Annotated in this window: 42 protein-coding genes; 10 read left to right on the top strand and 32 right to left on the bottom strand. The window is 71.1% G+C overall.

The features are described 5' to 3' along the window. Nucleotides 1-128 precede the first annotated feature (128 nt). Entirely contained in the window at nucleotides 129-338 is a 210-nt protein-coding gene (locus tag ACWCSV_RS29985; RefSeq protein ID WP_451147533.1) for a DUF397 domain-containing protein, read from the bottom strand. Beyond that, a complete protein-coding gene (locus ACWCSV_RS29990; RefSeq protein WP_451147535.1) occupies nucleotides 335-1,174 on the bottom strand; it encodes a helix-turn-helix domain-containing protein in 840 nt (279 codons plus the stop codon). Before ACWCSV_RS29990 ends, ACWCSV_RS29985 begins: the two co-directional genes overlap by 4 nt. Before the next feature lie 472 nt (nucleotides 1,175-1,646). On the opposite strand from ACWCSV_RS29990, the gene ACWCSV_RS29995 reads away from it, so the two are divergent. Next, a complete protein-coding gene (locus ACWCSV_RS29995; RefSeq protein WP_451147537.1) occupies nucleotides 1,647-2,792 on the top strand; it encodes a methyltransferase domain-containing protein in 1,146 nt (381 codons plus the stop codon). Between the two features lie 151 nt (nucleotides 2,793-2,943). Here the strand turns inward: ACWCSV_RS29995 and ACWCSV_RS30000 are convergent, their stop codons facing one another. The 8 genes from ACWCSV_RS30000 to ACWCSV_RS30035 all read right to left on the bottom strand — a co-directional run bounded on the left by ACWCSV_RS30000 (nucleotide 2,944) and on the right by ACWCSV_RS30035 (nucleotide 10,813). Then, nucleotides 2,944-3,561 (bottom strand): response regulator, encoded by a 618-nt coding sequence (locus ACWCSV_RS30000; RefSeq protein WP_451147539.1) that lies wholly within the window; start codon nucleotides 3,559-3,561, stop codon nucleotides 2,944-2,946. 10 nt (nucleotides 3,562-3,571) lie between these two features. Then, nucleotides 3,572-4,759 (bottom strand): histidine kinase, encoded by a 1,188-nt coding sequence (locus tag ACWCSV_RS30005; RefSeq protein ID WP_451147541.1) that lies wholly within the window; start codon nucleotides 4,757-4,759, stop codon nucleotides 3,572-3,574. Further along, nucleotides 4,756-5,544, bottom strand: a complete 789-nt coding sequence (locus ACWCSV_RS30010) for an ABC transporter permease (protein WP_451147607.1) — start codon at nucleotides 5,542-5,544, stop codon at nucleotides 4,756-4,758. The genes ACWCSV_RS30005 and ACWCSV_RS30010 overlap by 4 nt, the downstream gene beginning before the upstream one ends. Before the next feature lie 26 nt (nucleotides 5,545-5,570). Then, nucleotides 5,571-6,506, bottom strand: coding sequence for an ABC transporter ATP-binding protein (locus tag ACWCSV_RS30015; RefSeq protein WP_451147543.1), 936 nt, complete (start codon nucleotides 6,504-6,506; stop codon nucleotides 5,571-5,573). Between the two features lie 229 nt (nucleotides 6,507-6,735). Next, on the bottom strand, nucleotides 6,736-8,901 hold the full coding sequence (locus ACWCSV_RS30020; RefSeq protein ID WP_451147545.1) for a hypothetical protein: 2,166 nt from the start codon (nucleotides 8,899-8,901) through the stop codon (nucleotides 6,736-6,738). Nucleotides 8,902-9,076: 175 nt separating this feature from the next. Next, complete coding sequence (locus tag ACWCSV_RS30025) at nucleotides 9,077-9,547, bottom strand: DUF6113 family protein (RefSeq protein ID WP_451147547.1); 471 nt, start codon at nucleotides 9,545-9,547, stop codon at nucleotides 9,077-9,079. Continuing rightward, nucleotides 9,544-10,467: an N-acetyl-1-D-myo-inositol-2-amino-2-deoxy-alpha-D-glucopyranoside deacetylase gene (gene mshB / locus ACWCSV_RS30030; protein WP_451147549.1), complete on the bottom strand. Its 924-nt coding sequence runs from the start codon at nucleotides 10,465-10,467 to the stop codon at nucleotides 9,544-9,546. The genes ACWCSV_RS30025 and mshB overlap by 4 nt, the downstream gene beginning before the upstream one ends. A gap of 151 nt (nucleotides 10,468-10,618) precedes the next feature. Beyond that, the gene (locus ACWCSV_RS30035; protein WP_266708674.1) at nucleotides 10,619-10,813 is read right to left on the bottom strand and encodes a hypothetical protein; all 195 of its coding nucleotides are present in this window, start codon (nucleotides 10,811-10,813) and stop codon (nucleotides 10,619-10,621) included. A 215-nt stretch (nucleotides 10,814-11,028) separates the two neighbouring features. On the opposite strand from ACWCSV_RS30035, the gene ACWCSV_RS30040 reads away from it, so the two are divergent. After that, nucleotides 11,029-13,158, top strand: a complete 2,130-nt coding sequence (locus tag ACWCSV_RS30040) for a prolyl oligopeptidase family serine peptidase (RefSeq protein WP_451147551.1) — start codon at nucleotides 11,029-11,031, stop codon at nucleotides 13,156-13,158. 18 nt (nucleotides 13,159-13,176) lie between these two features. Here ACWCSV_RS30040 and ACWCSV_RS30045 read toward each other — a convergent pair whose 3' ends face one another. The 16 genes from ACWCSV_RS30045 to ACWCSV_RS30120 form a co-directional block, all read right to left on the bottom strand. Beyond that, nucleotides 13,177-14,427 (bottom strand): hypothetical protein, encoded by a 1,251-nt coding sequence (locus ACWCSV_RS30045; RefSeq protein ID WP_451147553.1) that lies wholly within the window; start codon nucleotides 14,425-14,427, stop codon nucleotides 13,177-13,179. 177 nt (nucleotides 14,428-14,604) lie between these two features. Then, on the bottom strand, nucleotides 14,605-15,885 hold the full coding sequence (locus ACWCSV_RS30050; RefSeq protein ID WP_451147555.1) for an ABC transporter ATP-binding protein: 1,281 nt from the start codon (nucleotides 15,883-15,885) through the stop codon (nucleotides 14,605-14,607). Next, nucleotides 15,875-16,852, bottom strand: coding sequence for an ABC transporter ATP-binding protein (locus ACWCSV_RS30055; RefSeq protein WP_451147557.1), 978 nt, complete (start codon nucleotides 16,850-16,852; stop codon nucleotides 15,875-15,877). Before ACWCSV_RS30055 ends, ACWCSV_RS30050 begins: the two co-directional genes overlap by 11 nt. A gap of 13 nt (nucleotides 16,853-16,865) precedes the next feature. Beyond that, nucleotides 16,866-17,846: an ABC transporter permease gene (locus ACWCSV_RS30060; protein WP_451147559.1), complete on the bottom strand. Its 981-nt coding sequence runs from the start codon at nucleotides 17,844-17,846 to the stop codon at nucleotides 16,866-16,868. Beyond that, nucleotides 17,839-18,762, bottom strand: coding sequence for an ABC transporter permease (locus tag ACWCSV_RS30065; RefSeq protein WP_451147561.1), 924 nt, complete (start codon nucleotides 18,760-18,762; stop codon nucleotides 17,839-17,841). The genes ACWCSV_RS30060 and ACWCSV_RS30065 overlap by 8 nt, the downstream gene beginning before the upstream one ends. Nucleotides 18,763-18,859: 97 nt before the next feature. Beyond that, nucleotides 18,860-20,497 (bottom strand): peptide ABC transporter substrate-binding protein, encoded by a 1,638-nt coding sequence (locus ACWCSV_RS30070; RefSeq protein ID WP_451147563.1) that lies wholly within the window; start codon nucleotides 20,495-20,497, stop codon nucleotides 18,860-18,862. Between the two features lie 195 nt (nucleotides 20,498-20,692). Beyond that, complete coding sequence (locus ACWCSV_RS30075) at nucleotides 20,693-21,835, bottom strand: ABC transporter ATP-binding protein (protein ID WP_390963506.1); 1,143 nt, start codon at nucleotides 21,833-21,835, stop codon at nucleotides 20,693-20,695. Beyond that, complete coding sequence (locus ACWCSV_RS30080) at nucleotides 21,828-22,886, bottom strand: ABC transporter ATP-binding protein (RefSeq protein ID WP_451147565.1); 1,059 nt, start codon at nucleotides 22,884-22,886, stop codon at nucleotides 21,828-21,830. The genes ACWCSV_RS30075 and ACWCSV_RS30080 overlap by 8 nt, the downstream gene beginning before the upstream one ends. Nucleotides 22,887-22,897: 11 nt before the next feature. Beyond that, complete coding sequence (locus tag ACWCSV_RS30085; protein ID WP_451147567.1) at nucleotides 22,898-23,842, bottom strand: ABC transporter permease; 945 nt, start codon at nucleotides 23,840-23,842, stop codon at nucleotides 22,898-22,900. Next, a complete protein-coding gene (locus tag ACWCSV_RS30090) occupies nucleotides 23,835-24,767 on the bottom strand; it encodes an ABC transporter permease (RefSeq protein ID WP_390963509.1) in 933 nt (310 codons plus the stop codon). Before ACWCSV_RS30090 ends, ACWCSV_RS30085 begins: the two co-directional genes overlap by 8 nt. Before the next feature lie 168 nt (nucleotides 24,768-24,935). Beyond that, entirely contained in the window at nucleotides 24,936-26,573 is a 1,638-nt protein-coding gene (locus ACWCSV_RS30095; protein WP_451147569.1) for a peptide ABC transporter substrate-binding protein, read from the bottom strand. Nucleotides 26,574-27,048: 475 nt separating this feature from the next. Continuing rightward, nucleotides 27,049-28,920, bottom strand: coding sequence for a translational GTPase TypA (typA, locus tag ACWCSV_RS30100; protein WP_451147571.1), 1,872 nt, complete (start codon nucleotides 28,918-28,920; stop codon nucleotides 27,049-27,051). A 387-nt stretch (nucleotides 28,921-29,307) separates the two neighbouring features. Then, the gene (locus ACWCSV_RS30105; protein WP_451147573.1) at nucleotides 29,308-31,659 is read right to left on the bottom strand and encodes an ABC transporter family substrate-binding protein; all 2,352 of its coding nucleotides are present in this window, start codon (nucleotides 31,657-31,659) and stop codon (nucleotides 29,308-29,310) included. A gap of 350 nt (nucleotides 31,660-32,009) precedes the next feature. Next, entirely contained in the window at nucleotides 32,010-32,561 is a 552-nt protein-coding gene (locus tag ACWCSV_RS30110; protein ID WP_451147575.1) for an isochorismatase family protein, read from the bottom strand. Between the two features lie 77 nt (nucleotides 32,562-32,638). Further along, nucleotides 32,639-34,126, bottom strand: a complete 1,488-nt coding sequence (locus ACWCSV_RS30115) for an MFS transporter (protein ID WP_451147577.1) — start codon at nucleotides 34,124-34,126, stop codon at nucleotides 32,639-32,641. Then, complete coding sequence (locus ACWCSV_RS30120) at nucleotides 34,123-34,602, bottom strand: MarR family winged helix-turn-helix transcriptional regulator (RefSeq protein ID WP_451147579.1); 480 nt, start codon at nucleotides 34,600-34,602, stop codon at nucleotides 34,123-34,125. Before ACWCSV_RS30120 ends, ACWCSV_RS30115 begins: the two co-directional genes overlap by 4 nt. A gap of 360 nt (nucleotides 34,603-34,962) precedes the next feature. Here ACWCSV_RS30120 and ACWCSV_RS30125 point away from each other — a divergent pair, with 360 nt between their 5' ends. Continuing rightward, nucleotides 34,963-36,033 (top strand): LacI family DNA-binding transcriptional regulator, encoded by a 1,071-nt coding sequence (locus tag ACWCSV_RS30125; RefSeq protein WP_451147581.1) that lies wholly within the window; start codon nucleotides 34,963-34,965, stop codon nucleotides 36,031-36,033. Nucleotides 36,034-36,157: 124 nt separating this feature from the next. After that, entirely contained in the window at nucleotides 36,158-36,472 is a 315-nt protein-coding gene (locus ACWCSV_RS30130) for a hypothetical protein (RefSeq protein ID WP_451147583.1), read from the top strand. 27 nt (nucleotides 36,473-36,499) lie between these two features. Here ACWCSV_RS30130 and ACWCSV_RS30135 read toward each other — a convergent pair whose 3' ends face one another. Beyond that, nucleotides 36,500-37,507 carry an acetylxylan esterase gene (locus ACWCSV_RS30135; RefSeq protein WP_451147585.1) on the bottom strand — a complete coding sequence of 336 codons (1,008 nt, stop codon included), beginning with the start codon at nucleotides 37,505-37,507 and terminating at the stop codon, nucleotides 36,500-36,502. Between the two features lie 242 nt (nucleotides 37,508-37,749). On the opposite strand from ACWCSV_RS30135, the gene ACWCSV_RS30140 reads away from it, so the two are divergent. From ACWCSV_RS30140 to ACWCSV_RS30165, 6 genes are all read left to right on the top strand, one after another. Then, on the top strand, nucleotides 37,750-38,997 hold the full coding sequence (locus ACWCSV_RS30140) for a sugar ABC transporter substrate-binding protein (protein WP_451147587.1): 1,248 nt from the start codon (nucleotides 37,750-37,752) through the stop codon (nucleotides 38,995-38,997). A gap of 5 nt (nucleotides 38,998-39,002) precedes the next feature. After that, the gene (locus ACWCSV_RS30145; protein WP_451147589.1) at nucleotides 39,003-40,001 is read left to right on the top strand and encodes a carbohydrate ABC transporter permease; all 999 of its coding nucleotides are present in this window, start codon (nucleotides 39,003-39,005) and stop codon (nucleotides 39,999-40,001) included. Beyond that, nucleotides 39,998-40,933: a carbohydrate ABC transporter permease gene (locus ACWCSV_RS30150; protein WP_451147591.1), complete on the top strand. Its 936-nt coding sequence runs from the start codon at nucleotides 39,998-40,000 to the stop codon at nucleotides 40,931-40,933. The genes ACWCSV_RS30145 and ACWCSV_RS30150 overlap by 4 nt, the downstream gene beginning before the upstream one ends. Before the next feature lie 158 nt (nucleotides 40,934-41,091). After that, nucleotides 41,092-42,294: a glycoside hydrolase family 1 protein gene (locus tag ACWCSV_RS30155; RefSeq protein ID WP_451147593.1), complete on the top strand. Its 1,203-nt coding sequence runs from the start codon at nucleotides 41,092-41,094 to the stop codon at nucleotides 42,292-42,294. 571 nt (nucleotides 42,295-42,865) lie between these two features. Further along, nucleotides 42,866-45,007 carry a TPM domain-containing protein gene (locus ACWCSV_RS30160; RefSeq protein WP_451147595.1) on the top strand — a complete coding sequence of 714 codons (2,142 nt, stop codon included), beginning with the start codon at nucleotides 42,866-42,868 and terminating at the stop codon, nucleotides 45,005-45,007. Nucleotides 45,008-45,116: 109 nt separating this feature from the next. Continuing rightward, entirely contained in the window at nucleotides 45,117-45,830 is a 714-nt protein-coding gene (locus tag ACWCSV_RS30165; RefSeq protein WP_451147597.1) for a PspA/IM30 family protein, read from the top strand. Nucleotides 45,831-45,903: 73 nt separating this feature from the next. On the opposite strand, the gene ACWCSV_RS30170 is transcribed toward ACWCSV_RS30165, so the two are convergent. From ACWCSV_RS30170 to ACWCSV_RS30190, 5 genes are all read right to left on the bottom strand, one after another. Beyond that, the gene (locus tag ACWCSV_RS30170) at nucleotides 45,904-48,498 is read right to left on the bottom strand and encodes a SpoIIE family protein phosphatase (RefSeq protein WP_451147609.1); all 2,595 of its coding nucleotides are present in this window, start codon (nucleotides 48,496-48,498) and stop codon (nucleotides 45,904-45,906) included. A 190-nt stretch (nucleotides 48,499-48,688) separates the two neighbouring features. Next, the gene (locus ACWCSV_RS30175; protein ID WP_451147599.1) at nucleotides 48,689-49,129 is read right to left on the bottom strand and encodes an ATP-binding protein; all 441 of its coding nucleotides are present in this window, start codon (nucleotides 49,127-49,129) and stop codon (nucleotides 48,689-48,691) included. A gap of 177 nt (nucleotides 49,130-49,306) precedes the next feature. Next, on the bottom strand, nucleotides 49,307-49,708 hold the full coding sequence (locus tag ACWCSV_RS30180) for an NUDIX hydrolase (protein WP_451147601.1): 402 nt from the start codon (nucleotides 49,706-49,708) through the stop codon (nucleotides 49,307-49,309). Nucleotides 49,709-49,919: 211 nt separating this feature from the next. Then, entirely contained in the window at nucleotides 49,920-50,102 is a 183-nt protein-coding gene (locus ACWCSV_RS30185) for an SPOR domain-containing protein (protein ID WP_451147603.1), read from the bottom strand. A gap of 240 nt (nucleotides 50,103-50,342) precedes the next feature. Next, a complete protein-coding gene (locus ACWCSV_RS30190) occupies nucleotides 50,343-52,103 on the bottom strand; it encodes a purine-cytosine permease family protein (protein ID WP_451147605.1) in 1,761 nt (586 codons plus the stop codon). Nucleotides 52,104-52,352 lie beyond the last annotated feature (249 nt).

A 52,352-nucleotide genomic window follows, 5' to 3' on the forward strand; every position in this document is an offset into this window, starting at 1 on the left:
GCCCCTGTTCTCCCGGATCTCGAACTCCATCGCATCCCCTGAGCTGGGGTGTTGCGACGACTACTAGAACTCAAGGACGCACGGTGGGGCTTCCTTCTGCCTGGTGCGGTCGGCCCGGTACCGAGGGATCAGACGGCGCCGAACTCTCCGGCCTTCACGCCCGCCACGAACGACGCGAAGGAGTCGGTGGTGAAGCCCAGAACCGGGCCACTGGAGATCTTGGAGTCACGGACAGGTACGACGTTGTGCGCCACGGCCAGGTTGGCAGCGACCTCGACACAGTTGCCACCGTTGTTGCTGTAGGAAGACGTGAACCAACGGGGGGACTCGGACGTCATGGGGTGCCCTTTCGTGCCTTTTCAATCATGGCCACCGAGGCCGCCTGAGACAGCGCTTCGGCCTGCAGTTGATGGTAGGTCACCAACTGAGGAAGCACGGAGGCCGTTTCACGCTCCAGATGCCCGCGCATCTGGGACTCGGCGTAGGCCATCACGGACAGATCGGCCAGCGTGAGCAGGTTCATCGGGAGGTCGAACGGACGGCGCTCGCCCATCTCGTAGGGGGCGATGTGGAGCACGGTGTTCGGCAGCTCCGCGAACTCGACGAGGCGCGCCAGCTGCGCGTCCATCACCTTGGCCCCTCCGACCTGCCTGCGAATGCAGCTCTCGTCCATCACCACCATGGTCATGGGCGGGCGGGGTCGCACCAGCACCGCTTGCCGCTCCGCCAGGAACGCCACCCGTTCGTCCGCCTGCTCGGGCGTGATGACGCCCCTCCGTACCGCGCTGTACGCGAGCACCTGTGCGTACTCCGGCGTCTGCAACAGGCCTGGGATGATCCCCACCTCGAAGAGCCGGATCTCCACCGCCCGCCCCTCGTACGCGACGTACTCCGGGAACCCCTCCAGCAGCACGCCGTGCCGGATCTCGCGCCACTCGTTCTCGAACGATTCGGCCGAGCCGGTGATGCCGAATACGGCGTCGATCTCCCGTGAGAAGCGGAGAGTTGGCGGCTTCCGAGCAGTTTCAACCGCTGAAATATGCTGGCTGGAATATGTCAGGTGGGATGCCAGCTCTTCCTGACTCCACCCGCGCCTCTCCCGCATCCGTCTGATACGCGCACCGTATGCCGCGCGCGGACTGGCTTCCGGGTTCAACTCCAAGCGGTTGACCATGCCGTGGGCCTCCTCTTCCTTCCATTTCCGCTAGTTGAAGGGAAGTTGACTCTAGGACACCCTGGGGACCCCCCGTAGTGAAACCGCTACAGAGAGGAGCGAAAGGTGTCCGGAGAGAACGTCAGTCCGAATGCCACGGGTCCCCCGGCCCCCGTCCTCGGCACAGTCATGGTCGACACGCCCGGCGACCCCCATGGAGCGACCGCGGGTCGATAACTCCCGCCGCAGCGCGCGGAGTCGGGGCGAAGCGCTCCGACGCAACCCGGTACGCGGAGCGCGGAGCCCGGCGTCCGCGACGCACGGCACGCACCCCGGACGCCGAGGAATCGGACGGATTCCACCCGAAGGCGGGGCGCGTGGCGCGATTCGGAGGCGTACGCACCCCGCCAGCACTCAGGCTCTCGACGTCCACACGGATTCACCGGATTCACCGGATTCACCAGACCCACCACCCCCCTCTGAAAGGCCGCCCATGGACTGGCAGACCAAAGCGGAGCAGCTCGCCACCGACATCGTGGACCCGATGTCCCGCTGGCTCCCGCCGGTGGCGCGCGTACCCCGCCACCAACTGGTACCCCGCTGGTGGGAGCCCGACGGTACGGGGGCCTGGGCGCTGCGCGACGGGACGAGCGACTCGTCCTCCTGGGCCGAAGCGGCTTACGCCGACCGGTCGTTGGTGACCCGGGTGAGTGGCTTGCACGCCGACCACGCCACGCCCGAGGACCGGCCGGAGGGGCTGCCCACGTCGTCGGCGACGCCGCCGGGCCTCACGGTCCGGATGCTCCGGCACGCACGGCTCGGGGACGGGCTTCCGCTGCTGGACCTGGGTACGGGGGCGGGCGGGCTCACCGCGTACGCGTCCTTCCGCATCGGGGACAAGCACGTGACCAGCCTGGACGTGGACCCCTACCTCTCCTCCGTCGCGGGCGAACGGCTCGCGGAGCTCGGGTATTACCCGACGATGCTCACGGCGGACGCGACCGAGCACGTACCGGGTGCGTACGAGCGGATCGTGTCCACGGTCGGGCTGCCGCCGGGGCCCGGGCTCCGCGCGGTGCTCACCTCGCTCGTGCCGGGCGGGCGGCTCGCCATGGCGCTGGCCCGGACGACTCTGATCGTCACCGGGTGGAAGCGCGCCAACGGGGACGTGGTGGGCCAGGTCGAGCGGGACATGGCCGGGTTCATGCCGGCCCGGTCGGGCGACGACTACCCGGACGCCTGCACCGACCTGTTCGCCCTCGCCCACGTGGCGGAGGGGGACGACGTGGGCACGGGCCGCTACCCGGTGGTGGACCTGGAGAACGCGTGGGAGCTGAGGTCCATGCTGGAGGTCACCGCGCCGGGTGTGGAGCTCGGTTTCGGCGCCCGGGGGAAGACGCGCACCGCCTATCTGGTGCATCCGGACGGCTCGTGGGCCCGCGCGTCCGCCGAGTGGACCGACCCGCCCGCCGTCCATCAGGGCGGCCCGCGCCGCCTCTGGGACGTGCTGGAGCGCCTCCGGAACCGGCTCAACACGGACGGCTCCCTGCCGTTGCTCGGAGCGCGGGTCCGCATCACCCCGGACGGAGTGGTCCACCTGTCCCGGGGTGAGTGGCACACCTCGGTCGGCGACCGATGAGCGCCGGGGCGGCAGAGGACTGCCGCCCCGGCGCGAGGGGCCGGCGGCTCCGCGCCGAGGTTTCCGGCGGCGGCCGGAGCGGCCGGCCGGAGCAGTCGGCCGGAGCGGCCGGACGGGGCGGCCGGCCGGACGGGCAACGGGCCGCCCGGCGCTACAACCAGCCCTTGTCCGCCGCGATCCGTACCGCGTCCGCCCGGTTGCGGGCGGCCGTCTTCTGGATGGCGGTGGAGAGGTAGTTGCGGACCGTGCCGTGGGAGAGGTGGAGGGCCCCGGCGATCTCGGCGTTGGTGGAGCCGTCCGCCGCGGCGCGCAGCACGTCCCGTTCGCGCTCGGTCAGCGGGTTGGCACCCTCGGCGAGGGCGGCGGCGGCCAGGGCGGGGTCGATGACACGCTCTCCGGCGACCACCTTCCGTACCGCCTCAGCGAGTTGGGCGGCGGGCGCGTCCTTCACCAGGAACGCGTCGGCGCCCGCCTCCATCGCGCGGCGGAGATAGCCGGGGCGCCCGAAGGTCGTGACGACCACGATCTTCACGGCCGGGAGTGCGCGGTGCAGCGCTCCGGCGGCCTCGATGCCGGTCATGCCCGGCATCTCGATGTCCAGGAGGGCCACGTCGACCGCGTGGGCGCGGGCGGCGTCGAGGACCTCGTCGCCGCGCGCCACCTGGGCCACCACCTCGATGTCGGGTTCCAGGCCGAGCAGCGCGGCGAGGGCCTCGCGCACCATGGACTGGTCCTCGGCCAGGAGGAGTCTGATCACGCTCTCGCTCATTCCGGCGATCCTACGGGTGTTCACCGGGCGGGCAGACGTCCAGCGGGACGCTGAGGGTGAGCCGGAAGCCCCGGCCGGTGTCGGCGGGGCGGGCGACGAGGGTGCCGTCCACGGCGGCGAGGCGTTCGCGGAGGCCGGTGAGGCCGTTGCCGGGCGTGCTGCCTGCCCCGCCCCGTCCGTCGTCCGCGACCGCGAGTTCGAGCACCTGCCCGTCCAGGGTCTGCCTGGGGGTCAGAGTGACCGCGCAGGTCCTGGCCCCGCTGTGGCGTACGGCGTTGGTGACGGCTTCCCGCAGCCCCCAGGCGAGGGCCTCCTCGCGGGCGGCGGTGAGGCCGTCCGCGTCCGGGGCGTCGGCGGGGACGTCGGCTGTGATGCCCGCGGCGGCCAGCGCGGTACGGGCTCCGGCCAGTTCGCCGGGGAGGGTGAGGCGGCGGTAGCCGGTGACGGCGTCGCGTACGTCCGCCAGGGCCTGGCGGCTGACCTGTTCGATGTCGGCGACCTGGAGGGCCGCCTGTTCGGGGTGGCCGGGGAGCATCCGCCCGGCGAGCTCGCTCTTCAGGGTGATCAGCGAGAGCGAGTGGCCGAGCAGGTCGTGCAGATCGCGGGCGAGCCGCAACCGCTCCTCGTTGGCCGCGAGCTGGGCGACGGTGGCCCGGGCCTCGCGCAACTCATGCGTCGTACGCATCAGTTGCCGCACGCCGGTCATGGCGAACCCGCCGAGCAGTGCGGGCACCAGCAGGCCGAGGACCAGCTCCCCGGCGCTGTCGGCGCCGTCGGCGAGGCCGATCCCCGCCATCAGCGCCGTCACGGCGGGGATCAGCCGGCAGGCGGCCCGCAGGGAGAGCGCGGCACCGGCCGAGACGTTGACGTAGACGAAGAGCACCAGCCACTGCGGTCCGAGCGTCAGGCTGAGGACGGCGGCGAACACGACCAGGACGGCGATGGTCCAGGCGGCCCGGGTGAGGGCCGGGGTCCGGGAGGTGTGGCGGAAGAACAGCTGGAGGTACACGGCGACGAACGCGAGCAGACCGAGACAGCCGAGCGCCGTGGCCCACCGGCTGTGGTGTCCGTCGAGGAGGTCGGAGACCGGGGCGCCCATGAACGCGAGCCACACGCAGATCCAGAGCAGCTTCGTCGCGATCTGGCGGCGGGTGATGGGTGGGCGCCCGATGCCCACCCCCGTGACGTCGTCGCTCACGCCTTCAGGGTGTCCTTCCGGTAGAGCCAGGCCGCGCCGCCCGCGAAGACCACGAAGTAGGCGAGGAGCAGCGTGACGTCCTTGGCATGCGGAGCGCCACCGGTCTCGATGGCCTGGCCGAGAGCAGCGTACGCGTGGGTGGGCAGCCACTGGGAGATGTCCTGGAGCCATCCCGGGAAGGTGGAGGCGGGCATCCACAGCCCGCCGAGGATCGACATCCCGAAGTAGATGATCATCGTGATCGGGCGGACCGCGTCACCGCTTGCCACGTAGCCGATGGCCACGCCGAGGGCGGCGAAGACGAGCGACCCGGCCCAGATGACCCCGGTCAGCGCGCACCACTGCCAGGCCTCGAGCCGTACGCCCTTGACGGCGGCGGCGACCACGAAGACGACCACGATGCACGGCAGGGTGACGATCGCGGCACTGGCGATCTTCCCCAGGACGTAGGCGTGACCGGGCAGCGCGGTCAGGCGGAGCTGACGCACCCAGCCCTTCTCACGCTCCTTGGCGATGCGTTCGCTGTTGCCCATGAGGACGGCGGTCAGTGCGCCGAAGGAGGCCATGGCGACCATGAAGAAGGCCTGCATGGTCAGGTGGGTGCCGGGGACCAGGTCGGTGGTGTTCTGGGTGCTGGAGACCGCCAGGTAGATCACCGACGGGTAGAGGACCGAGAAGAACATGAACTTCTTGTTCCGCAGGGTGCGGGTGACTTCGAGCCGGATCAGCACGCCGGAGAAGAGGTTCGACCGGCTCTTCGTACGCCCGGCGGTCTTCCCGCCCATGACAGTCGTCGCGCTGGTGGTGTTCGTCATGCGGTTCGGGCCTCCTCGGCCTCGGTGATGGCGACGAAGGCCTGTTCCAGGCCGAGTCCGGCTACTTCGAGTGCGCGCGGGTAGAGCCCGAGGCCGTAGACCGCGTGGACGGTCGCGTCGGCGTTCTGCGACTGGATGCGGATCCGGTCTCCGCTGATGTCGAGCGCGGAGAGGAACGGCAGGGCGCGCAGCGCCGTCTCGTCGATCGGGCCCTCCAGTTCGAACGAGATCCGGCGGACACCCGCCATGGCCTTGATCTCGGCGGCGGTTCCGTCGGCGAGCAGCCGGCCCTTGTGGAGGACGAGGACGCGGTCGGCGATCGCGTCGGCCTCTTCGAGGTAGTGGGTGGCGAACAGGACGGTACGGCCCTGGTCCGCCTGCTCGCGCATGGTCGCCCAGAACGCCTGGCGGGCGGTGACGTCCATGCCGGTGGTCGGCTCGTCCAGCACGATCAGGTCGTTGGCCCCGGCGGTGGCGAGGGCGAACCGCACCCGTTGCTCCTGGCCGCCGGAGAGCTTGTTGACCATGCGGCCGGCGATCGGCGCGATGCCCGCGCGGGCCAGCACCTCGCCGACCGGGTAGGCGCGCGGGTGCAGGCTGCACGCGAGCCGGACGATCTCCTCGACGGTGACGTCCTCCATCAGCCCGCCGCTCTGCAGCATCGCGCCGACCCGCCCGGCGGCGATGGCCTCCTGCGGGGTGGTGCCGAAGATCCGGACCGTGCCGCTGTCCGCGTTGCGCAGACCGAGCAGCAGGTCGAGCGTGGAGGACTTCCCGGCGCCGTTGGGGCCGAGCAGCGCCACGGTCTCGCCGGGGTGCAGGTCGAGGTGGAGCCCGTCGACCGCGCGCACATCGCCGTACGCCTTGCTGACCTGGTCGAAGCTGACCACGGCCGTGGCTGCGGCGGTCGCTCCGGGGGCTGTCGTTGTCATGCGTACAGCCTCGCCGATGGGAGGTGCGCGCGGCAGGGACGGGGGGCTGGGATCGGCGATGACAGATGTCATACCGGGCGGGTGACCGGATGGCCGGGCCGCCCGGAGGGCTGCCGGCTGCCCGAACGCCACCGCCCCGCGCCCGCTCGGCCCCCGCCCCCGTACGCCACCGCCCCGCCCGGAGGACCCGGACGGGGCGGTGTGCGGCGACGTTTCGGGAAGGGCCCGGTCAGCCCTGGCCGGTGAGGTCGATCGTGACGGTGCGTTCCGCGGTGGTCTTGCCGAGCAGCGCCGTCTGCATGGCCTTGGCCACGTCGTCGGCTCCGATCTGGTGCTGCTTGCCGTCGGCCTTGACCGCCATGACGCCGTCGAAGACGCCGTCGCAGAGGGTTTCGATGGCCTTCTTGTCGTAGTACGGCACCAGCTTGCCGTCGATCGGCTTCATCGACAGGATCTGCGGCAGCGAGCGCGCCGGGCCGAACTGGATCTCCTTGCCGCCGGCCTGGATGGTGACCAGGTCGGACATGGCGGGCTCCGCGAACTCCTTCATCGCCCGGTCGAGCTCGGCCTGGGTGATGGTGGGCTGCTGGGTGACGACCGGCAGCTCCACGACGGCGGAGGTACCTGTCTGGACCTGGGCGCGGTAGGCGTCCCGAACGGCGATGATCGACTGGTTGACGTCGATCCCCTTGCCCGGCTTGCCCGGCACCGGCTCGGCCTTGTTCGGCTCGAACTTGATGGTGCCGTCGGTCGCGGACCCGGACTGGCCCGACAGGGCGTTGAGCGCCGCGCCGAGCTTCTCCTCGTCGACCGGGATCACCGGGTCGGCCGGGCGTGCCCCGCCGAAGAGGGAGGTGATCACGGAGACGGGGTTGTAGTCGCTGCCCGCCGCGTCGCGGACGGTCTCCTCGCTGTCCAGCGCCAGGCCGGCCTTCTCCGGGGAGAGTTCCGTCTGCTTGCCGTCGACCGACAGCTTCAGCGGTGCCTGCGCGCGCTTGCCGAACTCCGCGTCGAGCTTGCTCACCGCCTCGGTCCTGGTGCCGCCGCCGATGTCCACGCCGAGGACCGTGGTGCCCTTGGGGACCTCGGAGTGGTTCATCAGCAGGCCCGCGCCGTACGCGACGCCCGCCAGGACGACGACCGCGACGCCGAGCAGGACCGTCTTGGACCGGCCCTTGCGGGCGGGAGCCGCGGCCTGCGGGGCGGGACGGGGCGTGGTGGGACCCGACGGCCCCTGCGGTACGGCGTTGGGCCCGTCCGCTCCGTCGGGGCGGGGCGGGAACGGCCGGGGGCCGCCGGGCACGACGGGGATGCCGCCGGTGAGGGTGTCACCGGAGACGTGTCCGCCGCCCGGGACGGGCGCGGGCGCCTGCGGGGTCAGGATCGCGGTGTCGTCGGAGAGCCGGGGCACGGAACCCGCAACGCCGGGGCCCTGAGTGCCCGGGACCGTCAGGCCGGGACGGCCCTGGCCCACGGGGTTCCCGGGGCCGGTGTTCCCGAGGCCCGGGATTCCGAGGCCGGGGGTTCCCTGGCCGGGCGTACCGGCACCGGGGTTTCCGGCACCGGGGTTTCCAGCACCGGGCCTACCGGAACCGGGCGCCGGGAAACTGGCGGTGCCGGCGGCCGGACCGGCGGTGGAGCCGGCCGGGCCGGGGGTGCGTACCCCGAGGTTCGGCGTGGGCCGGCCGGAGTCGGTCAGGTCCGCGTCGATGCTGTCCAGGGCGCTGCGGCCGGCCGGAGGACCGGCGGGGAAGCCGCTCTGCGGGCCGTCGAAGTACGGCGACCCGTCACGCGGGCCGGACTCGCGCGGGCCGGACTGCGGCTCCGCACCGGCCGGACCGGGCACGGTTCCCCCGGCAGGACCACCGGCGGGGCCGGCGGAGGTGCCCGGGGTGCCCAGCACGGAGTTGGCGGCCGGGGTCTTGCGCGGGGCGAACCAGTCGCTGGCGGGCTTCTCCTTGGCGGGCGCCTCGGCCGGCGTCCCCTCGGGGTCGCCGCCCTCGCGCGCCTCCGCGCCGGACGCGGACCCGCCGGCCGGCTGCCCGGGGGCGGGGGTGCCCGCGCCGGGGCCCGGGAGCGGCGTGACGGCGGTGCGCTCGGGGTCGGGGGCGTTGTCGCCCTCCGCCATCGGCGTACGCATCACGACGGGCGGGATCGGCCGCGAACCGGGGATGTTGATCCGGATGCGCGTCGTCAGGGTCGTCTCGGTCCTGGGCTCGTCGGGCCGGGACGACCGGGGGGATTCCTGGGTGGACTCCGGTGCGGGGTCCACGCCGTCCTGCGTCGGGTGCAACGACGGGTACTGGCGTGATCCGTACGGCGGCGTGCCCGAGGGGTAGGCGGCACCACCGCGCCCCTGGGGCCCGGAGGACGAACTGTCAGTTTCACGACTCAAAGCAGGTTCTCCCGATTGGCTCCGCCGCCCGTACTTCCCCCATGCCGCAGGCCAGGGGACGGCTCGGCGCGCGCACCACCATACTGGCCGCCGCGCACGGGCGTTTCACGGCCGGTGGAAACCTCCACCGGCGCCTCACACCCGTGGACGTCCCCGAGCTGCCGCTCAAGGCGCGTCACCGGCCTGAACGTTCCTGGTCGTTGGCCGAAACCGGCCCCTTGGAGAGAGTGGCACAGATCACAGCGACCACCATCCCTCCGAGGACGAAGAGCGCCAGATCGATCTCGTCGCCGCCGCCGAAGAAGTAGTCGCCCTCGGGGCGTCCGTTGAGCGCCACCACGACTGCGGCCAGCCAGCCGGCGGCGGGCGCGAAGGCGCCGAGTTGCGTACGGACGAGGACGCGGCCGCCGTAGAAGACGCCCGCCGCACCGGCCAGCGCCAGGAGCAGGCCGCCAGGGAACCAGGCCCCCTGGACCAGCACACCGGCCAGCCCGGCCAGGGCTCCGACGACCGCGAGGGCGAGGTAGCCGCCGATCCGGCGGGGGTTGAGCGGGGCGGCGATGCCGGTGGGCTCCGGCGCCCGGGGCGGGGCGTTGGTGCGCGGGGCGCGGGCCTCGGCGCGGGCCCGGTCCTTCTTGCCGCTCATGCCCGCGTCCCCGCGTCGCCGTCGGCCTCGGGCAGCCCCGCGAAGAGGTCGTGCTCGCGTGGACCGTCACCGCCCCGTACGCCGTGGACGAGTTGGTAGTACTCGGTGGTGAAGAAGGGCTGGCCCTTGTCGTTGGAGAGGGTGAACCAGGGTTCGCGCACGGTGATCTGGGTGACGTGGGCCCGCATGGCCGCCGCCTTCGCCGCGGCGTACGCAGAACCGTCGATCTCCGTGGTGATCACGGACTCCCCGGTCACCCCGGGCACCTCGTCGATCCCGGCGATCTGGCCGAACACCGCGGGCGCCTCGGCCCGGAGCCGGGCGAACGCCTCCTCGGCGACCGGGCGGGGCATCCGGTTCCAGTAGATCTTCGCGATGGCGTGCGGCGCGTCCGGGGCGCCGGAGCCGGTGGTGTACCCGGGGTCGGCGGCGAGTTCGGCCGCGCGCATCGCCACCCGGTGCGCCTGGATGTGGTCGGGGTGGCCGTAACCGCCGTCGGGGTCGTACGTCACCAGGACCTGCGGGCGGACCTCGCGGACGACGTCCACCAGCGCGGCCGCCGCGTCGTCCACGTCGGTGTCCCAGAACGCGCCGGGGCGGTGGTTCTGCTCGGTGCCCATCATCCCGGAGTCGCGGAACCGGCCCGGGGCGGCGAGGAAGCGGTGGTCGGTGACCCCCAGCTCCTTCATGGCGGCGGCGAGTTCGCCCACGCGGTACGGGCCCAGGGCGTCGTCCCGGTCGGCCGTGAGGTGCGCCAGCGACGGCGGGATGACCTCGCCCTCCTCGCCCAGGGTGCAGGTCACCAGCGTGACGTGGGCGCCCTCGGAGGCGTACTTGGCCATGGTGGCGCCGTTGTTGATCGACTCGTCGTCGGGGTGCGCGTGCACCAGCAGCAGACGGCGGGCGGGAAGGTCCTTCATGAGGACCACCCTACGAGCCCGGCGCACCCTCCGGGCGTCGGCGTCCTCGGTTCACACGACCGGGGAGCCGGACGGCACGGCCGGAGGGCCCCCGGGCGCGGCCGGGAGCCCTCGGACACGGCACGAGCGGGCCGCCGGAGGCGGCCCGCCGTCAGAACTTGATGCTGCCGATCATGCCCGCGACGTTCGACGTGAGGTCCGCGATCGTCGGGGCGATGGAAGAACTCGCCAGATAGAACCCGAGCAGCATGCAGATCGCCGCGTGTCCGCCCTTGAGCCCGGATTTCCGGATCAGCAGGAAGACGACGATCGCCAGCAGCACTACCGCCGAAATCGAGAGTGCCACGGCGGTTCACCTCCATCAGTACGGTCGCGACGGAAACATCGGACAGATCAAACACATCGGGCCTGAACGGACAACAGCGGGGCAGCAACGAAGAGCCCAGCAGGTTCCTACCCACCGAGCGCTACGGATCATAACTATCCGTGCCAAGGCATTGTCCGGGTCACGGCAGCACAAGGGGGCGCACGGAGGGCGGCCCTCCGGCTAGGTTTCGGGCCATGACCTCGCAGAAGCTGTCTTTTCCCCTCCAGCACGCACGGACCCAGCGATTCACCCGCGGTGCGCCCCGGGCCTTCTCCGTCTCACCTGACGGGACGCGGGTAGTCTTCCTGCGCTCCTCCTCGGGTACGGATTCGGTCAACCGCCTCTGGGTGCTGGACCCTTCCACCGGCCGGGAGCGCGTCGCCGCCGATCCCGGGGCCCTGCTGGGCGGTTCGACGGAGGAGCTGTCGCCGCAGGAGCGGGCGCGGCGCGAGCGCACCCGTGAGGGCGGCGCCGGCATCGTCGGGTACGCGGTGGACGCCGAGGCGGAGTTGGCCGCCTTCGCGCTCTCCGGCACGGTGTACGTGGCCGAATTGCGCGCCGGTACGGCACGGGCGCTGCCCGTCCCCGGACCGGTGATCGACCCCCGCCCCTCCCCCGACGGCCGGCACGTCGCCTACGTCGCGCGGGGCGCGCTGCGGGTGGTCGGCGCGGACGGGACCGGCGACCGGGCGGTGGCCGAACCGGAGGAGGAGCACCTCACCTACGGGCTCGCGGAGTTCGTCGCGGCCGAGGAGATGGACCGGCACCGGGGCTTCTGGTGGTCGCCGGAGTCGGACCGGCTGCTGGTGGCCCGGGTGGACGACAGCCCGGTCCGGCGTTGGTGGATCGCCGATCCGGCGCACCCGGAGCGCAGGCCGGCCGAGGTCGCCTACCCCGCGGCGGGCACCTCGAACGCCGGGGTCCGGCTCTTCCTCATGGACCTGGCGGGCGGGCGCACCGAGGTGGAGTGGGACCGGGCGCGCTACCCGTACCTGGCCCGGGTCCACTGGTCGTCGGCGGGTGCGCCGCTGCTGCTGGTACAGGCCCGTGACCAGCGCGGTCAGCTGTACCTGGCGGTGGCCCCGGAGACCGGGGCGACCCGGACCGTGCACGCGGACGAGGACCCGATTTGGCTGGATCTTTTCGGTGGGGTGCCCGCGTGGACCCCGGACGGGCGGCTCGTACGGATCGCGGACGAGGGCGGGGCGCGCGTCCTGCACGTCGGCGACCGCGCGCTGACCGGGGCCCGGCTCCACCTCCAGGCGGTCCTGGACATCGGCGAGTCCGACATCCTGGTGCAGGCGGTGGCGGGCGAGGAGGCAGCCGCACCGGAGACGGGCGAGAGCCACGTGTACCGGGTGAGCGAACTGGGCGTCGAACGGATGTCGGAAGGGGTCGGTGTCCACTCGGCGGTCCGCTCCGGCCCCCTGACGGTGCTGCTCTCCACCTCACTGGAGCGCCCAGGCGCGACCGTACGCGTGCTGCGGGACGGCAAGCAGGTCGCCGAGGTGGCCAACCACGCCCAGGAACCCGTGCTGCGGGCCCGTCCGGTCCTCACCGAGGGGGGCGCACGGCGTATTCCGTGCGCCGTGCTGCTCCCGACCGGTTACCAGGAGTCGGACGGTCCGCTTCCGGTGCTGATGGACCCGTACGGCGGCCCGCACGGCCGCCGTGTGGTCGCCGCGTACAACGCCCACCTCACCTCGCAGTGGTTCGCCGACCAGGGCTTCGCGGTGGTCGTGGCCGACGGCCGGGGCGCCCCGGGCCGCTCCCCCGCCTGGGAGAAGGCCGTACGGGACGATTTCGCGCTCACCCTGGACGACCAGATCGAGGCGCTGCACGCACTGGCCCAACGCTTCCCGCTGGACCTGTCGAAGGTGGCGATGCGCGGCTGGTCGTACGGCGGTTACCTCTCGGGCCTCGCGGTGCTGCGGCGCCCCGACGTGTTCCACGCGGCGGTCGTGGGCGCCCCGGTGACCGACTGGCGGCTCTACGACACCCACTACACCGAGCGGTACCTCGGCGACCCCGCCGAGCAGCCCGAGGTGTACGCGCGCAACTCGCTGGTGACCGACGACGGGCTGTCCGAACCGGCGGACACCGTACGGCCGATGATGATCGTGCACGGCCTGGCGGACGACAACGTGGTGGTCGCGCACGCCCTGCGGCTCTCCTCCGCGCTGCTGGCGGCGGGACGCCCGCACGAGGTGCTGCCGCTGAGCGGGGTGACGCACATGACCCCGCAGGAGCAGGTCGCGGAGAACCTGCTCCTGCTCCAGGTGGAGTTCCTCAGGCGGTCCCTGGGCCTGCCCGCGGCGGGCTGACCGGCAGGGCCTGCGGGCTCACCAGCCGCGCGGCGGCGACGAGGGCGGCGGCGGGGGCGAGGGCGGCGGGGAGGACGGCGGCGGCCCGAAGCCGCCGCCCGGCGGGGGGCCGTACCCCGGCCCGGCGCCCTCCGCCGGGTCCTGCCCGGAGTGCTGCCCGGAGCCGTATCCCCCGTCCTGCCCTGCGGACGGGTAGCCGTACCCCGCGCCGCCCTGGTACGGCGAGCCCGACGCCTGCGGGTACCCGGAGCCCGGGGCCGACGACGGGTACGGGTAGCCGTAGCCGGGGGCCCGGCCCGGAGGGGCGGGGGGCGGGTAGCCGTACCCCGGGGTGCCCGGCCCCCAGCCCCGGCCCGGTCCGCCCTCGGCTTCGGGCCGCCCCGGGAGGGCGGCCACCAGGAGCGCGACGAGACCCGCGAGAGGGAGGAACACCCAGGTGGCCATGTTCAGTTGCGCTTCCAGCCCCACGTCGGAGAACGCCCCGAACAGGTCCAGCCGGATGCCGCGGGCGATGCCCAGAGCGCCGGAGAGCAGCAGGAAGGGCGCGGCGACCATGGCGAACGGCCGGGAGTGCACGGCGCGCGCGACCGCCGAGACCGCGGCGAACAGGGCGAGCAGCGCCACGGTCACGGTGGACCAGCCGCCCGGTGCGTCGACGAGCGTGCTGCCGGCCACCCGCCCGCCGATGTACCAGTCGGGGTAGAGCTCGGCCGGGTAGACGAAGAACTGCCGGATCTCCCAGGCGATCACCACCGCCCCGGAGGCCCCGAGCGCGAGGAAGGCGACGACCCCGGCGCCCGCGGTGGGCCGGCTCGGCGCGAGGAGCCCCACCTCCTCGGCGGGCCGACGGCCGGCCGAGGCGGTCACGATCATGGCGGTCGCGGCCGCGAGGGTGAGGACGGCGCAGATCATCGCGCGCAGGCGGAGGTCGTCGGAGTAGCCGCCCATCCACGAGGCGTTGGTGGTCCAGACGCCGGGCAGCCGCAGCAGCACGGTGGCCACGCCGGTGGCGACCAGCGCGGCTGCGGCGGACGGTGACCGGAGCACGACGAAGGCGGTGACCAGCTGGACGAGGAGGAGGACCAGCGTGCCGCCGGTCGTGGCGGGGATTCCGGTGGGGAAGCTCTCGGGCGTCCCGGACCAGAAGTCCCAGAGGGGGCCGGGTCCGCCGAGCACCCGCAGGTCCCGGACGATCCAGCCGATGTTGATCAGAGCGAGCACGGCGCTGAGGGCCGTGCCCGTGATGCGGGCTCCCCGTGTGAGTGTCACGCGAGGATCCTCTACCGCCCGGGACCACCCGACAAGGGGGCCGGAAGGCCCGGAAACGGGTAACCGGCCGGTACGACACGAAGTCGTCCCGGCCGGTCCACGGCACCCGCACGGCCGTACGCTGTCCATGGTGCGACGTTCGTATATCGGTGTGGCGACAGGCAAGTTGCCTCACTGTTAACGATGTTCCCCGTCGCCCGGCCCCCGCCCCGCACCCGGGTCCGTATCCGCACCCGGAGCCATACCCGGGTCCGTACCCGCACCCGCATCCGCGCCCGGGGCCGTGTCCGCACCCGGCCCCGCCTTCGCCCCCGGCGGCAGCACCCGTTCGTCCTCCACCGCGACCACCTGCTTCTCCTCCGCGAAGTGGCAGGCCGAGTCGTGGTGGGGCGGGCCCTGGACCGCCCGGAACGCCTCCGGGACAGCGAGCAGCGGCTCTTCCACAGCGCACCGCTCCTGCGCCTTCCAGCACCGGGTGCGGAAGCGGCAGCCGGAGGGCGGGTTGGCGGGCGAGGGCACGTCCCCGTGCAGGATGATCCGCTCCCGGTGCTCGCGGGCCTCCGGGTCGGGCACCGGGACGGCGGAGAGCAGTGCCTGGGTGTAGGGGTGCGTCGGGTGGTCGTAGATCTCCTCCTCGGTGCCGATCTCGACGATCCGGCCGAGGTACATCACCCCGACCCGGTCCGAGATGTGCCGGACGATCGAGAGGTCGTGGGCGATGAAGACGAAGCTGAGGTTGAACTCGGCCTGGAGCCGGTCCAGCAGGTTGACGACCTGCGCCTGGACGGAGACGTCGAGGGCGGAGACGGGTTCGTCGGCCACGATGATCTCGGGGTTGAGGGCGAGGCCGCGGGCGATCCCGATGCGCTGGCGCTGGCCGCCGGAGAACTGGTGCGGATAGCGGTTGATGTACTCGGGGTTGAGCCCCACCACGTCCAGCAGGTCCTGTACCCGCTGCCGCCGGCTGCCCTTCGGGGCGACCTCGGGGTGGATCTCGTACGGCTCCCCGATGATGTCGCCGACCGTCATGCGCGGGTTGAGCGAGGTGTACGGGTCCTGGAACACCATCTGGATGTTCCGGCGGACCGCCTTCAGCGCCCGGCCGGAGAGCTTGGTGACGTCCTCGCCCTTGTAGCGGATGACGCCGGCGGTGGGGCGTTCGAGGTGGACCAGCATCTTGGCGACGGTGGACTTGCCGCAGCCGGACTCCCCCACGATGCCGAGGGTCTCGCCGGCCGAGAGGTCGAAGGTGACCCCGTCGACGGCCTTGACCGCGCCGACCTGCTTCTTGAAGACGATGCCCTGGGTGAGCGGGTAGTGCTTGGCGAGGTCGCGTACCTGGAGGATCGGTTCCCCCTCGGCCCACGCGGAGAGCCGGCGCGACTCGGAGAGGAGGGTGGCGGCGATCTGGCCCTCCTCGCGCGCCTCCTTGCGGCCCCCGGAGTGGTCAGCGTGCATCGAGCGTCTCCTTCCAGAAGTGGCAGGCGCTCGCGCGGTGTTCGGCCACGTCGTACAGCGGTGGCTCGTCGGTGCGGCACACGTCCTGGGCCATCGGGCAGCGCGGGTTGAAGGCGCAGCCGGGCGGGATGCGCAGCAGGTTCGGGGGCAGCCCCTTGATCGCGTACAGCTCCTGACCCTTCTGGTCCAGGCGCGGGATCGACTGGAGGAGGCCCTTGGTGTACGGGTGCGCGGGGGCCTTGTAGATCTCGTGCACCGGCGCGGTCTCGACGATCCGGCCCGCGTACATCACGGCGATCTTGTCGGCGACGTCGGCGACCACTCCGAGGTCGTGGGTGATGAGGATCAGGCCCATGCGGTATTCCTGCTGGAGTTCCGCGAGCAGCTCCATGACCTGGGCCTGGACCGTCACGTCGAGGGCGGTGGTGGGTTCGTCGGCGATGATCAGCGCGGGTTCCAGCGCCATCGCCATGGCGATCATGATGCGCTGGCGCATGCCGCCGGAGAACTGGTGCGGGTAGTTCCCGATCCGCTCCTTGGCCGCCGGGATGCGGACCCGGTCCATCAGCTCGATCGACTTCCGGCGGGACTCCTTGCGGGACATCCCCCGGTGCACCCGGAACATCTCGCCGAGCTGGTCACCCACGGTCAGCACGGGGTTCAGGGAGGAGAGCGCGTCCTGGAAGATCATGGCCATCTCCTGGCCCCTGATCCTGCGCCGCTCGTCCTTCTTGAGCTTCAGCAGGTCGCGGCCCTTGAAGAGGACCTCGCCGCCGCTGATCCTCCCGGGCGGCATGTCGAGGATGCCCATGATCGCCTGCGCGGTGACCGACTTGCCCGAGCCCGACTCGCCGAGCACGGCGAGCGTCTCGCCCTCGGCCACCGAGTAGTTGACCCCGTTGACGGCCTTGGCGACGCCGTCCCGGGTGTGGAACTCCACGTGCAGATCGCGCACTTCCAGCAGCATGGCAGGGGACTCCTCAGCGCAGCTTGGGGTCGAGGGCGTCGCGCACCGCGTCGCCGAGCATGATGAACGACAGCACGGTGACCGCCAGCGCCCCCGCGGGCCAGAGCAGCATGTGCGGGGCGTTGCGGATGTAGTTCGACGCGGCGGAGATGTCGATGCCCCAGGAGACGGCGGGTTCCTTCAGGCCGACGCCGAGGTAGGAGAGGGTCGCCTCCAGGGAGATGTACGTGCCGAGCGCGATGGTCGCCACGACGATGACGGGGGCGATGGCGTTCGGGGCGACGTGGCGGAGCAGCATCCGCGAGTTGGAGGCGCCCAGCGCGCGGGCCGCCTGGACGTAGTCGTTCTGTTTGGCGGTGATGACGGAGCCGCGGGCGATGCGGGCGATCTGCGGCCAGCCGAGCAGGACGATGAAGCCGACGACGGGCCAGACGGTGGAGCTGGTGACGACGGAGAGGAAGACCAGGCCGCCGAGGACCACCGGGATGCCGAAGAAGACGTCGGTGATGCGGGAGAGCACGGCGTCCCAGCCGCCGCCGAAGAACCCGGCGAGTCCACCGAGGATGCTGCCCAGGATGCCGACGCCGAGGGTGGCGCAGACGCCGATGGTGACCGAGGTGCGGGCGCCGTAGACGACGCGGGTGTAGACGTCGCGGCCCTGGCCGTCGAAGCCGAAGGGGTGTCCGGGCTCGCGGCCCTTCTGGGCGTCGGAGAGGTCGGCCTGGAGCGGGTCGCCGCTGGCGATGAGCGACGGCCAGATCGAGATGACCACCAGGAAGAGGATGACCAGGCCGGAGATGATGAAGACCGGGTTGCGCCGCAGGTCGCGCCAGGCGTCGGACCAGAGGCTGCGGGGCTTCTCGGAGGGGCCCCCGCCGTCGTGGCCGGGGGGCTTCTCCAGGGTCTCGCCCTCCTCCAGGGCGAGGTCCATGGGTCCGCCGGCTCCCGCCGGTGAGATCGCCCCGTCCTGCGAATACGGCTCAGGCTCAGGCATAGCGGATCCTCGGGTCGAGTACGGCGTACAGGAGGTCGACGATCAGGTTGGCCGCCAGGAAGACGAGGACCAGGACGGTGACGAACCCGACGACGGTCTGGGTGTTCTGGCGCAGGATGCCCTGGTAGAGCTGGTAGCCGACGCCGTGGATGTTGAAGATCCGCTCGGTGACGATGGCGCCGCCCATCAGGGCGCCCACGTCCGTGCCGATGAAGGTGATGACCGGGATCAGCGAGTTGCGCAGCAGATGGCGGACGATGACCCGGCGCCGGGGCAGCCCCTTGGCGGTGGCGGTGCGTACGTAGTCGGCGCGGGAGTTCTCGGCGATGGAGGAGCGGGTGAGCCGGGCGACGTAGGCGAGCGAGACCGAGGCGAGGACGAGCCCGGGGACGATCAGTTCGTCCAGCGGGGCGGCAGAGGAGACCGAGGGGCTGATGATGCCCCACTTCACGCCGAGCAGCAGCTGGAGCAGCAGGCCGGTGACGAAGGTCGGGACGGAGATGACGACCAGGGTCAGGATCAGCACGGTGGTGTCGATGGGCCGGCCCCGCTTCAGGCCGGTGAGGACGCCGAGGCTGATGCCGATGACGATCTCGAAGACGATGGCGACGATGGTGAGCCGGATGGTGATGGGGAACGCGGTGGCCATCAGTTCGGTGACCTTCTGCCCGTTGAACGCGGTGCCGAAGTCGCCGGTGAAGACGTTGCCCATGTACGTCAGGTACTGCTGCCAGACGGGCTTGTCGAGGCCGAACTCGGACCGCAGCTGGGCGGCGGTGGCGGGGTCGCACTGGCGGTCGCCGCAGAGACCCGCGATGGGGTCGCCCATCACGTTCACCATGAGGAAGATCAGCAGCGTGGTGCCGAAGAAGACCGGGATCATCTGCAGCAGCCGCCGGATCACATAACGTCCCATGTGGGGCTCCGGGGGGTCGGGGCGGAAGCGGGGCTGGGACCGGGAAGCCGGGTGGCCGGAGCGGTGGGGTCCGCTCCGGCCACCCGGCTTCAGCGGGTCACTTGACCTTGATCTCGTTGTAGACGGGGACGCTGAAGACGTTCAGCGCGACGTTCGAGACGCGGTCGGAGTAGCCGGCGCTGCCGTTCTGGTACCAGAGCGGGATGACCGGCATCTGCTCGACGAGCACCTGCTCGGAGTCCTGGAAGGTCTTCACCGCGGTGGCCTTGTCGGTCTCGGCGTTGGCCTTGTCGACGAGGTCGTCGAACTCCTGGTTGCTCCACTTGCCGTCGTTGGACGAGGCGTTGGTGTAGTAGAGCGGCTGGAGGAAGTTCTGGATGAGCGGGTAGTCCATCTGCCAGCCCGCGCGCCAGGCGCCGTGCAGCTTCTGCTGGGAGACCTGGTTGCGGAAGTCGGCGAAGGTGCCGACGGGGCCGCCGACGCAGGCCCGGTTGTTGTCCAGCGCCTTGTTGATGCTGTTGCAGACGGCGTCCACCCACTCCTTGTGGGAGCCGGTGTCGGCGTTGTACGAGATCTTGAGCTGGCCGCCGGGGATGCCGCCGGCGTCGCTGATCATCTTCTTGGCCTCGTCGGCGTTGTACTCGCACTCCTTGCCGCACAGGCCCTTCTTGAAGCCGCCCTCCTCGCCGAGGACCGGGGAGGTCCAGTCGGAGGCGGGGGTCCGGGTCTGGTGGAAGATCTGGTCGGTGATCTGCTGGCGGTTGATCGCCATCGACAGCCCCTGGCGGACCTTGCGGCCGTTCTCGGTGTCCCACTCCTTGTCGTAGAAGGGGAAGGCGAGGGTCTGGATGATGCCGGCCGGGGTGTTGATGTAGCGGTCGCCGAGGTCGGACTGGACGTTGGTGAGCTGGGAGGCGGGGATGTCGTCGACGAGGTCGAGGTTGCCCGCGGTCAGGTCGGTGTAGGCGGTGTTGTTGTCGGTGTAGACCTTGAGGTCGATGCCGCCGTTCTCCGCCTTGTCGTCGCCGGGGTACTTGTCCCAGCGGCGCAGGTTCATCGACGAGCCCTTGGCGTACTGGTCGATGGTGTACGGGCCGTTGCCGACGGGCTTGGAGAGCCAGCCGTCGTGGTCGTCGAAGAAGCTCTGCGGCAGCGGCGAGAAGGCGGCGTAGCCGAGGGTGTCGGGCCAGAGCGAGAACTTCTGCGACAGCTTCACCGTGAAGGTCAGGTCGCCGGTGGTCTTGAGACCGGAGAGCGAGGTGGCCGAGGCGGAGCCGCTCTCGGGGTGGACCTTCTCGTAGCCGTCGATGTACTGGAAGAAGTAGGCGTTCTTCTGGTTGTTCTTCAGCGCGGCGCCGTAGTTCCAGGCGTCGACGAAGGACTTCGCGGTGACCTTCTCGCCGTTGGAGAAGGTCCAGCCGTCCTTGACCGTGATGGTGTAGTTCGTCGCGTCACTGGACTCGATCTTGTCGGCGAGCATGTTCTTGGCCTCGCCGGTCTTCGGGTCGTACCGCTTGAGACCCCGGAAGAGCATGTCGAGGACCTTGCCGCCCTGCACCTCGTTGGTGTTCGCGGGCTCCAGCGGGTTCTGCGGGTCACCCCAGGAGGAACTGACGATCCCGTCGGCCCCGCCACCGCCGCCACCGCCGCCGCTGTCGCCCCCGCCGCAGGCCGTCGCGGCCAGGGCGACGGCCACCGCGCATGCGGCCCACTTGACGTGTGTGGCTCCGCGCATGGAGTGCCTCCTATGAGTCCTATGGGTAGCTCAGCCCATCGGAACCCATGCGCATCCCGGCCGCATGTTCACGTCGCCCGTACGGGGACCGCGCACCGGTCCGTACGGCCGCCTGCCGCCCGGTACGCCGACGGGCCCGTGCGCGGGGAACGCCGGAGCGTTCCGCGCGCACGGGCCCGTGCGGGGTGTTGAGGATCAGGCCGCGTGGACGACGTCCTTCTCCTCGGCGAAGTGGCACGCCGAAGCGTGGGCCGCCGGGGTGTCCACGGACTTGAAGCGCTCCGGGATCGCGAGCAGCGGGGTCTCCGCGGCGCACTTGTCCTGCGCCTTCCAGCACCGGGTGCGGAAGCTGCATCCCGACGGCGGGTTCGCCGGCGAGGGGACGTCACCGGTGAGGATGATCCGCTCGCGGCCCTCGCGGGCCTCCGGGTCGGGGACCGGGACCGCCGACAGCAGCGCCTGGGTGTAGGGGTGCGTCGGGTGGTCGTAGATCTCCTCGTCCGAGCCGATCTCCGCCATCTTGCCGAGGTACATGACCCCGACCCGGTCGGAGATGTGCCGGACGATGGACAGGTCGTGCGCGATGAAGAGGTAGGAGAGGTTGAACTCGTCCTGCAGCTTCCCCATCAGGTTGATGACCTGCGCCTGCACCGAGACGTCGAGCGCGGAGACCGGCTCGTCGCAGATGATGATCTCCGGGTTGAGCGCGAGGCCGCGGGCGATGCCGATGCGCTGGCGCTGGCCGCCGGAGAACTGGTGCGGGTACCGGTTGATGTACTCCGGGTTGAGGCCGACGACGTCCAGCAGCTCCTGCACCTTGCGGCGCCGGTCGCCCTTCGGGGCCACCTCGGGGTGGATCTCGAAGGTCTCGCCGATGATGTCGCCGACCGTCATGCGCGGGTTCAGCGAGGTGTACGGGTCCTGGAACACCATCTGGATGTTCCGGCGGACCGCCTTCAGCGCCCGGCCGGACAGCTTGGTGATGTCCTGGCCCTTGTAGAAGACCTCGCCGGCCGTGGCCCGCTCCAGCGTCATCAGGAGCTTCGCGACCGTGGACTTGCCACAGCCGGACTCGCCCACGATGCCGAGGGTCTCGCCCGCGTACAGGTCGAACGAGACGCCGTCCACGGCCTTGACCGCGCCGACCTGCTTCTTGAACAGGATGCCCTGGGTCAGCGGGAAGTGCTTGACCAGGTTGCGGACCTGGAGGATCGGCTCGCCCTGCGCCACCGGGGCGTCGATGGCGGCGACCGCCTCGGCCTCCGTGGCCGCGTCGACCGTCTCCACCGGGGTGACGCTCGGGGTGGCGTCCACGGACTTCTTCTCGATGTCAGCCATGGATCGTCTCCTTCCAGAAGTGGCAGGCGCTGCCGCGCCCGGCCTGCTCGGCACCGTCCCGGTCGGTCACCTGGTGCAGCACCGGGATCTCGGTACGGCAGATGTCCTGCGCCATCGTGCAGCGCGGGTTGAACGCGCAGCCCGAGGGGACGTTGAGCAGGTTCGGCGGCAGGCCCTTGATCGCGAAGAGCTCCTGGCCCTTCTGGTCCAGGCGCGGGATCGACTGGAGAAGGCCCTTGGTGTACGGGTGCGCGGGGGCCTTGTAGATCTCGTGCACCGGCGCGGTCTCGACGATCCGGCCCGCGTACATCACGGCGATCTTGTCGGCGACGTCCGCCACCACACCGAGGTCGTGGGTGATCAGGATGAGACCCATGTTGTATTCGCGCTGGAGCTCCGAGAGCAGGTCCATGACCTGCGCCTGGACCGTCACGTCGAGAGCCGTGGTCGGCTCGTCGGCGATGATCAGGTCGGGCTCCAGGGCCAGCGCCATGGCGATCATGATGCGCTGGCGCATACCGCCGGAGAACTGGTGCGGGTAGTCCGAGACGCGCGCGGCGGCGGCCGGGATCTTGACCTGGTCCATCAGCTCGATGGACTTGGCCCGCGCCTCCTTCTTCGAGAGTCCCCGGTGCACGCGGAACATCTCGCCGAGCTGGTACCCCACGCTCAGCACGGGGTTGAGGGAGGACAGCGCGTCCTGGAAGATCATCGCGATCTTCTGGCCGCGGATCTTCCGACGCTCCTCGTTGGACATCTTGAGCATGTCCTGGCCGCGGAAGAGGATCTCGCCCTGCGGGATCTTGCCCGGCGGCATGTCGAGGATGCCCATGATCGCCTGCGCGGTCACGGACTTGCCCGAGCCCGACTCGCCGAGCACGGCGAGCGTCTCCCCGGCGTTCACCTGGTAGTTGACACCGTTGACGGCCTTGGCCACGCCGTCCCGGGTGTGGAACTCCACGTGCAGGTCACGTACTTCGAGCAGGGGGCCGACGTGGTCGTCCCCCGAGCGCGCGGCCGGGATTTCTACGAGTTGATCGATGCTGGTCACGTGCGCCCTCCTTATCGCGTCTTCGGGTCGAGGGCGTTACGGACGGCTTCGCCGAGCATGATGAACGCCAGGACGGTGATGCTGAGCATGATCGACGGGTACAGCAGGATGTGCTGCGCCACCCGGATCTGGCTCGCGCCGTCGGAGATGTCCATGCCCCACGAGACCGTGGGGGCGGCGAGGCCGAGGCCCAGGTAGGACAGGGTCGCCTCGGCGGAGATGTAGACACCGAGCGAGATCGTCGCGACGACGATCACCGGGGCCATGACGTTCGGCAGGATGTGCCGGAACAGGATCCGGTTGGTGCCGGCGCCCAGCGCCCTGGCCGCCTGGACGAAGTCGGCCTGCTTGACGGTGATCACCGCCCCGCGCATCACACGGGCGATCTGGGTCCAGCCGAGGAAGGCCAGCGCCATGACGACCACCAGGGTGGAGCGCTCGGTGAACGCCTGAAGGACGACCATCGAACCGAGCAGGAAGGGCACGCCCAGGAAGATGTTGGTGAATCCGGAGAGCACCGCGTCGATCCAGCCGCCGAAGTAACCGGCGAGCATGCCGATCAGTCCGCCGAACACGGTCACCAGCAGCGTCACGCCGACGCCCACGATCACCGAGGCGCGGGTGCCGTAGATGACACGCGCGTAGACACTGCGGCCCTGGCCGTCGTAGCCCAGCCAGCCGTCCGAACCGACCTTGCCCAGTTCGGGCTTGCTGAGGAAGTGGTGCACGAGGTCGCCCGTGGTGGGCGACGCGCTGGTGAACCAGCTCGGGAACGCCGTGATGACGATCAGGATCAGGATGAGGACGGCCGAGATCAGGAAGTACCAGTTGCGGCGCAGGTCTATCCAGGCGTCGCCCCAGAGGCTGCGCGCCTTCTCGGACTTGACTGCCTCGACGGGCTCGGCCGCGGACGTGCCGCCCTCGGGGGCGGTCGCGGTCTTGGTCATGTCAGGCATACCGGATCCTCGGGTCCAGGACCGCGTACAGCAGGTCGACGATGAGGCTCATGACGAGGTAGACGAGCACCAGGATGGTGACCAGTCCGACGAGGGTGGTGCCCTCGCGGCGGACGATCGACTCGAAGATGGTGCCGCCGATCCCCTTCACGTTGAACAGGCCTTCGGTGACGACCGCGCCACCCATCAGGGCGCCGAGGTCCGTGCCGAGGAAGGTGACGACCGGGATCAGCGAGTTGCGCATCAGGTGCACGCCCACGATGCGGCGCTTGGGCAGACCCTTGGCGACCGCGGTACGCATGTAGTCGGCGCGCAGGTTCTCCGCCATGGTCGTCCGGGTGAGCCGGGCGACGTAGGCGAGCGAGAGCGATCCGAGCACGATGCCCGGTGTGAAGAGCTCGCCCCAGGTGGCGTCGTTGGAGACGTTGGGCGAGATCCAGTCCAGCTGGAACGCGAACACCGACTTGACGAGGAAGCCGATCACGAAGACGGGCATCGAGATGATCAGCAGCGTGACGATGAGGACGATGTTGTCCGTCAGCTTGCCCGCGCGCAGACCGGCGATCATGCCGAGTCCGACACCGAGGACGATCTCGATCACGAAGGCGATTCCGGCGAGTCGCAGGGTGACCGGGAACGCGTCGCCGAGAACGTCGGTGACGGGCCGTCCACTCGCTATCTGGTTGCCGAAGTCGAAGTGGAAGAGGATCCCCTTCATGTAATCCCAGTACTGCACCAGGATCGGCTGATCCAGCCCGAGTTGGTGTCTCATCGCCGCGAGGGTCGCCGGGTCGGCGCCCTTGTCCCCGAAGAGCCCGCGCACGGGGTCGCCGGGCAGCGTGTAGACCATCAGGAAGATCAGCAGGGTTGTCCCGATGAAGACCGGGATCATCTGGAGCAGTCGCCGTACGACATAGCGCCCCATCGTGCCTCCATGTAAATCGGCAGCGGCAGCCGACGGGCCCTCCCGTGCGACGGACCTCCCCGATGGGTCGGTCCGAGGTGCGGAAGGGCCCCCCGGCCACTGCGTGCAGGCTTTGGTACAGGTCCGATGTCAGTTCGGTCCGGTACCGGCCCGCTGACTACGTCGGTGTTACTTCTTGACCTCGACACCGGTCAGGACCGGGTCGCCGTCCTGGGCGTACTCGACGTTCTGGACCTTCTCCGAGTAACCGGCGTTGACCTTGTAGTACCAGAGCGGAATGGTCGGCATGTAGTCGACCAGTTCCTTCTCGATCTGCTGGTAGGCCTTGACCGACTCGTCGAGCGAGGCGGCGGAGTCCGCGGCCTTGATCTGCTTGTCCAGCTCAGGGTTGGAGAAGCCGCCCTGGTTACCGGCGGCGCCGGTCTTGAACAGGTCGCTGATGAAGTTGGCGTTGACGGGGTAGTCGAGCACCCAGCCACTGCGGTAGAAGGACTTGACCTCCTTCGCGTCACGCGCGTTCAGGTCGGCCTGGAAGTCCGTCTTGGAGTCGCCGACGCACTCGACGCCCGTCGCCTGCGTGATGCTGTTGCAGACGGCCTCCACCCACTCCTTGTGACCGCCGTCGGCGTTGAACTGAATGAAGATCTTGTTCTTCGGAACACCGCCACCCTCCTTGATGAGGGCCTTGGCCTTGGTCGGGTTGTAGGTGGTGACGTCACCCGCGACGTTGTCCTGGTAGCCGAGGACGCCCTTGGCGACCCAGCCGGTCGCCGGCTCACGCGTGCCCTGGAGGACCGTCTTGGTGATGGTGTTCCGGTCGATCGCCATCGACAGGCCCTGGATGACCTTCGGGTCGACGCCCTTGAAGGTCGGCGAGTAGAAGGCGACACCCAGCGTCTGGATGGCGGAGTACGCCTTGTCCACGGCGCGGTCACCGAGGTCGGCCTTGTAGACCGGGAGGTCCTTCGGCGCGAGCTGGCGCAGCACGTCCACGTTGCCGGACTTCAGGTCCTCGTAGGCGGTCTCGAGGGTGGTGTAGTTCTTGAAGATCACACCACCGTTCTTCGCCTTGTCCGGACCCTGGTAGTCGTCGTTGCGGACGACCTTGATCTGCTTCTTGTGGTCCCAGCTGACGAACTTGTACGCGCCGTTGCCGACCGGCTTCTCGCCGGCGGCCTTCGGGTCCGCGTAGAAGGACTCGGGCAGCGGGGAGAACACCGTGTAGCCGAGCTTGTAGGAGAAGTACGGCAGCGCGGAGTTGAGCTCGATGGTGAACGTGGTGTCGTCCACGACCTTCAGGCCGGACATGGCGTCGGCCTTCGGCTTGGCGCCGTCACCGTCGGGGTGCACGTCCGCGTAGCCCTTGATGTCGCTGAACCACGACGCGTTGGTCTGCGCGTTGGTGATGTTCGCGGCCCAGTTCCAGGCCTTGACGTAGGACTCCGCCGTGACGGGGGTGCCGTCGTGGAACTTCCAGCCGGCCTTCAGCTTGACGGTCCACAGCTTCGAGTCGGTGGTGTCCACGGACTCGGCGTTGACCATCACCAGCTTGCCGGACGGGTCGTAGTCCACGAGCTGCGAGAAGATCGCGTCCGTGACGATGCTGCCGTTCGACTCCATCGTGTTGGCCGGCTGCAGCGGGTTCTGCGGCTCGCCGACCTCGATGGAGAAGATGCCGTTCGGGTCGACCGCGCCCTTGGCACTCCCGCCGTCCTTGGCTTCGTCCTTGCCGCCGCCACAGGCCGTTGCGGCCAGGGCGATGATGGCCGCTCCCGCGACCCACTTGGCGCTCTTGGCACCGCGCATGGGTTTCCTCCTCATGAGTCCACTTATGACTACAAGAGGGGCACCTCTCGCCATCCCCTCCCCTCTGAGGGTGATGGTCATGGTGCCCCAAGTGTGCTCGTGAGTCGGCGCACTCCCCACAGTGCGTGACCCATTGACCCGAGCTCAATGGAGCCAACTATTGGGTACTCCGAGGCTGTAAACCACACTTAAAGGGTCTCGGTTTGACAACATCACCTCACCCTCTATGACCGAAATCCGGACAAACTGAGTCCAGACAGACACCCCCGAAACGGACTGTTAACACATGTTCCGGAGAGCAACGCCCGATAACCGGACACCGAAGTGACGAAAATCAATTGACGAAGGCCCGGCCTCCCACAGTGTCTGCGGGAGGCCGGGCCTCATGTCAATGCTCTGTATCGGGTTCAAACCCGTGCGGGGCGATCTCCAGCCAGTGGCCGAAAGTGATCGGCGAGCGGAGCGTGACCGGTGGTCAGCGCTTGGCGCGCGACGCGGAGCGACCGCGCTCCTTGGCGTCCAGGACGACCTTGCGGATACGCACGGTCTCCGGGGTCACCTCGATGCACTCGTCCTCGCGGCAGAACTCCAGGGACTGCTCCAGGGAGAGCTTGCGGGCCGGGACCACGTTCTCCGTGGTGTCGGCGGACGCCGCACGCATGTTGGTGAGCTTCTTCTCCTTGGTGATGTTGACGTCCATGTCGTCGGCGCGGGAGTTCTCGCCGATGATCATGCCCTCGTACACCTCGGTGCCGGCCTCCGTGAAGATGACACCGCGCTCCTGCAGGTTGACCATCGCGAACGGCGTGACCGAACCGGAGCGGTCGGCGACGAGCGAGCCGTTGTGACGGGTGCGCAGCTCGCCGAACCACGGCTCGTGGCCCTCGAAGATGGAGTGCGCGATGCCGGTGCCGCGGGTCTGGGTGAGGAACTCCGTACGGAAGCCGATGAGGCCGCGGGACGGAACGATCCACTCCATGCGGACCCAGCCGGAGCCGTGGTTCGTCATGGTCTCCATGCGGCCCTTGCGGGTCGCCATGAGCTGGGTGATGGCGCCCAGGTGCTCGTCGGGCGAGTCGATGGTCATGCGCTCGATGGGCTCGTGCGTCTTTCCGTCGATCTGCTTGGTGACCACCTCGGGCTTGCCGACGGTCAGCTCGAAGCCCTCACGGCGCATCTGCTCGACCAGGATGGCCAGCGCGAGCTCACCGCGGCCCTGGACCTCCCAGGCGTCCGGGCGCTCGGTGTCGAGGACGCGGAGCGAGACGTTACCGATCAGCTCGCGGTCCAGACGGTCCTTCACCTGACGGGCGGTCACCTTGTGGCCCTTGCCGCCCTTGCCGACGAGCGGCGAGGTGTTGGTGCCGATGGTCATCGAGATGGCCGGCTCGTCGACCGTGATCAGCGGCAGCGCGATCGGGTTCTCGGGGTCGGCCAGCGTCTCGCCGATCATGATGTCGCCGATACCGGCGATGGCGCAGATGTCACCGGGGCCCGCGACCTCGGCCGGCTTGCGGGTGAGTGCCTCGGTCATGAGGAGCTCGGTGATGCGGACGTTCTGCTGGCTGCCGTCCCGCTTGATCCAGGTGACGGTCTGGCCCTTGCGCAGCTCGCCCTGCTCGACGCGGCAGAGCGCGATACGGCCGAGGAAGTTGTCGGCGTCCAGGTTGGTGACGTGGGCCTGGAGCGGCGCGGCCTCGTCGTACTCCGGAGCAGGGACGTGCTCCAGGATGGTGGTGAAGAACGGCTCCAGGTCCTCGCTGTCCGTGGGGACGGTGCCGTCCTCCGGCTTGGTCAGCGAGGCGACGCCGTCACGGGCGCAGGCGTAGACGATCGGGAACTCGATCTGGTTCTCGTCCGCGTCCAGGTCGAGGAACAGGTCGTACGTCTCGTCGACGACCTCGGCGATGCGGGAGTCGGGACGGTCCGTCTTGTTGATGCAGAGGATGACCGGCATCTTCGCCGCGAGCGCCTTGCGGAGCACGAAGCGGGTCTGCGGCAGCGGGCCCTCGGAGGCGTCGACGAGCAGGACGACCGCGTCCACCATCGACAGACCGCGCTCGACCTCGCCACCGAAGTCGGCGTGGCCGGGGGTGTCGATGATGTTGATCGTGATCGGTTCCCCGCCGGCCTTGGGGTGGTACTTCACCGCCGTGTTCTTGGCGAGGATCGTGATGCCCTTCTCACGCTCCAGGTCGTTCGAGTCCATCATGCGGTCGTCGAGGCTCTCGGCGGCGTGCGCGGCGAAGGCACCGGCCTGCTTGAGCATGGCGTCGACCAGCGTGGTCTTGCCGTGGTCGACGTGGGCGACGATGGCTACGTTACGGATGTCGTGGCGCGTGGGCATGGGTGGAATGCGCTTCTCTCGGATCGTGGGATCAGGCGTCGCAGTCGGTCTCAGGTCCTCGTACGCCCCGCCGGGCTGACACGCCACGGCTTGTCCCATGGTACGGGCCAGCCGCGTGCGGGGCTTCCCGGCCCGATCCGCGAGACCGCTCTTCCCCCAGGATTCAACGGATATTCAGCGGTGGGGACCGGTCTCGGACCGGCTCACGGGCGCCGGAAGAGGCCGCCGCGACCGCCTCCGGACCCCCTCGCGGGCCCCCGCGCGGGGGTCGGACGCACGCCCCCGGACACGACCGTGCCCGCCGGATCGGTCCGGCGGGCACGGTCGGGTGCGGGGGCGTGGCCCGGTGGAGCGCTCCGGGCCGGAGCGCTCCACCGCGGGCCGCTGCTACTCAGTCAGGCGGGCCGGGGCGCCCGCGGCCTTCTTGCCCTTGAATCCGATGTCCTGGTAGCGCGGCGTCCCGAAGCCGAAGGCGCCGACGTTCACGAGCTTCTTGTCGACCGCGACCAGCTGCGGGCGCTGGTAGAGCGGAATCGAACCGGCGGCGGCCCAGATCCGGGCGTCCGCCTGCTTCATCAGGTCGCGCGAGGCCTTCTCGTCCAGGGTCGCGACGGCCCGGTCGAAGAGCTGGTCGATGTAGTCGGTGCCGACCCGGGTGTAGTTCTGCTCGACGACCAGCGATCCGTCCGAGGCCGGTACGGGCTTCGCGAAGATGGGGCGGCCGTCGGTGGCGGGGTAGGCGCTGACCGGCCACGAGTAGAGCGCCAGGTCGTACTCGCCGGAGGCGATGTGGTCCTTGAAGTAGCTCGCGTCGGAGACCTTGGTGATCACCGTGGAGATGCCGACGGAGTCGAGCATCGCCGCGATCTTCTCGCCGACCTTGCGCAGGGCCGCCGACTCCGCCCCCGAGGGGAGCACGAACCGCAGGCTCAGCGTCTTTCCGTCCTTGCCGATCCGGCTGCGGACGGCCGCGTGCCGGGCCGGTGCGGCGGGCCGCGCCGGGGCGGCGGTGCCCACGGGGGCGTACAGGCCGGGGGCTCCCCCGGCCTTGCGGTCCCGGAGCGAGACCTGGGCGGCGGAGTCGTCGTCGCCCGGCTTGCCGTCGTCCCCGACGACGTAGCGCCCGGCGTTCCCGGCGTCGGCCTTCTCGTCGGCGGCGGCCTTGCCTGCGGTGGAGGTCCCGGTGGCCGTCTCCTCGGCGGCCGCCTTGTCGGCGCCGTCGCCGTCGGTCTTCGCCGTCTCCGTGGACTCCGTGGCCTCCGCACCCGCCGCGCCGTCCGAAGCGTCCGCCTCGGCCTCCTCGTCCGCCGGGGCGGAGGCCTTCGCCTTCTTCTCGGCCTCGCTGCCGGCCTCGGTGCCCTTGGGCTTCCGGGCGCCGCCGCCCGGGGTCCAGCCCGCGTCCGCGAGCAGGGCCAGGGCCTCCGCGGTGTCCTGGTCGCCGATGGCGCCGCTGCTGTCCGTGTAGCCGGGCTGGCCGAGCATGGCGAGGTGGCTGCCGAGCGGCTCGGCGGGCAGTCCCAGCGGCTTCAGGACGGAGTCGGCGATCTCCTGGCGGTCGATCGCGCGGGCCACCGCCCGGCGCACCCGTTCGTCGGCCAGCGGGCCGGACTCCCCGTTGAGCGCCAGCTGCGTGTAGGCGGGCTCCAGGGACTTGCGTACGACGTAGGAGCGCAGACCCGCCTGCTCGGCCTCGTACGCCTCGATCGCCTCCTGGGTCTTCTCCCGGGCAGCCTGCGCGATCTCGGCCGCCTCCTCGTCCGAGCCGTGCGCGAGCGCCCAGGAGCGCAGGGCGGCGGCGGGGGTGAGGTCGGCCTGGGGGCCGTGGGTGAGCGGGCGGCCGTTGCGGCCGTCGTCGTGGGCGGCGAGGCGGATGCGCCGCGCGTCGTTCCCGTCGATGTCGGCCACGTCCACCGTGCCCTCGGCGAGCGCCTCGCCCCGGTCCTTGGGGGCGACCGCGCGGAAGACGATCTTCTCCAGCTTCGCCGTGTCGCCCCACCAGCGGGGGTCGCGGACGAGGGTGACGGTCTTGGTGTCCTTGTCCACGGAGCGGAGCCTGAACGGTCCGGCGGTGTTCTTCAGGGCGGCGCGGGCGCCGTCGTTGAAGGAGGCCGGGGAGCCCATGACCTCCTTGGGGTACAGCGGCGAGAAGAGCGAGCGCCAGTCGCCGTACGGCTTCGAGAAGGTGACCCGGACCTGGAGGTCGTCGTGGCCGCGCTCGATCTTCTCGATCCGCTCGTACCCGGCGTTGCGCGCGGTCCAGTACGCGGAGTCCTTGCCGCTCAGCGCCCGCCACTGGGCGACGAAGTCCGGGGCGCCGATCTCGCGCCCGTCGCTCCACACCGCGCGCTGGTTGAGCTTGTAGAGGACGACCTGCTTCGGTTCCCGGTCGATGACCTTCGCGGACTCCAGGTAGTCCGGGTTGAGCTTCGGCTGTCCCGCCGCGTCGAGCGGGAAGAGGTTCGGCAGGAGCGCGCCGGTGATCCGGGTGGTGGTGTTGTCCGCGTCCGCCTGGAAGGTGTTGAGGGTGGCGGGCACCGCGTCGACGGCCCAGTTCAGGACGGATCCCTGGGCGATCGCGCCGCGGGCGGCCGGGGAGATGTCCTGGGGGACGCCGGCGACCGCCTTCTCGTCCCCGGAGCCGCAGCCGGCCAGTGCCGGGATGGTGAGTACACCCGCGGTGAACAGCGCGAGGGTGCGGCGCTTGCGGGCGGTCCCGCGCGGGACGCCGACGTGGGACATGGCTGGTACCTCCGGGGCCGGAACGGACCACCCCGTACCGGAATGGACCGGATGACAGTTACCTGACGATCTGATGGCATTAGCGGTTGATCACACCGCTGACGCCTCCCCACTGAAAGCGCCTGCGCGCGTGGGCCGTCACCGACACGTCGGCCGGCCGGGAAACCTCACCCGTGCGGGGGCACCGGTGTGCGCCGTCCGGGCCCCGCCGGTCGCAGCCGCCCCGGCCGCCGCCGGGTTCCGGACACACCCGTGCCCCGGATCCGGCGGTTGCGCCGGGTCCGGGGCACGGAGGGGCCGTACCGGCCGTACGCGGGAGGAGGCGCGTGCGGCCGGGGTGCGGGGAGGGATCAGCCGAGAAGCTTGATGATCTCCGCGGTGGTGGCGGTCTCGCCGAGGCGCGGGAAGATCTTCTCGACGGAGTTGGCGTGCGAGTCGGCGTCCATGTCGCTGATCGCGTCGGTCACGACGGTGACGTTGTAGCCGTACTCGCTGGCGAAGCGGGCGGTGGACTCGACACCGATGCTGGTGGCGACACCGAGCAGCACGATCTGGGTGATGCCGCGGCGGCGGAGCTGGAGGTCCAGGTCGGTGCCGTAGAAGGCGCCCCACTGCTGCTTGGTGACGACGATGTCGCTGTCCTGGCGGCCGAGGCCGGGGACCAGGTCGGCCCAGTCGGCCGGCGGCTGTCCGCCGCCGTGGCCGGCCTCGGTACGGCCCGGGGCACCGCCGGTGACGCGGACCAGCACGACCGGCAGGTCCTTGGCGCGGAAGGCCTCGGAGAGCTCGGCGGCCTTGGCGACGATCTCGTCACCCGAGTGGATGATCGGGAGGTCCAGGATGCCCTTCTGCAGGTCGATGACGACGAGCGCGGTCTTCGCGTCGAGGGTGGTGGCGGTCATGGGACGTACTCCTTGCTGTGTGTTCCGGCCCGTTGGTACGGGGCCGGGGCGGTGCGGTCTTTCAGGGGGTGTGGTCTTCAGCGGGCCTGCGGAGTGCGCAGCGCCCGGTCGGTGAGGGTCAGGCCGATCAGCAGTACCCCGAGTCCCGCGGCGATCCACGCCATGAGGTGGAGGCCGGCGTCCGTGGCCGCCTGGCCGTAGGCGAGGGCGATCATGCTGGAGGCGGTGATCGCGCCGATGTACTGCGCGGTGCGCTGGAGCCCGGCCGCCGAGCCGATGGACTCGGCCGGGGCGAACTGGGCGACCGCCGCCTGGTTGCTCGTACCGATCAGCCCCTGCGGGATGCCGAAGCAGGCGCCCGCGAGCAGGAGCAGGACGAGCGGGGAGTCGCCGGAGAGGAAGACCAGGACCACGGACCCGGCGGTGAGCAGCAGGCAGGCCAGTGTGAGCGGCCCCCGGATGCCCTTCGTACGGGCGCCGAGGAGCGAGCAGGCCAGGGCGGCGACGGACATCGGGAGCATCAGCAGTCCGGTCTCGCCGGAGGAGAACCCGCGGACCTCTTCGAGCCACTGCGTCAGTCCGTACATCACGCAGTAGACGAGCAGGTAGCCGAGGCCGTGTCGCAGGTACGTACGGGTGAGCGCACCGTTGGAGACGAGCACCCGCAGGTCGATGAAGGGCTTGGGGGTCCGCAGCTGCCACCGGATCAGCACGGCGCCGACCACCACGAAGGGCGGCAGCAGCCACCAGTTCGGGTGGGCCAGGTCGAGCAGGAAGAAGGCGAGCAGCGTGAGGGCGGTGGAGAAGAGGCCGATGCCGAGCGGATCGATGTCGGTCTTCGGACGACTGCCGTCCTCGGCGGGTACGCGGGGCCGGTCGGCCGGGATCCACCGGAGCGCGGTGACGAGCGCGATCAGCGCGACGGGCACGTTGACCGCGAAGATGCCCCGCCAGCCGACGAGCATCACCAGCACGCCGCCGAGCGTCGGGCCGACGGCGGTGCTGCCGACCGCGGCGAACGAGAGCCGGGCGAGGACCGGGCGCGGCGGGGTACGGCCGACCCGGAGCCCCTCGTACCGGAGGATCGACATCGAGGCCGGGTAGGCGGCGGCGCTGCCGATGCCCAGCAGCAGCCGGGAGACGAGCAGCCAGGTGAAGGAGAGGGCGAAGGCGCCGACCAGCCCGGAGATCAGGACCACGACCAGCCCCGCGATGAAGACGCGGCGCGGGCCGATGGAGTCGGCGAGCTTGCCGAGCACCGGCTGCGCGACGGCGCTGGTGAGGTAGAGGACGGAGATCAGCCAGGCGGTACCGGCCGCGCCGACGTGGTAGCTGTGCCCGATCGCGACCAGGGCGGTCGAGATCATGGTGGTGTTGAGCGGGTTGACCAGCGAGCCGATCAGCAGGGGCGCCGTGAGACGGCCGCCGAAGCCGGGCCGCTCGGGGGCCGGGGACGCGCTGCCCGCGCTCCTGCCCGTGGCCGGGGCGGCGGGACCGGGGGTTCCGGTCGCCGCCGGGGGTATGAGCGGCGGGGTCGCGGCCTGCGGGCCGCTCGCGGCGCTCACTGCTCCACCAGCCGGTTGAGGAGGGTGACGGCCGTCGCGACGGTCTGCCGCTCGGACTCGTCCATCTCCGCGCCGAGCGCCTCGGCCAGCCAGTCGTGCTTGGCGGCCCGGACACCGGCGAGCGTGACCCGGCCGGCCTCGTTGACGGAGACGAGCGACTTGCGCCCGTCCTCGGGATCGGGGGCCCGGTCGACCAGCGCCTGGCTCTCCAGCGCGGCGAGCGTCAGCCGCATGGACTGGGGGCGTACGTACTCCGCCCGCGCGAGGGCCGCCGTGGTGGCGGGCCCCTCACTCTCCAGCCTGGCCAGCACGGACCGCTGCGACGGGGTGAGCAGGCTCTCGGCGGACTCGGTACGCAGTTTGCGGAGCAGCCGGCTCACCACCGCCGCGAGCCGCACGGCCACCACGTCCGGAGCGGGGTCGTCCGCGGGGGGCGTGGCCGGCCGTGCGGCTGAGGTTTCGGTCGTATCGGGCATTTCTCCACCGTAGAAGATGGGTAGACCATCTTGCAAGTTTGCCTGTCTATTCTGTCCCGAGGACGGCGGGAATCCACCGCCCGGGACCCGGGCCGTGTGGAGGCCGCAGCGGCGCGGGCCGGGCGAATGCCGCACCGGCGGCGGTCGGCCGCACACCCGATCGGAGTGATGTCCGGAACGTCACCTTGTGCCTCCGCACCCCCGCGATCTAGGGTGAATGCGCTTTCATCGCGCGTTTTCCGATCATGCACATACCGACCGTGCACACCCCGATCGCGTGCGGTGCGGCATTCAGAGGCAGGCAGCGGCGCACGCTTCGGGCATGTGGCCGCGGACGAAGAAGCGGACGGTCCCGGTCGAGTGAGTGCCCCCACGGTGTACGACGTCGCGGAGCGATCCGGCGTCTCCATCGCCACGGTCTCCCGTGTGTACCGCACCCCGGACTCGGTCCGGCCCGAGACCCGGGAGCGGGTCCTGGCCGCGGCCCGGGAGCTGGGCTACGTACCGAGCGGGAACGCCCGGGGCCTGGCCAGCCGCACCACGGGCGTGCTCGGGCTCTGCTTCCCCGACTACGCCGACCCGGACGCCGAGACGGCGGCGGCGCTCAGCGACGGCGACGACGACAACGCCGTGATGCTCTACTCCGACCAGATCATCCGGGGCATGGAACGGGCCGCCCGCCGGCACGGTTACGCCCTGCTGATCGCCGCCTCGCTGGACGGCGGACCCGAGAGCCTGGTGGCGAAGGTCGCGGGGCGGGTCGACGGCTTCGCCGTCCTCGCGCGGACCGTGCCGACCGAGGACCTCGACGTCATCTCGCGCCGGCTCCCGGTGGTGATGCTCGCCGGCCCCCGCGAGATAGACCACCTCGACCACGTGGAGGTCGCCAACCGGGACGGCGAACGCGAACTCGCCCGGCACCTCATCGACGACCACGGGCTGCGCCGCCTGGTCTTCGTCGGCGGCGAGGCGGACTCCCCCGACGCGGAGGCCCGGTTCGACGGCTTCCGGCAGGCGTGCCGGGAGGCCGGGCTGCCCGTACCGGACCAGCCGGAGCTGCGCACCGCGATGATGACCCAGGCGGAGGGCGCCCGCGCCGCCGAGGCGCTGCTCGACCGCGCGGACGAGGCCGGGGCGGTCCGGCCCGAGGCGATGCTCTTCGCCAACGACCAGATGGCCGTGGGTGCCCTCCAGGCGCTGGAGCGCCGGGGGGTGCGGGTACCGGAGGACATCGCGGTGACCGGCTTCGACGGCATCCCGCTGAGCCGTCTCGTACGCCCGGCCCTGACCACGGTCCGCCAGCCCATCCGGCGGCTCGGCGAAGAGGCGGCGGAGCTGCTGGTGCGGCGCCTCGGGGACCGCGACCGCGACCCGGTCTCGGTGGAGCTCCCGGTCGCCCTGGCCCGCCGCGAGAGCTGCGGCTGCGGGTAGGCCGCGCCTGACGCTGGGCGGCCACACCCGCCCGCGTCGGGAAGGCGTGAAAACGGTGGACGGGTGACGGGGCGGCTGCCATGATCACGCTGTCGTCCGGGCGCGGGCCCGGCACACACCGGGGGTGACCGTGCGGCTCTGCCTGGGCCTACCACTCGTCGTGCTCGCCCTGGCCTTCGGCGCTTCCGGCATCGCGGCGGTCGCGCGCGGCTGGGTGCTGCCCTTCAACCGGGGACGGGTCCGCAACGTCCGCCTCTTCGGCTGGGGCCAGACGGTGGTGGCCTTCTCCCTGCTCGCACAGGGCATTTTCCTGCTGCTCACGGGTGGCACCTCCAGGGCCCTCCCGTCGGCCTACCCGGTCTGGAGCCTGACCCTGCTGGCCGGACTGGTGCTGATGGGCATCAGCCAGCGCGCGGGCGGTGCCCGCCGGGGCCGCTGACGCACACCTTCACGCGCCGGCCGCGCCTCACCCCCCGAGGTGCTCGCCGAAGAACCGTTCCCGGTGCGCGCGCAGTTCCCGGACCTCCTCCGCGATCCCCCGGTACGCGAAGTGCCCCGCGGTCAGCACCCGGAGCTCCCGCGCCCCGGCCAGCGCGTTGTACACGGCGAACTGGCCCGGCGGCGGTACGGCGGGGTCGAACAGGGCCGCCGCGACCAGCGTCGGCAGGGTCAGCCGGGTGGCGGCCGTCGCCGCGTCGAAGTAGGCCAGCACCCCGGTGACTTCGGGGTGTTCCCGGTGGTGGGCGCGGACCGCCTCGCCGCTCCCGGTGCACGGCAGCGTGAGGCGCAGCGGGTGGTTGCCGAAGGTCGGCACGGTGAGCTGGACGGCGCCGAACCGCGCGTCCCAGGGCAGCGCGAGGGCGCCGAGCCCGCCGCCGAAGCTCTCCCCGAGGTAGCCGAGGCGCGGCGCTCCCGGCAACGCCAGTTCCGGGACGAGCGTGAGCAGCGCGGAGGCGGCGCACCAGAGGTCGGCCACGCACCCGCCGATGACGTACGTGTCACGTGCGCCGATGCCGGTGAGGACGTGCGCGTCCGCGGTGTCCGGGATACCGGGGACGCGCCCCCGGGTGCCCATCCCGCGTACGCAGGGCAGGATCGCCGCCGCCCCGGGCAGCGGGAGCGGCAGGTCGGGGCCGGGCCGGTCGCGCCCGCCGTACCCGTGTCCGACGACGAAGCCGTACCGGGCGGCACCCCCGCCTCCGGTCAGGGACGTGGCGTCCGGGAGGGCGACCCAGCCGCCCAGCCGTACCCCGCCGACCGAGGTGTACGTCACCCCGTGGACGCGTACTCCGTCCCGCTCCTCCTCCACCGGGCCGAGCTCCGGCGCGGTGTCGACCGCCAGGGCTTCCTCGTACCGGCCGCGCCAGAACGCCTCGAAGTCCTCGGGGGCGGCGGGAGCGGGGACGCCCAACAGGCTGTCGCGGGTGTGGCCGTGGCGTGGATCGAAGGGGAACGCGTGGGCAAGTGAGGACATACGCACGACAGTAACCACCCCTCCGGCCGGGCCGGACTCCCCCTCAAGCCTGACGAATCGGTCACATGAGTTCATCTTTCACATACACGGCACTTACCGTTCCAAAGGCACCTTCCGCATGTCCGGGACTTTGCTGGAATGTGACGCAGAACCCCCTTGCGGATTTCTGAACGTGTGTCGCAAAGTGATGTATGCGCTTACAGGCAGCGCATACATTCGGATTGCTCAAGGAGGAGCCCTCCATGCCCCGCACCGCCAGAATCACCGTCTCCGCCGGGATAGCGGCCGCTCTCGCCTTCGGCATTACCGCCTGCGGCGGTTCGGGTGGCGACTCCGTCGCCGCCGACAAGAAGCAGACGCTGACCGTCTGGGCCATGGGTGCCGAGGGCGAGAAGCTCGCCGACGTCGCCAAGGTCTACGAGAAGGCCCACCCGAACGTCACGGTGAAGGTGACTCCGGTCGGCTGGGACGTCGCCCACCAGAAGCTGGTCTCCGCCGCTGCCGCCGGCACCATGCCGGACGTGGCCCAGATGGGCGGCAGTTACATGGGCGAGTTCTCCGACCTCGGTGTGCTGGAGCCGGTCGACACCAAGACCTTCGACGAGAAGGACTACTTCCCGTCGGGCTGGAGCCAGGGCGAGGTGGACGGCACCGCCTACGGCGTGCCGTGGTACGTCGACACCCGTGTCCTCTACTACCGCACCGACCTGGCGAAGAAGGTCGGCATCACCAAGGCTCCGACCACCTGGAAGGAGATGCAGGCCCTCGCCACCGCGTACCAGAAGGACGCGGGCACCAAGTGGGGCCTCTCCATCCAGCCCAGCGGCCTGGACACGGTGCAGAACTTCTACCCGTTCCTGTACTCGGCCGGCGGCTCGATCCTCGACGACAAGGGCAAGGCCGTCATCGACAGCCCCGCCGCCGTCAAGGCGCTGAAGGAGTACGGCTCCTACTTCGACAAGGGCCTCTCCAACAAGTCGGTGCAGCCCGGCTACGACGTGGTGAAGGACTTCGGCAACGGCCGCGTCCCGATGTTCTTCGGCGGTCCGTGGCACGTGACCCTCCTCGACGAGGGCCAGCCGCAGCTGAAGGGCAAGTGGGCCGTGGCGAACGTGCCGGCCGACGCGTCCTCCACCTCGATGGCGGGCGGCTCCTCCCTGGTGATCTCCAAGGACAGCGAGCACAAGGCCGCGGCCACCGAGTTCATCAAGTACCTGACCGGCACCGAGGGCCAGGCCGACTGGTACAAGCGCACCAAGGACCTCCCCGCGAACACCAACGCGTGGACCTCGGGCACCCTCGCCGACGACGCCGACCTCCAGGTCTTCAAGAAGCAGATGGACACCGCCAAGGCGTCCCCGACCCTCTCGAACCTGACGGAGATCACCGACAAGGTCGACCAGGCGATCGCCAAGGTGACCCAGGGCAAGGCATCGGCCGAGGACGCGCTGAAGACCGCGCAGTCCCAGATCGAAAGCCTCGTGAAGTAGGAGCCATGAGCACCGTGACCGGAAAGGCCGCGCAGACGGCCAAGGGACCGCAGGGGCGGGCGACCGCGAAGTCGCCCGCCGCCGGGCCCGGCGCATCGCAGGGCCGTCAGGTTCGCAGGAAGCCGCTGGGGAGGCAGAACGCGGCGGGCTGGCTCTTCTCCACCCCGTTCCTCGTCCTGTTCCTCGTCTTCATGGCCTTCCCGATCCTCGCCACCCTGGTGATGAGCTTCACCGACTTCGGGCTGCGCAACGTGACGCACCCGCTGGACGCGAACTTCATCGGCTTCGAGAACTACGCCAACCTCTTCGGTGACGACAAGTTCCTGCGGTCGCTGCTCAACACCGGGTACTTCGTGGTCGTCGGCGTGCCGCTGACCATCGGAATCGGCCTGGTCGTCGCCGTACTGCTGAACAACGGCATCGACCGCGCCCGGACGTTCTTCCGGGTGGGCTTCTACGCCCCGGTGGTCACCACCATCGTCGCGGTCGCCGTGGTGTGGCGGTTCGTGCTCGACCCGAGCGACGGCCTGATCTCGGGCCTGTTCTCCGAAGTCGGCCTGACCGGGCCGGACTTCCTCGGGTCCGAGGCGCTCGCCATGCCGTCGATGATCGCCATGGCGGTCTGGCGGAACGTCGGTACGGTCATGGTGCTCTTCATCGCCGGCCTCCAGGCCATCCCGACCGAGGTCCGGGAGGCCGCGCGCCTCGACGGCGCCGGAGTCTGGGCGGAGTTCAAGGGCATCACCGTCCCGCTGCTGCGGCCGACGATGCTCTACGCCACGGTCATCACCACCATCGGCTACCTCAACGTCTTCGAGGAGCCGTTCGTGATGACCCAGGGCGGGCCCTCCGACTCGACCCTCACCGTCTCGCTGAACATGTACCGCGAAGGCTTCAACTTCTTCCACATGGGTTACGCCAGCGCCATGGCGTACGTCCTGTTCGTGGTGATCATGGCCATCACGGTGCTCCAGCTCCGACTGCTGAAGGACAACACCAAATGAGCGCCACCAACGCACCCGGCACGCTGCGGACGGCGCCGTCGAAGAAGCGCCAGTCGCAGGGCCCCGGTTCCAGCGGCTCCTCGCCGCAGGCGGCGAAGCCTCGCTCGGGCTTCCGTCCCGGCCGCGTCCTCGTCTACGTGCTGCTCTCGGTCGGACTGCTGGTCATGTCCGCGCCGTTCCTCTGGATGGCGCTCTCGTCCTTCAAGACCACGTCCGACCTCTCGGCCAGCCCGCCGGTCTGGATTCCGTCGACCTGGACGCTGGACAACTTCCGCGAACTGCTCGACAAGCTGGACCTGCCGCTCTACTTCATGAACTCCGTGATCGTGGCGGTGCTGGTCACCGTCTGCAATCTGGTGTTCTGCTCGATGCTCGGCTACGCGCTGGCCAAGCTGAAGTTCGCCGGCCAGAACAAGATCTTCGGCCTGGTGCTGGGCGCACTGATGGTGCCCGGCAACCTGATGCTGCTGCCGCTCTTCGTCCTGATGAGCAAGCTCGGCCTGATCGACTCGTACGCCGGTCTGGTCCTGCCGTTCGCGGCGGGTGCCTTCGGGGTCTTCCTGATGCGGCAGTTCATGCAGTCGATCCCGGACGAGCTGCTGGAAGCGGCCCGGATGGACGGCGCCGGCGAGTGGTACATCTTCTGGCGGATCGTGATGCCGCTGGTGAAGCCCGCCCTCGCGACCCTGTCGATCTTCACCTTCCTCGGTTCCTGGAACAACTTCGTCTGGCCGCTGATCGCGACCAACGACCCGGACAAGTACACGCTGCCGGTCGCGCTCGCGACCTTCGCCACCGACCCGAACAAGGCCGGCGGATCGAACGGCGTGCTGATGGCCGGTGCCTTCCTCGTCGTCCTGCCGGTGCTGATCCTCTTCATCGCCCTGCAGCGCCACTTCACCCAGGGCATCGCCACCGCCGGCATGAAGTAGGGCCGCCCGCACAGCCGGCCGCCCCGGTCCGCGCCCCGTCGGCGCGGACCACCCCCCCCTGACACCCGCACGACCAAGCATCACCCGCACCACCCCGCACGGGCCGCGCACGGAGAGCCGCGAGCCCGCCCCCTCACGCACCAGAAAGACACTCCGCGATGACGCACACCCCGGTCCAGTTCCCCGAAGGCTTCCTGTGGGGCGCCTCCACCGCCGCCCACCAGATCGAGGGCAACAACACCAACAGCGACTGGTGGGTCAAGGAGCACTCCGCCGGCACCAACATCCAGGAGCCCAGCCTCGACGCGTGCGACAGCTACCACCGCTGGGACGAGGACATGGACCTGCTGGCCTCCCTCGGGTTCACCGACTACCGGTTCTCCATCGAGTGGGCGCGCATCGAGCCGGCCGAGGGCCACTTCTCCCGCGCCGAACTGGCGCACTACCGCCGCATGGTGGAAGGTGCCGTCGCCCGCGGCCTGCGCCCGATGATCACCCTGCACCACTTCACCGTGCCGCAGTGGTTCGAGGCGCGCGGCGGCTGGACCGCCGAGGGTGCCGTCGAGCTGTTCGCCCGGTACGTCTCCGCCTGCGCCCCGGTCATCGCCGCGGACGTCAGCCACGTCTGCACCATCAACGAGCCGAACATGATCGCCGTGATGGCGGGCCTCGCCAAGCGCGGCGAGATCGGCTTCCCGCCGGCCGGTCTGCCCTTCCCCGACGAGGACACCACCGTCGCCGTCATCGCCGCGCACCACGCGGCCGTGAAGGAGGTCCGCGCGATCGACCCGTCGATCAAGGTCGGCTGGTCCGTCGCCAACCAGGTCTACCAGGCCCAGCCCGGCGCCGAAGAGGTCACCGCCGCCTACCGCCAGCCGCGCGAGGACGTCTTCATCGAGGCGTCCCGCGGCGACGACTGGATCGGCGTGCAGTCCTACACCCGTACGAAGATCGGCGCCGACGGCCCGATCCCGGCGCCCGCCGACGTCGAGCGCACCCTCACGCAGTGGGAGTACTACCCCTCCGCGGTCGGCCACGCGCTGCGTCACACCGCCGAGCTGGTCGGTCCCGAGGTCGCGTTGATCGTGACCGAGAACGGCATCGCCACCGACGACGACAGCCGCCGCGCCGACTACTACGCCGGTGCGCTGAACGAGGTCGCCTCCGCCCTGGAGGACAGGCTCAACATCCAGGGCTACCTGGCGTGGAGCGCGCTCGACAACTACGAGTGGGGCTCGTTCAAGCCGACCTTCGGCCTGATCGCCGTGAACCTGGAGACCTTCGAGCGCACCGCCCGCGACTCCGCGAAGTGGCTGGGCTCGCTCGGCCGCACCCGCGAACTCCCGCGCCTCGCGGGCTGATCACCGCCGCGGCGACCCGGTGTCCGCCGCGGCCCCTGAACGGGGGAGTTCCTGACCGGCTCCCCACCCGGTGCGGACGGCGGTCCTGACCCGCCGCCGGCCTCCACCGACCCACGCCCCGGCGCGGCCGAAGCCCACACTCCGGCCGCGCCGTCGGCATGTCCGCCACGCGCCACCGGGGTTGCCCGAGCACGCGGCGGCCGGTGCGGTACGGGCAGGCGCCCGCCTGCCACGGTCCCCCCGTGCCAGGCCCAGGCCCAGCAGAGGGCCCTGCCCTCCTGCGCCCAGGGCCCCTCGGCCCAGTACCGGCGGAGCCACCCGGCCCTCGCCCGTCGCATCGAGGAGATCCTCGACGTGCGTGCGCGCTTCCGTGTGGCTCTCGTAGTGCACTGCGGGACATCTCGCCCCGCTCCGGCTTCCCACCAGGATGACGCCACTCACCGGGTACGTCACGTACGCCAGGTACTCGTCCGCCGCCCCGTCCCCGATCGGACCGCCTCCCTCCCGTGCCCGGCGCCCCCGCCGGATGCTCGGGTCGCGGGGTGACAAAGGTGGCCATAGCCTCCCAGATGTGACGCCTCCCGCGACCCGTATCCGCAGCTCCCGACCCTGCCGGGCCCTGCTCGGCGTGCTGTTCGCGGCCTGCTGGCTGGCCGCCGGGACCGCCGCTCCGGCGTGGGCCGACAACCCCGTCACGCTCTCCAGGGACGGGCAGATCACCGACCGGACCGGGGCGCTCGGGGACCGTACCGGGGAGGTGGAGACGGCGCTGGACTCGCTCTTCGACGAGCGGCGGGTGCAGCTCTTCGTCGTGTACGTACGCGACTTCTCCGGCCGCTCCTCGCAGAGCTGGGCAGACGAGACCGCCACCCGCAACGGTCTGGGCCAGGACGACGTGCTGCTGGCCGTCGCCACCCACGACCGGCAGTACGCGTACTCCGTGGACGAGGCGTCCCGGCTCACCGACGCGGAGCTGAGGGACGTGGCGAGCACCGCCATCGTGCCGGCGCTGCGGGTGAACGACTGGGCGGGAGCGGCGATCGGCGCGGCGGACGGTTACGCGGCCGTGCTCGCGGGGCAGCCGGTGCCCTCGCCCTCCCTCTCCCCCGGCCCGGCCGATCCCGGGTCGAGCGGTTCGGGCGGCACCGACGCCGGTGACTTCCTGCTCCCGGCGGTCCTGCTGGTCGCGGTCGTCGCGGTCGCGGCGTACGCCTTCGCCCGGCGCAAGCGTCGGGCGAAGACCCGTACGACGCCGGCCGCCACCGGCTGGGGCACCGCGGCGCCCGGAGCGGCGGCAGGCGAACCGCCCACCCCGCTGCCCGAGCTGGACGCCCGCGCCAAGGAGCTGCTGGTGGACACGGACGACGCGGTACGCACCAGCGAGGAGGAACTGGGCTTCGCGTCGGCCCAGTTCGGCGAGGAGGCGGCGGCGCCGTTCGCGGCGGCGGTGACACGTGCCAAGAGCGAGCTGACCGCTTCGTTCCGGCTGCGCCAGCAGCTCGACGACGCGATCCCGGAGGACGAGCCGACCCAGCGCCGGATGCTGGAGGAGATCATCAGCCGCTGTACCGCCGCGGACGAGCAACTCGACGCGGTGTCGGCCGACTTCGACCGGCTGCGGGACCTGGAGCAGAACGCCCCGCGGGCGCTGTCGGATGTGGAGGCGACCTTCCGCGCCCTCGCGGGGCGTACGGCCGCGGCGGGTTCGGCGCTGGACGCGATGCGCACGCACTACGCACCCTCGGCCGCCGCCCCCGTCGCGGACGACGTCGAACAGGCGAAGGAGCGCCTGGTCTTCGCCACCTCGTCCCTCAACCAGGCCCGGCAGGCGGTGGACGGCGGCGACAACTCCCGTGCCGCCGTGTTCGTACGCGCGGCGGAGAGCGCGGTGCGCCAGGCCGCCACCCTGGTGGACGCCGTGGAGCGGCGGGCCGCCGAGCTCGCCGAGGCCGCGTCCCGCATCCCCGCCGCGCTCACCGAGATGGAGACGGACCTCGCGGACGCGCACGGGCTGCTGCGGGGCACCGCGCAGGGCATCTCCACGGCCGACCTCCAGGGGCGGATCGGCCGGGCGGAGGCGGTGCTGGCGGATGTACGGGGCGAGGTGGCGGGCGGACCGTACGACCCCATCGACGCGCTGCGCCGGCTGGAGGAGGCGGACGCGGCGCTGGACGAGTCGCTGGCCGGAGCGCGCGAGCGCGACCAGGGCAACACCCGGGCCCGCCCGCTGCTGGACCAGGCGATGCTCTCCGCCCGCTCGGCGATCTCGGCCGCCGCCGACTACATCACCACGCACCGGGGCGCGGTCGGCAGCCAGGCCCGTACCCGGCTCGCGGAGGCCCAGCGCCACGCGGAGCAGGCCGGGCAGCTCGCGGCGGGTGGCGATCCGCAGCGCGCGCTCGCCGAGGCGCAGCGGGCCGACGCGCTGGCCGGGCAGGCCCAGGCGCTGGCCGAGCAGGACGTACGCGCCTTCGACGGCCGTTCCGGTCCGGGAGGGACGCGGGGCGGGGGCGGCGGGATGGGCGGGGCCGTGCTGGGCGGCATCCTCCTCGGCGGACTCCTCGGTGGCGGCGGGCGGGGCGGTGGCCGCGGATTCGGCGGGGGCTTCGGCGGGGGCGGCGGGTTCGGCGGGGGCGGCTTCGGCGGCGCGGGGCCCGGCAGCTTCGGCGGCGGGGGTACGCGGGGCCGCAGAGGCGGTGGTGGCCGCTTCTGACCGGGCGACCGGGGTGCGCGGCACCCCGGGCCCCGTACGTCCCGTCCCGTACCCCCCCCGCATGTCCGCCCCAGGCGAACCGTCCCCCACTCCAGGAGAGGAGCCCCTCGTGTCGAAGCAGACGATTCTCGGCCGTGTCACCCAGCTCGCGAAGGCCAACATCAACGCGCTCATCGATCAGGCCGAGGACCCGCAGAAGATGCTGGACCAGCTGATCCGCGACTACACCAACAACATCGCGGAGGCCGAGCAGGCGGTCGCCGCCACCATCGGCAACCTGCGGCTGATGGAGCAGGACCACGCGGAGGACGTGGCGGCGGCGAAGGAGTGGGGCGGAAAGGCGCTCGCGGCCAGCCGCAAGGCGGACGAGCTGCGGACCTCGGGCTCGGCGGCGGAGGCGGACAAGTTCGACAACCTCGCCAAGGTCGCGCTGGGCCGCCAGCTCCAGTCGGAGAAGGAGGCGCGGACGGCCGAGCCGACGATCGCCTCGCAGACCGAGGTGGTGGAGAAGCTCAAGTCGGGGCTCGGCCAGATGAAGGCCAAGCTGGGCGAGTTGAAGGCGAAGCGGGACGAGCTGGTGGCCCGCGCCAAGTCCGCCCAGGCCCAGAACCGGATGATGGACGCGGTGAAGTCGATCGACGTGCTCGACCCGACCAGTGAGCTGAACCGCTTCGAGGAGAAGGTGCGGCGCGAGGAGGCGAGGGCGGTGGGCAAGCAGGAGCTGGCCGCCTCCTCGCTCGACGCGCAGTTCGAGCAGCTGGACACCATGGGCGACAGCGCGGAGGTCGAGGCGCGGCTCGCCGCGCTGAAGTCCCCGTCCTGAGCGGGGGAAGGGGTGGGGCGGTCCTGTCCGCCCCACCCCTTTCGTCCCCCGCGTGGATCGTGTCAGTACGTGCTCAGTACATGCTGAGCAGCTGGTCGACCGTGAGCTCGGCGGCCGGCTGTCCGTCCGGCAGGGCGAGTTCGAACCAGACGGTCTTGCCGCGCGGGGTGCGCCGCGATCCCCAGGCCGCGCTGAGCAGCCCGACGAGTTGCAGCCCCCGGCCGCCCTCGTCGGTGTCGCGGGCGCGGCGGCGGCGCGGCTGGATCAGCCCCGCGTCCCACACCTCGCACACCAGGGTGCGGTCGCGCAGCAGCCGGAGCCGGATCTCGCCCTCGCCGTACCGCAGGGCGTTGGTGACGAGTTCGCTGACCAGGAGTTCGGTGGTGTCCACCAGGTCGTCCAGGTTCCACTCGGTCAGCCGCCGGCGGGCGAGTTCGCGGGCCCGGCCGACCGAGCGAGGCTCCCGGGGCAGCGTCCAGTCACCGACCGCTTCCTCGGGCAGCCCCTGGATGCGGGCCATCAGCAGCGCGATGTCGTCCTCGCCGTGCCGGGTGTCGAGGGCGGCCAGTACGTGGTCGCAGGCGGCCTCCAGCCGCATCCGCGGCCCGGTGAGGGCGGTACGGAGCACTTCGAGGCCCTCGTCGAGCGGGTGGCCGCGCGACTCCACGAGACCGTCGGTGTAGAGGGTGAGCAGGGCGCCCTCGGCGAGTTCGACCTCCACCTCCTCGAAGGGCTCGCCGCCGACGCCGAGAGGCATCCCCGGCGGTACGTCGAGGAGCCGGGCCGCCTGGCCGGGCTCGACGACGGCCGGGGGCAGGTGGCCGGCGTTGGCGAAGGTGCAGCGCCGGGTGACCGGGTCGTAGACCGCGTAGACGCAGGTCGCGAGGTACACCTCGGAGAGGTCCGCCTCACGGGACTTCTGGAGGGCGCGCGAGGGCCACTGGGTGCCCCCGCCCTCGGGCCGGTCGCCGCCGCCGGGGGTGCCGAGGCCGCGGGCGACCTCGTCCAGCGCGGAGAGCACCTCGGCGGGTTCCAGGTCCAGCAGGGCGAGCGTCCGTACGGCGGTGCGGAGTTCGCCCATGGCGACGGCGGCGCGCAGCCCGCGCCCCATGACGTCGCCGACGACGAGCGCGGTGCGGTGGCCGGGCAGTTCGATGACGTCGAACCAGTCGCCGCCGACCTCGGTGGCCGCGTTGCCGGGGAGGTAGCGGCAGGCGATGTCCAGGCCCGCCGCCTCGGGGGCGCCGGGCGGGAGCAGGCTGCGCTGGAGGAGCAGCGCGCGTTCGTGCTCGCGCCGGTAGAGGCGGGCGTTGTCGATGCAGACGGCGGCGCGGGCGGCGAGTTCACCGGCCAGGTCCCGGTCGCGTTCGCCGAAGGGCTCGCTGCCCTTCGTGCGGGAGAAGCGGACGAGCCCCACCACGGTGTCGTGGGCGACCATCGGCACCGCCAGCGTGGACCGGACGAACCCGAGGCCGTCGCCGGGCGCCTCGTGGACGCGGCCGGTCCGCAGGGCGGTGGCGCAGGCGGAGGCGTGCGGGTAGCGGTGCACGGCTCCGAGGACGGGCTCCCCCGTCTCCGGCCCGGCTCCCGCGTCGGCGGGGTGCTCGCCGGACCGCGCGGACGGCACCGGGGCGCCCGGCGGTGCGGGGACGCGGGGGCGGGCGTCGGAGACCGCGCTGGCCTGGGCGACCCGGCGCAGCTCCGGTGAGGGGGCCCCGGGCTCCGGCGCGGGGCCGCCGGCGGACGGGGCCTCGGCGCCGGTGAGCACGGCGGGGAAGAGGTCGACGGTGGCGAGGTCGCAGAAGCCGGGGACGGCGACGTCCAGCAGCTCGCGGGCGGTGGTCTCCAGGTCGAGGGAGTTGCCGATGCGGGCGCTGGCCTCGTTCAGCAGCCGGAGGTTGCGCCGGGCGCTGGCCGCCTCGCGTGCGGCGATGTGGCGGCTGGTGACGTCGGTGGCGAGTCCGGCGACCCCGGTCGGCCGTCCCGATCCGCTGTGCACCCGGTAGAGGTTCATCGACCAGTGGCGGCGGTCGGTGTCGCCGGGGACCGTGCCGATGAGCCGGAGGTCGGTGACGGACTCACCGGTCGCCAGGACTCTTCTCAGGGTCTCCGTCAGCCGGTCCGCCTCGGGGCGGGTCAGATAGTCCTCGGCCCTGCGCCCCCGGTGGTCGGCGGCCATGCCGCCGAAGACGTCGGCGAATCGTTCGTTCGCACGCACCACCGAAAGGTCCTTGCCGAACAGGACGAACCCGAAGGGGGATTGGCCGAAAATTGCCTGCGAGGCGGCGAGGTCCGTCTCGATGCCGCGGAGCGCCCGGACGTCCACCACGATGCAGAGGGCGGCCCGCTCCCCGGCCGCGGTCACGCTGGGCATGACGTAGACCTCGGCGAGCCCGCGGACGTCCCGCTCCCCCGGTATCCGGAAGGGGACGAGGCCCGTCCACTCCTTGCCGTCCAGGATCTCGCGGATCCGCCGGTGCCCGCCCCGGCGCAGCTCGGAAGGCATGAACGCCTCCACGGGATCGCGCCCGATCACCTCGTGCGGGCCCATGCCGAAGAGATCGGCGGCCCTTCCGCTCCACTGCTCGACCAGGCCGTCCGGGCCGATCGAGAAGGAGGCAACCCTGATGTACTCGTATATCGAGCCAGGCGGGCTGCTCTGCCACACGATGTCGCCCGCTGTCCCAGGTATCTCGCTCACGCGACCGTCCCCTCCAGCTCACACACCGGACCGGTCCTGTGCGCAGTATTCAGCACTACGGCCACTCCCGACACGGCGTTCACGATCACAGCAAGGTCTCAGTCCTTCTCGTCGGCGGCCCCGACCTCAGGTGATCGCTGTGCGTCCCCCTCCACTCCTAACCAGACAGAGGCAGCTCGAACCACACCGTCTTGCCACTCTTTCCTTTGCGTGTCCCCCAGCGGCGCGCCGAACAGGCCACCAGCTGGAGCCCGCGGCCGCCTTCGTCGTCGGGGCCGGCCCGGCGGCGGGTGGGAAGATCCGGAAGCGGATCGGAGACCTCCACCAGCAGTCCGTGGCCATCGACCGAGGCCTCGGCCACTTCGGCGGGGGTGTCGCCGGGCCGCACCAGGCGCACTCCGATGGGGCCGGTGGCGTGGCGGAGCGAGTTGGTCACCAGCTCGCTGACGAGCAGCACCGTGACGTCGATGACCGGCAGACCGAGGTCCCAGGCTCGCAGCGTCTCGCGGACCGCGTTCCGTGCGCCCCGCACGGATCCCGGCTCCGCCGGGAAGGACCACTCGGCGCTGCCGCCTTCGGTATCGATCACGCCGATCACTTCCCGGGGCCGACAGCGGATTCACCCTGCGAGGGGTCACTGTGGACATACCCGGAATTCATCACGTATCACAACGGATCGTGACCGATGAGTCATACGGGTGCACGGGTGCGGGTCGCACCGGTGCGGGAGGCGGTACGCGGTGGGGGCGGCGGCCCCAGGCGGGTGCGGGGCGGCTCAGGCCAGCACACCGGCCGCATGGAGATCGTCGAAGAGCACCTGGTCGACCGGGGCGACGAGAGGCCGGTCCGCATAGGTGAACCAGGCCACCTCGTCGATCTCGTTGCTCGCCGCCACGGTGCCCTCGTAGTCGCCGTAGTAGCAGCTCATCCGCACCACCACACCGTCCGCGTGCCCGTGTGCCTGCGCTTCGTAGACCCCCGCGTGCACGACGGTCGCCGGGTCGAGGGCCACCGCGAGCTCCTCGTCCACCTCCCGCAGCAGGGTCTGGAGGTCGCTCTCCCCCGCTTCCCGCTTGCCGCCGGGGATGTAGAAGATGTCCTTCCCCTTCGACCGCGCGCAGAGAATCCTGCCGCTCTCCACTCGTACCCACGCCACCGTGTCGATCAGGGCCGGCATCGCTCCGCCTTCGTTCCCCGGCCTGGCGGTCAGGCCGGTCAGCCGGACCCTACCTTCGCGCGGCGGCGCGTTCCGAGCCCGGGGGCGCGCACCGGCGCGGGCGCGGGGGGAGTGCGCGCCGGACGGCCAGGACACCGGCGGGGCGTACGACGGCGGCCGGACACCCCCTGGTCAGGGAGGGTGCCCGGCCGCCGGTGACGCGGGTCGTGGGTCAGGGACGGGCGGTCTCACCCGCGCGTTCCACCCAGTAGAGCTGCTGGTGCTCCCGGGTGTCGAACCTGTCCGCGACCTTCTGCGCCTCTTCCTGCGTGGCGTATCGGCCGACCCGGTACGTACTGCCGTTGACGTCCTGCCGTATCACCAGCCACGGGAGGACAGCTGCGCTGTCACTCATCGTGCTCCTCCCGAGCATGCTGCCCCTCTCCCCACCGGTCTGCACATCTCATAGGACGATCCCCAGGAAATCGCTGTGCGCATATGCCGGAGCGTACGCCTGACCTTCACTCAGCGAATGCGGAATCGCACAAAGGGATACGGAACCGGCCATACAAGGGGCGCATCCGTCCGGATGCGCCCCCGGAGCGGAGACCGGGACCCTACCGCGCCGCGCCGGCGCCGGTCGTCCCGGGCCGGATCACCCTCGGCCCGCCCCGTCGGAACCGGCCACCCGCACCGTGGGCAGGGGCATCAGCACCGGTCCGGCCGCCGGCGCCTTCCGGCAGACATCGCCGCAGGTGGCGTCCAGCGAGCAGCAGAGCGAGCAGACAGGGCCCGCGTGCGCGGGGCAGTCGGCGATGTCCGGCAGTTCGTAGGCCGTCTCGCAGACCGCGCAGGTGTGGGTGGCGGTGATGTCCTCGACCGCCACCTCGGGACCGTTCACCGGATTGGGCCGGGCCAGGTAGTACTTGCCCTTCGTCGCCCAGGCGATCAGCGGGCAGAGCGTCACCGCGAGCCCCGCCGCGATGAAGGTGGAGAAGGCCTCCGCGTACTCCCCGAAGAGGCCGAAAAATGCCAGGATCGAGACGGTCGAGGCGATCACCATGGCCCCGAAGCCCGCCGGGTTCACCGCGTAGAGGTAGGCCCGCTTGAACTCGATGTACGGCGGGCTGAGCCCGATCCGCTTGTTGATGACCAGGTCGGCGGCGACGGCGGCGATCCAGGCGATGCCGACGTTGGAGTAGAAGCCCAGCAGCTTGTTGAGGGCCGCGAACATGTCCATCTCCATCAGCGTGAGCGCGATGGCGAGGTTGAGGAAGATGTACCAGACCCGCCCGGGGTGCCGGTGGGTGATCCGGGAGAAGAAGTTCGACCAGGAGAGCGAGCCGCTGTAGGCGTTCGTCACGTTGATCTTGACCTGGGAGACGATGACGAAGATCGCCGCGGCCGGCAGGGCGAACCCGCCGAGCCAGGGCTTGAGCGCCTCGATCTGGGGGGCGATCGGCTCCAGCGCGTGCGTCTTGCCGACCGCCTCCAGCGCGACGAAGGCGAGGAAGGCGCCGCCGAGCTGCTTGGCAGCACCGATGATCACCCAGCCGGGCCCGGCGGCGAGCACCGCGAGGTTCCAGCGGCGCTTGTTGGCCTCGGTCTTCGCGGGCATGAAGCGGAGGTAGTCCGCCTGCTCGCCGATCTGCGCGATCAGCGAGAGCGCCACCCCGGTGCCCAGCCCGAACCCGAGCCAGGAGAAGCCCGAGCCGGCGCCCTCCGTGCCGCCGAAGGAGCTGAACGAGCCCCAGGCGTCCGGGGCCTCGAAGGCGAGCACCAGGAACGGCAGGATCATGCCGATGATCCAGACGGGCTGGGTCCATGCCTGCACCTTGGCGAGCGCGCCCATGCCCCGGAAGACGATCGGGATCACGATCAGCGTGGTGAGCAGATAGCCGATCTGGACCGGCAGCCCGATCGCCTGGTGCATGGCCTGCGCCATGATCGAGCCTTCGAGCGCGAAGAAGATGAAGGTGAACGACGCGTAGATGAGCGAGGTGAGCGTCGAGCCGAAGTAGCCGAAGCCGGCGCCCCGGGTGACCAGGTCCATGTCCAGGCCGTACGTCGCACAGGCCCGGGCGATGGGGATGCCGGTGAGGAAGATGATCGCGGCGGCGGTCAGGATCGACGCGAAGCCGCTGGTGAAGCCGTAGGTGAAGACGATCGAGGCGCCGATCGCGAAGTCCGCGAGGTAGGCGATGCCGCCGAGCGCGGTGCCCGCGACCGTCCCGGGCGACCAGCGGCGGAACGCGTGCGGGGCGTAGCGCAGCGAGTAGTCCTCGCGGCTCTCGTCGGCGGCGAGCGCCGCGTAGCTGCGGGCCGGTCCGCCGGAGCCGGACACGCCCCCCGGCTCGGGGGGCTGCGGCGAGGTGTGCGGGGTCTCGGCCGTGGTGGGTGGTGCGATGTCCGTCATGAGGGTCCCGTCCTCGGTCCGTTGGTGCGGCAACGGACCGGAAGGTAGGAGCCGAACATGACGGGCCGCGGGCGCAGGGCGTTGCCCGGGAGTTACGGCAGGTGACGGGGGGTTAAGTCTGTGTCACCGGCCCCGGACACGCCGCACCGCCCACCGGTCGGCGCCCCGGCCGGCCCACCGGTCGGCCGGCCGCCCCCCCCCCCCGCCCCCCCCCCCCCCGGCGCGGGCCGCCCGGGGCGGGTGAGCGGA

This window comes from Streptomyces sp. NPDC001770 (assembly GCF_053596135.1).

Excerpts from the sequence above, each read along its gene's own strand:
- ACWCSV_RS30060 (WP_451147559.1), bottom strand. The coding sequence starts at position 17,846 with ATGCCTGAGCCTGAGCCGTATTCGCAGGACGGGGCGATCTCACCGGCG.
- ACWCSV_RS30190 (WP_451147605.1), bottom strand. The coding sequence starts at position 52,103 with ATGACGGACATCGCACCACCCACCACGGCCGAGACCCCGCACACCTCG.
- ACWCSV_RS30105 (WP_451147573.1), bottom strand. The coding sequence starts at position 31,659 with ATGTCCCACGTCGGCGTCCCGCGCGGGACCGCCCGCAAGCGCCGCACC.
- ACWCSV_RS30180 (WP_451147601.1), bottom strand. The coding sequence starts at position 49,708 with ATGCCGGCCCTGATCGACACGGTGGCGTGGGTACGAGTGGAGAGCGGC.
- ACWCSV_RS30185 (WP_451147603.1), bottom strand. The coding sequence starts at position 50,102 with ATGAGTGACAGCGCAGCTGTCCTCCCGTGGCTGGTGATACGGCAGGAC.
- ACWCSV_RS30140 (WP_451147587.1), top strand. The coding sequence starts at position 37,750 with ATGCCCCGCACCGCCAGAATCACCGTCTCCGCCGGGATAGCGGCCGCT.
- ACWCSV_RS29985 (WP_451147533.1), bottom strand. The coding sequence starts at position 338 with ATGACGTCCGAGTCCCCCCGTTGGTTCACGTCTTCCTACAGCAACAAC.
- ACWCSV_RS30120 (WP_451147579.1), bottom strand. The coding sequence starts at position 34,602 with ATGCCCGATACGACCGAAACCTCAGCCGCACGGCCGGCCACGCCCCCC.
- ACWCSV_RS29990 (WP_451147535.1), bottom strand. The coding sequence starts at position 1,174 with ATGGTCAACCGCTTGGAGTTGAACCCGGAAGCCAGTCCGCGCGCGGCA.
- ACWCSV_RS30065 (WP_451147561.1), bottom strand. The coding sequence starts at position 18,762 with ATGGGACGTTATGTGATCCGGCGGCTGCTGCAGATGATCCCGGTCTTC.
- ACWCSV_RS29995 (WP_451147537.1), top strand. The coding sequence starts at position 1,647 with ATGGACTGGCAGACCAAAGCGGAGCAGCTCGCCACCGACATCGTGGAC.
- ACWCSV_RS30040 (WP_451147551.1), top strand. The coding sequence starts at position 11,029 with ATGACCTCGCAGAAGCTGTCTTTTCCCCTCCAGCACGCACGGACCCAG.
- ACWCSV_RS30075 (WP_390963506.1), bottom strand. The coding sequence starts at position 21,835 with ATGGCTGACATCGAGAAGAAGTCCGTGGACGCCACCCCGAGCGTCACC.
- ACWCSV_RS30110 (WP_451147575.1), bottom strand. The coding sequence starts at position 32,561 with ATGACCGCCACCACCCTCGACGCGAAGACCGCGCTCGTCGTCATCGAC.
- ACWCSV_RS30015 (WP_451147543.1), bottom strand. The coding sequence starts at position 6,506 with ATGACAACGACAGCCCCCGGAGCGACCGCCGCAGCCACGGCCGTGGTC.
- ACWCSV_RS30135 (WP_451147585.1), bottom strand. The coding sequence starts at position 37,507 with ATGTCCTCACTTGCCCACGCGTTCCCCTTCGATCCACGCCACGGCCAC.
- typA (WP_451147571.1), bottom strand. The coding sequence starts at position 28,920 with ATGCCCACGCGCCACGACATCCGTAACGTAGCCATCGTCGCCCACGTC.
- ACWCSV_RS30145 (WP_451147589.1), top strand. The coding sequence starts at position 39,003 with ATGAGCACCGTGACCGGAAAGGCCGCGCAGACGGCCAAGGGACCGCAG.
- ACWCSV_RS30150 (WP_451147591.1), top strand. The coding sequence starts at position 39,998 with ATGAGCGCCACCAACGCACCCGGCACGCTGCGGACGGCGCCGTCGAAG.
- ACWCSV_RS30155 (WP_451147593.1), top strand. The coding sequence starts at position 41,092 with ATGACGCACACCCCGGTCCAGTTCCCCGAAGGCTTCCTGTGGGGCGCC.
- mshB (WP_451147549.1), bottom strand. The coding sequence starts at position 10,467 with ATGAAGGACCTTCCCGCCCGCCGTCTGCTGCTGGTGCACGCGCACCCC.
- ACWCSV_RS30055 (WP_451147557.1), bottom strand. The coding sequence starts at position 16,852 with ATGCTGCTGGAAGTGCGCGATCTGCACGTGGAGTTCCACACCCGGGAC.
- ACWCSV_RS30025 (WP_451147547.1), bottom strand. The coding sequence starts at position 9,547 with ATGAGCGGCAAGAAGGACCGGGCCCGCGCCGAGGCCCGCGCCCCGCGC.
- ACWCSV_RS30085 (WP_451147567.1), bottom strand. The coding sequence starts at position 23,842 with ATGCCTGACATGACCAAGACCGCGACCGCCCCCGAGGGCGGCACGTCC.
- ACWCSV_RS30010 (WP_451147607.1), bottom strand. The coding sequence starts at position 5,544 with ATGGGCGGGAAGACCGCCGGGCGTACGAAGAGCCGGTCGAACCTCTTC.
- ACWCSV_RS30090 (WP_390963509.1), bottom strand. The coding sequence starts at position 24,767 with ATGGGGCGCTATGTCGTACGGCGACTGCTCCAGATGATCCCGGTCTTC.
- ACWCSV_RS30000 (WP_451147539.1), bottom strand. The coding sequence starts at position 3,561 with ATGAGCGAGAGCGTGATCAGACTCCTCCTGGCCGAGGACCAGTCCATG.
- ACWCSV_RS30050 (WP_451147555.1), bottom strand. The coding sequence starts at position 15,885 with ATGCACGCTGACCACTCCGGGGGCCGCAAGGAGGCGCGCGAGGAGGGC.
- ACWCSV_RS30070 (WP_451147563.1), bottom strand. The coding sequence starts at position 20,497 with ATGCGCGGAGCCACACACGTCAAGTGGGCCGCATGCGCGGTGGCCGTC.
- ACWCSV_RS30095 (WP_451147569.1), bottom strand. The coding sequence starts at position 26,573 with ATGCGCGGTGCCAAGAGCGCCAAGTGGGTCGCGGGAGCGGCCATCATC.